This window comes from Rugamonas fusca, assembly GCF_014042365.1.
Taxonomy (GTDB): Bacteria; Pseudomonadota; Gammaproteobacteria; order Burkholderiales; family Burkholderiaceae_D; genus Rugamonas; species Rugamonas fusca.
The window spans coordinates 1-57,671 of sequence record NZ_JACEZS010000026.1; the positions used below are offsets into that span (position 1 = coordinate 1).

Genomic DNA, 57,671 nt, shown 5'->3' on the forward strand with positions numbered 1-57,671 from the left:
TTACTTCGACCGGTTGGGCGTACCACGCCTGTCTTAACCTCAACTACTCGAACCGCCCGGTGCGGACCCGCATGCCGGGTGGTGTGGCAGGGGACCGGTCAGCTATGCTGGCCGCCCCTATGCCGATGGGCCGGAGGCAAGATCTTTCGACATTGCAACAGCAGTGCCCTTGCCGGTTCGCCATGGTTTCATGTTCATTGTGCGGCGGCGACCGCACCCCAACCGGGCGGCTGCCAGCCTTGCATTTTGCATGTGATGAAATTTGCAACAAATTTCAATTGACGTGATATGCTGGCCTGATGAATTGCGCTGACGTTTGTAGGCCGCGGGGCGTTGAACCATTCCATCCACTTTTCTGGGGAACTCGAACGATGCAGCTGAAAATCATATCGTGGAATATACGCCATTTCAGAAAATCGAAGATCGAGGATTACATTCATACGCTGTGGGAGGTGTGCAGCTGGGCGCATGTCTGTTTCGTCTACGAGGACCATGCCGGCATCGGCGCGGTGTTTGCGGAGCACCTGAACAACTATGAAAAGAAGCATGGCAAGTCACCGAGCAACTGGTCTGGAAACGAAATTCGTACCCACGACGAATATGTTGCCGTGATCTGGCGCACGCCGCTGAAGGTGAGCCACAACTCGGGGCGGCAGGCGCAGTTTTCCAAGATTATTTCGGGCGAGCGCGAGCCGGCCGTGGTGGACGTGAATGCCGGCACCGGCCGTACGCTCACGATCGCCGCCTGGCATGCATTTGGCCCGGCCAAGGTCTCAGCCAAGGATTTGTTTCAGAGTATCCAGAAAACCGACTTTTGTGACGTGTTGATCGGCGATTTTAATTTTCAGACCTTCAATAAGGGCCTCGGTACCGGCGGCTTGGTGGTCGATCAATCGGAATTCGAACTGGGCCACTCGATGGATTTCGAGGTGGCTGACAGCAATGGTCTGGTGGCGGCCAGCTCCGTAGGCAAGCGCAGCAGCCGGATCCAGGATACCATCAAGATGCAGGAAATTCTGCCGTCCAACCATTCCGGTTCGACCACCTATACCGACATGGGGCAGGGCAAGCGCACCACCGGCCTGGATCGTTGTCTGGTGTCGCAACAGCACGTTGCCTCGGTGCAGCTCAACGTCGCCATGCCGAAGGAATTTGACGAAATGTCCACGCTGACCGATCACATGCCATTGATGCTGATTTTCGAGGTGAGTTGAGCATCGCCTGTTCCGACACCTCCAGTGCTGCCGATCGGCGCGCGCGTCGGCCTGGCTGTCATTGCGCCTGGTCTGTTTCGCAATTAATACTACTGTATATAAAAACAGTATAATATGGCTCCCTGTACTCACTCAAGGAGCCATCGTATGTCCGAGTTGGATGTGTATTTATCCCAGTATTTCTTCGATACTGAGCAGATGGCGAATGCCTCCCAGTTGCCTGTGGTGCAATTTCTTGCGCTGGTGCGCGAGGGGCTCGTGCCCGGGCCTGCGTATGTGGTGACGAACGGCGCCACGTTGAAATCCTATGTATTTGGCGAGCTGCCCACCGGCGGGGCGAAGGATGGCAGCTACTTTCATCCGGCGACCACGGTATGGGTGGAACGCGCCCTGCAAACCATCGCCAAAGTGGGACGGGAGCAAGCCGGTGTCGCGCTGCGGGCCAGGTTCGCCGAGCAGATGCAGTCCGCGCTGGCCGAGCTGAACGGCTCGACCTGGCGCTTGCCTGACTGCTTCGCCGACGATGGCAGCGTGATCGCCGAAGGCATCGCCAAGCGCATGCAAAGCATCTGGGCGCATTTCCTGCACGGCACGTTTGGCCTGTGCGTGGCCGATCCCGTGTCGGAAGCGGCGATCGCGCGCAAGGAGGTGCTGCAGGAAAAGCTCACCGTGCTGAGTGCGAATGGCACCCGGTTCGTTTATTCGGCCGATGAGGCGTTGGTCATGCTGGACCTGATCGATGCGTTTGCCGAGAGCGCCATGCCATTCTCGCCCGTCGAATATCCCGTCAGTAGCCGTAAGCGCCTGGTGGACGATCTTGCGGCGCGCATCAGGGTCGGGTTGGCCGCCTGAGGATATGAAGTAAGTTTCGGTGGATCGTGAGGTTTTGTGACTTTTTGCCGCTTAGCAAACTGTTATCGTTTCCATCCCAACCGTCGCATGGCCCCTGGCTATCAGTCCCAGCCCTGCTGTGGCCGCCGTTGCGCGTCAACGTCAATCAGCATTGGCCGAGGGCCAGTTTATGCAACAAAACCGGTCTGATCGGAAAACGGGGCCATAGAGCGGCTTGAAGAATTGACGCCAGCGCCTGTGAACGCTTAACCCACCATCAATTTGACCATAAACCACAAGTATTGCCGCCCATCCAACGGCACACTCAACTTCCTCGCAGTGCAGTTAAGAAAATATGTCGTGCGGAATCGTTGAACTGGGGATGGAAACAAATGAGTGAAGCCTTAACTTTGTACGCTTGGGAAGTCTCATATTTCGGTGGAAAATTGCGCAGTTACTTGCGCCATAAGGGTATCCCCTACACGGAGGTGCGGCCGACAATTTTCGATTATTACTTCAAGCTCAAACGACGGACGGGAGTCGCCGCCATCCCCGTGGTCGTGCTTCCGGAAGGCGCCTGGCTGCAAGATACGAGCGAGATAATCGACTTTCTCGAGCATCGATATCCGCAGCGAGCGGTCATTCCCGCAACGCCAGTTCAGCGATTTTCTGCTTATCTGCTGGAAATGTGGGGGGACGAATTCTGGATACCGACCGGCCTGCATACGCGCTGGTGCCATATGGAGGAGAACTATGCCTTTCTGGAACAGGATATGGCCGAGAACCTGCTCCCTGGCTGGCCACGCTGGCTGCAAGACAAGGCCAGTGCAAAGGTGGCGCAGCATATGGCCGATTTTTTAACCTCGACTGGCGTCGTGCCGGAACAATTTGAGCTGTTGCATCGCTGGACAGTGCAGCAACTCGACTGGCTGGACGCCCATTTCGCCACATCCCCTTATTTGCTCGGTGACCGTCCATCGCTCGGCGATTTCGGCCTGATGGGGCCATTGTATGGCCACTTGAGTCGTGACCCTTGGCCGGCACAGCATTTGATCAAGCCCCGCCCACATCTAAAGGCTTGGATCGAACGCATGAACGAGCGTGGGCGCGACATGGGGGAATACCAGCCGGGCGACACAATACCAGACACGCTGTTACCTCTGCTCAGCCGATTACTGACCGACATGCTGTCCTATCTTGAAGGTAACCTCGAGCAACTGCGGCAATTTATGCTTGTTCATCCCGGTGCTGATTCCTGGCCACGATTCATCGGCAGCACCGAATTCAGCATGCTGGACGGACGGTATAGCCGCCCCGCGATGCCTTATGTCTTATGGATGTATCAGCGCATGATGGCGGTCTTTCGTGCCAGCGCGGATGACGAACGCGACGCTGTGCGCCAGTGGCTCCGCGAGCAGGCGGTTGAACGTTTGCTGGATTTGGACGTGCCTAAGCTTAAACGCAAGGGCTTATGCGCTGTACTTGATCGCTGATCCGCTCGGGCAGGTTCAGGCAATTAGCTGCATAGCCATGCGGCCAGGTAAATGGCAACTTGCGCGTAGGGGCGCAAGCTGCCGGTGGAAGACCGAGTTGACATTCATTGCCAGAGCATGGCGCGGCTTGGCGCTGGCGATTGGATCTCTAGGCGCTTGCGCAACTGGCAGGCGCGCTCGGTAGACCGGATCTTCAACGACGCGCATACGGATTGACGGTCTTGCTGTTCGCGTCCGGCATACCGCGCTGTGGGACTAGCGATCGATGAATTCCGCCACCTCGTCCGCCGTGGGCGGATTGCAGCCTTCGCGCATGGCGTTCAGGCTGGCGCTGGCGATGGCGCGCCGCAGGGCCGGGCGCAGCGTTTCCTCGCCGGCGTCGGCCAGCGCGGCGGCCGACAGGCTGTCCTGCGCGGTCAGCGCGGCCACCAGGCCGGCCAGGAAGCAGTCGCCGCAGCCGACCGTGTCGCGCACGGCGATCCCGGCTGGCGCGGGCAGGGCGATGGTGGCGTCGCGCGACAGCAGGATGGCGCCGTCGGCGCCCAGCGTCAGCGCGATCAGCTCCACCTGGGGCAAGTCCAGCAGCGTACGGGCCGCCTCCAGCGGCGGCTGCGCCGTCAGGCCCAGGTGGGCCAGGTCTTCCTCGCTGACCTTGATCAGGTGCGCGTGGCGCAGCGCGCGCCGCACGCCGGCCGCGTAGGCGGGCAGGTCGTCGCAGGCCAGCGGGCGCATATTGGCGTCGATCGAGATCAGCGCCCCGGCTTGGGCGGCGGCGGCCACGATCTCCAGCGTCGCATCGAGGTCGTCCGGCACCAGCGCCAGGCCGCCCGTGTGGAACAGCCGCGTGCCGGCGGGCAGCGCGGCGCGCGCCTGCGCGGGCGTGATGTCGCGGTCGGCCACGCCCTGGCGGTGGAAGGCGTAGCTGGGCGACTTGTGCTCGTCCAGCGTGACGATGGCCAGCGAGGTGGGACAGGCGCTGCGTTGCGGGCTGCCCAGCCGTACGCTGGCCTGTTCGAGCATCCGTGCGAAGCCGTGGCCGAAGCTGTCCACCGACAGCGGGTTCAGGTACGTCACGTCCAGCCCCTGGCGTGCGGTGGCCAGCGTGAAATTGCATACGGCGCCGCCGAGCGCGGCGCCAAAGCGGCCGTCCGGCATTTCTATCATGTCCACCAGCGCTTCGCCGTAGGTCACTATCATGGTTTTCTCCTGCTTGTTTCGTGTTGTGTCATGTTGTGAGTGATGACGGCCGCCGTTCAGCGCGCGGCCGTGTGCAGCAATTTCAGGAACAGTTCGCGGTCCGGCGCGAAGTTGGCGTGCAGCGGCAGCAGCGCGGCGCCGATGGCGCGCGCGTCCGCGCCGATGGCGCCGGCGCGCAGCGCAGGCCGGCGCACGCCTTCCCAGCTGTAGCGTTCCAGCGCCTGTTTCGTTTGTTCCAGCAGCCGCGCCAGCAGGTCGGGGTGGCTGGAGCCGTCGAGCACCACTTCGTCCAGGTCCAGCAGACAGGTGCCATTGCTGACGGCCAGCGCGATGGCGCGGGCGGCGTCGTCCAGCCATGCTTCCGTGTGGGTCAGCCATGGCTGCTGCAAGGCGCGCGCGTCGTAGGCGGCCGTTTCGTCCAGGCCGGCCGCTGCGTACAGTTGTTCAAGGCTGAACAGGGAAGCGGTGCTCAGCATCTGTTCGGGCGGCGCGCCGGCGCCGGACGCCAGGTGCAGCGGCATGGAGCCAAGCGCGCCGGCGTTGCCCGACAGGCCCGCGTGCACGCTGCTGTCGAGCACCAGGCCACCGCCGATGAAGGTGCCGACGAAAATGTACAAGTAGCTGCCGATGCTGCGGCCCCGTCCCGCCACCAGTTCAGCCACGCAGGCGGCCATGGTGTCCTTGGCGAAGACGACGGGTACGTGGCTGACGGCCTGGATCTCGGCGCGGATGTCGAGCCGCTCCCACTGGCCGGCTTGCGCCGGTGCGCTGCCCAGCAAGGCTTGCCAGCCGCCCAGGCCCAGCGGCGCGGCCACGCCGATGCCCGCCAGCCGCGCCGCCCGCAGCGGCCCCAGTTGCTTGAGCAGGTCGCGCTGCATGGCGGCGATCTGGCCGAACAGCAGTTGCGGATCGGGATAACGGTAGCTGAGCGCGCGCCGTTCGCGCACTTCACCGTGAAAGTCGATCAGCAGCAAATCCAGGCTGCGGCGGCCGATCTTGATGCCGATGAACCAGGCGCCGTCGGCATTGAGCATGATGGGCACGGAAGGCTGTCCCACCTTGCCGCGCTGCGGCGCGCCCTTTTGCACCAGCCCCTGTTCCAGCAGCCGGTTGATGATCAGCGAGACGGTTTGCGTGCTCAGGTGCGTGAGCCGCGCCAGGTCGGCCTTGGCCAGGCTGCCGTGCAGGCGGATCGCTTGCAGCACCACGCGCTCGTTGAACTGTCCCATGCCGCTCTGGTTGGAGCCGCGCGGACGCAGCCAGATGCTGGCGTCGGACGGCGCGGCGGCGTGGGACAAATTCATCATGCTGCTTGCGCTCCCGTCAGCACGCCTTTGCGGAACAGGAAGTTGGCGTACGGTTGCAGCTCGCCCGTCTGCACGATGGCATACGCCTGTTTCACGCGCTCGTAGAACGCGAACCGCTCCACCGCCTCGCACTGTTCCGGCTGTGCCTCGCCGGCCCGCTGGCACAGGCCCAGCATGGCTTGCTGCAGCGGCGTGCGGTAGCCTTGCGGCTGGTCGCAGACGGCCATGAAGTCCACCGGCCGCTCGGCCAGGTCGAGCGGGAACACGGACAGCACGGCGCTGGCGGCGCGCGCCAGGTCCACGCCGGGCAGGCGGATCAGCGGCTTGCCGCGCCCCAGCGAGGCGGCCGTGAAGTTGGCGTCCACCAGCACCACGGCGTCGCCGTGGCCCATCTCGGCCAGCACCTTCAACAGCTCGGGGCTGAGCAGCGGATCGAGTCCTTTAAGCATGGGCCTGCTCCGGCAAATCCTTCGGGTCCTTGGCGCCCGTCATCACGGCCACCGTGTCGGACATGCTGATGTGCTTGGGATCGACCACGGCCACGCGCTTGCCCAGCCGCTGGATGTGGATGCGGTCGGCGATCTCGAACACGTGCGGCATGTTGTGGCTGATGAGGATCACGGGCAGGCCGCGGTCGCGTACGCGCCGTATCAGTTCCAGCACCATGTTGCCTTCCTTGACGCCCAGCGCGGCCGTCGGTTCATCGAGGATCACCACGTGCTTGGCGAAGGCCGTGCTGCGCGCCACGGCCACGCCCTGGCGCTGGCCGCCCGACAGCGTGCCCACCGCCTGCTTCATGGAGCGGATGCCGATCTTCAGGTCCTGCATGTGGCCCACGGCTTCGGCCAGCATGCGCTTCTTGTCGATCAGGCGCAGCCAGCGGCCCAGCAGGCCGGGGCGCAGGATCTCGCGGCCCAGGAACAGGTTCTCGGCGATGGTCATGGCCGGCGCCACGGCCAGGTCCTGGTACACGGTTTCGATGCCGTGGCGGCGCGCGTCGATCGGGGACTTGAAGCGCACCGGCTCGCCGTCCAGCGTCAACTGGCCTTCGTCCGGGATCACGGCGCCCGACAGGGCCTTGATCAGCGAGGACTTGCCGGCGCCGTTGTCGCCGATCACGGCCAGGATTTCACCGGCGCGCAGGTCGAAGTCGGTGCCGTCGAGCGCAGTCACGCCGCCGTAGCGCTTGACCAGGCCGCGTGCCTGGAAGATGGTCGCGGGTATCGTAGCGGTCATGATCATCAGCCTTTCTTGTGCGTCAGTTGGTCGGTGGCGACAGCGAGGATCACCAGCACGCCGGTCACGAGGATTTGGTACACGGAGGGCACGCCCATCAGGGTCAGGCCGTTGCGGAACACGCCGACGATCAGCACACCGATGAAGGTGCCGACGACGGAGCCACGCCCGCCGAACAGGCTGGTGCCGCCCAACACCACGGCCGTGATGCTGTCGAGGTTGTCGGTCTGGCCGCCTTGCGGATCGCCCACGCCCATGCGGGCCACGGACAGCATGGCGGCGATGCCGTAGAACAGGCCGGCCATCATGTACACGCCCAGCAGCACGCGCGAGGTGGCGATGCCGGTCAGGCGCGCCGCTTCCGGGTTGTTACCGACGGCGTACAGGTGGCGGCCGGGCGCCGTCTCGCGCAGGAACAGCCAGGTCAGCACGTACAGGGCCAGCATCAGCACGGTGCCGTAGGTGAGGGTGGTCTGGCCCAGGTGGAAGGTGTTGCAGAAGAAGGTCATCGCGTCCGGCAGGCCGGTCACCGTCTGCGCTTGCGAATAAATCTGGGTCACGGCGAAGGCGATGTTCATGGTGCCCAGCGTGACGATGAACGGCGGCAGCTTGATCGAGGTGACCAGCGCGCCATTGAGGTAGCCGATCAGCACGCACACGCCCATGCCGCAGGCCACGGCCAGGTAGGGATGCATGCCGTAATCGACGGCGAACTTGGTGGCCACCACCGAGCCCAGCGCCATGGCCATGCCGCACGACAGGTCAATGCCGGCCGTGAGGATGATCAGGGTCTGGCCGATGGCGATCACGCCCACCACCATCACCTGTTGCAGGATCAGCGAGAAATTCTGGCCGCTCAGGAAGCGGTCCGATTGGGTGGCGAAGAACAGGCAGGCGGCCAGCAGGGCCAGCAGCGGCCCCAGTACGGTAACTGGCGGCAGCACATCTTTCAGGCGCAGTGACATGGTTTTTCCCGGGAGGGCAGGGGACGGGCGGACGGCGGCGGCGGCCACGGAACCCTGGTTCAGATTGCTTTGCATGATATTCCTTTCGGTAGGGTAGGGGCGGCCGTGGCCGCCCGCGATCCTGGACGGCTGACCTTACTTGCCCCAGCAGGCGCTCAGGCCGTAGCCGGTGTCCTGGCTGGTCACGCCGGCCTGCTTGTGGTCGGTGATCAGGGTCACGCCCGTGTCCACGTAGCCGCTCACCTTCTTGCCCGTCTTGGCGTAGGTCATGCCGGCGTCCACGGCCAGGCCCGCCATCTTCAGCGGATATTGCTGCGAGGTGGCCGCGATCACGCCGGCCTTCACGTCGCGCACACCGGAGCAGCCGCCATCGACCGATACGATCAACACGCCTTTTTCCTTGCCGGCCGCCTTCAGGGCCTTGTAGGCGCCAGCCGCCGCGGGTTCATTGATGGTGTAGACCACGTTGATGTCGGGATTCTTCTGCAGGCAGTTTTCCATCGCCGTCTGGCCCTTGCCCTGGTCGCCGTAGCTGTCGGCCATGCAGACCACGTCCGCGCTCTTGGCCAGGCCGGCCGTCTTGGCGTCCACGCCCGGCACGCCGAAGCCGGCCAGGAAGCCATTGTGGCGGGCGATGCCGACCGGGTGGCCGGGGAACAGGTCCAGGGTGGCGATCCTGGCGGGCTTGCCCGCCATCGCGGCCTTGGCGTATTCGCCGATCAGCAGGCCGGCCTTGAAGTTATCCGTGGCGAACAAGGCGTCGGTGGCGTTGGCCGGTTCGGCCGGGCTGTCGAGCGCGATCACCATCACGCCGGCGTCGCGCGCCTTCTTGATGGCTGGCACGATGGCCTTGGAATCGTTGGGGGTGATCAGGATGGCCTTGGCGCCGGCCGACACCATGTTCTCGATGGCCGTGACTTGGCCCGCGTTGTCGCCGTCGGCCTTGCCGGCCGCCGTCAGCAGCTTGGCGCCCTGCAGCTTGGCCGCATGTTGCGCGCCTTCCTTCATCTTGACGAAGAAGGGGTTGGTTTCCGTTTTGGTAATCAGCCCGATGACGGGCTCGGCTGCGGCGGCGTAGCCGGCGACGGATGCGATCAAACCCACTGCGATGCAATGCTTGGCGTACATGCTGTCTCCTAAGTGTCTTTTATTGGATAGCCGACCGGGGTGGTCGATGTTGCGCGTCTGTTTGTGATGGCGCTGACTGAAATATAGGCCGCTTCGATTAATAAATCAATCTATTTTATTTAATCGTGCGGAAGTGATGTTCGATTGAGGTAACATGGCAACAAAATCAACTGGAGACGGTGTCAAGATGAGCGATGTCGAACAAGCGCTGGCGCACTTGCTGGCCAGCCTGGTGCCGGGTCAACGGTACATGCTTGGCCTGGCGGGCGCACCCGGCGCGGGCAAGTCCACCGTGGCCCAGCGCCTGCTGGCAGCCTTGCCCGGCCGCGCCGCGGTGGTGCCCATGGATGGCTACCACCTGGCCAACACGGAACTGGCGCGGCTGGGACGGGCCGGTCGCAAGGGGGCGCCCGATACGTTCGACAGCGCCGGCTACGTGGCCTTGCTGGCGCGGCTGCGCCAGCGCGTGCCGGGCGAGGTGGTGTACGCGCCCGAGTACCGGCGCGAGATCGAGGAGGGCGTGGCCGGCGCCATCGCCGTGCCGCCGGAGATCGAACTGGTCATCACGGAAGGCAATTACCTGCTGCTGGATCAAGGCCATTGGACCGGCGTGCGTGCGCAACTGGACGCGGTCTGGTACATCGATATCGACCATGACCTGCGGCGCGAGCGGCTGGCCGCGCGCCACATGCGCTTTGGCCGCACGGCCGACCAGGCGCACCACTGGGTGTGGCGGACGGACGAACCGAATGCCGTGCTGGTGGAAGCGAGCAAGGTACGGGCGGACCTGGTGCTGCGCTGATTAGTGGCGGGGTCAGTGCCAACAATCGTACATGAGCGCGGGTAGGATTGTTGGCACTGCGCTCCGGAGTGAGGGCGCGGTAAGCGCAGCTAGCCAGCGGCATCGGAGCTTGATACCACAAGTTGCCAACCCGGGCGCGATGGTGCAGACTGCCTGCTTTGTCAACACAGGCGCACGCGCGCCCAGGAGCCGTCCCCATGCAGCAAACTCCCCCCACCGCCGCCGCCGACGCTGAGGAAGCCGTCGCCGACAATCTGCGGCCGCGGGGCTCGAACCAGACCGGCATGCGCCAGTTCAACGAGCGCGTCGTGCTGCAGGCGATCCGCCTGCACGGCAGCCTGCCCAAGGCCGACCTGGCCCGCCTGACCACGCTCAGCACCCAGACCGTGGCATTGATCATCGCCCGCCTGACCGACGACGACCTCGTGATGAAGCTCGAACCGCTGCGCGGCAAGATCGGCCAGCCCTCGGTGCCGATCGCCCTCAAGCCGGACGGCGCGTTCTCGATCGGCGTCAAGATCGGCCGCCGCAGCCTGGACGTGCTGCTGCTCGATTTCGTCGGCAATGTGCGCAACCGCTATTCGCTGGGCTACCGCTTTCCCGAACCGGACCAGGTGTTTCGCACCATCGCCGAGCAGGTGCGGCAGATGCAGGCCTCGCTGGCGCCGGCGCTGCGCAGCCGCATCCAGGGCATCGGCGTGGCCGCGCCGCTGTCGCTGGGCAGCTGGCGCGAATTGATCGGCATGGCGCCCGAGGAGGGCGGGCGCTGGAACCGGCTCGACATCGCGCGCCAGATCGAGGCCGACACCGGCCTGCCGGTGCGCTTCGCCAAGGACACGGCGGCCGCCTGCGTGGCCGAACTGGTGGCCGGGCGCGGGCGCAGCGTCAAGAGCTTCCTGTATTTGTACATCGACACCTTCATCGGCGGCGGCCTGGTGATCGACAGCCACCTGCACGCTGGCCTGCACGGCAACGCGGGCGCCATCGGCTCGCTGCCGGTGGGGATGGCGGGCACGGACGCGGGTTCGCCGCCGGCCCAGTTGCTGTCCACCGCGTCATTACTGGGATTGGAGAACCTGTTCCAGCAAGCGGGCCTCGATCCGCTGGCCGCCTATGACGAGCGGGCCACGCAAGGCCAGTGGGATGAACTCAGCTCGCAGTGGGTGGCGCAGGCCGCCAACGCGATCGCGATGGCCGTCACCAACGCCAGCTGCCTGCTGGACCTGGAAGGGGTGATCGTGGATGGCTCGTGCAGCCGCGCGCTGCTGGAGCGTTTGATGGCCGGCGTGTCGGCCGCGCTGGCGCGCTACAACTGGGAAGGCGTGCAGCGGCCGCAGATCCAGATGGGCACCATCGGCCCGGATGCGCGCGCGCTCGGTGGCGCGCTGTTGCCGCTGTACGCCAATTTCGCGCCGGACCGCGACCTGTTCCTCAAGCTTGAAGCCTGACGGCAGGCCGCGGCCGGCGCCATCTTCAAACGCTTACCACCACGCCTCGACTTGCAGGCCGGCCGACAGGCCGCTGGTGTTGGAACCGTACACAGGACCGCTGTTGTTGGCCGCGTTGACCAGCGGCGTGGCGGCGCCATTCCATTTGCCGTAGGTGACGAAGGCGCGCAGCTCCGGACGCGACCAGTAGCTCTCACCCATGGCGATGGCCGGCGCGAAGGTCAGCTTGGTCAGGCGCGCGGTCTGGCCGGTGCTGTCCTGCTTGAGCGTGGTCACGCCCAGTTCCCCCTGCAGCTTCAGGTTCGGCAGGATCGCGTACACCGGGCGCACGCCCATCGTGGTCCAGGTGTTGCGCAGGGCGATATCGTCGGCCTTGTCCTTCTGGTACAGGGCCGCGAACTCCATGCTGAACTGGCGGGTGGGCTGGATCACCAGATCGTCCAGCACGCGCACGCGCGTCACGTCCGCGCCGAGCGTAGTGCTGCCCGATGGACCCATGCGCGAGCAGCAGATGCCGATGCCGGTACCGGGGCCGCTGCCGTACTGCAGGCCCACCAGGTTGGCGCCGCCCAGCATTTCCTGTTTGTGGAACGCGCCGACCGCCCAGCCGCCGTGGCTCTGGTCGCCCTGGCCTTGCGCGGCGCGGTCGCGGCCCTGGGCCGAGATCAGCGTCAGCGCGATGTCGAGCGTGCCGCCCGGATTGGTGGGCAAGCCTTCATACAGCAGGTTCTGGCGCACGGCGGCCGGGGTGTTGACGATGGCGCCGCCGGCCCCGGTGGCGTTGGTGTCGTTGTCCTTGAAGACGGCGTAGCTGATGCGGCCCGCGCCCAGCGGGATCTTGTCCAGGCCACCGCCCGTGCCGTTCATGTTGATGTACTGCATATCGAGCATGTGGATGTCGGGACGGTAGTAGTAACGCTTGCCCATCCATGCCGTGCCGCCGCCCAGGAAGGGCAGGCCCTTGGCTTCCACGTAGCCTTTCAGCAGTTGCAGCTTGGCGTCGCGGAAGTCCGAGCCGGGCGAGTAGGCGTTGACCCACAGCGTGCTGACGAAGCTGACGCCGTTGTCGGCCTTGGCGATTTCCTTGGTGTAGCCGAACTCCGTGTATGAATCGCACTCGTTGCCCAGGCGGTAGGACGAGGTCGGGCCGCCCAGCGCGTAGCAGCTTTGCGGGCCGTGGGTGGAGCTGCTGCCGGCGCTGGCGCGCAGGTAGCCATGGAAGCCTTCCGTGTCGTTGTAGGAATCGGCGCTAGCGTAGCCGCAGGCAATAGCCAGCGCCAGGGGGAGGGCTTTCCGGGTCAGACGGTTCATCTTGTGTCTCCTGATCGTTGTGATTGTTGATACAGCGAGAGCGATTGTGCGTCCGCTTACTAATTAAATCAATTTGTTTTATTTAATTGGATGCGAAATTGCAACACCTAAAACCGGAAGCGGAAAGCAAGACGGGGCCGGGTCCCGAAAGACCCGGCCCCGTCTACTGGGCAAAGGCAGAGGGTGTTACAGGCTGCCCGACACGTTCACGCCGATCGTGCGCGGCACCAGGCGGTAAGCCTCCTGGAAGAACTGCACGTTGGGACGCTGGATCACCTTGTTATTGTTGGCCAGGTTCTTGGCGAACAGCGACACTTGCCACTTCTCGAAGTTGACGCCGACGCTGGCGTCCACGGTCGCATAGGCGGGGCGCTGGTAATCGCTGTCGCCGATGTGGGCGGTGCCGTAGCTGGAGCCGGTCCAGTGGGCCGTCAGGCGCGCGAAGCCGTCCGTGGTGCCGGTGATGGTGTAGCGGTATTCGCCGCCCAGCGTGGCGTTGAACTTGGGCGCGCCCGGCACCTTCTGGCCGGCCAGCGAACCGAGGGCTTCGTTGGCGTCCACCAGGTAGGCGTTGGTGTAGCCGGCCGCCAGGTCCAGCGTCAGGTCCGGCGTCGGCTTGGCTTTCACTTCCAGTTCCACGCCCGTGCTGCGGGCCTTGCCGGCGTTGGTTTCGTAGTCGAAGGTGCAGCTCAGCGCGCGGTCGACCTGGATGTTCTTCCAGTCGATGTAGTAGGCCGCCGCGTTGATGGCCAGGCGGTTATTCAGGAAGCGCGACTTGTTGCCCACTTCATAGCTCCACAGCGAATCGGAACCGAAGCTGGCTGGCGCTTTCGCCAGGCCCAGGCTGTTCAGCTCGGCGCCGCAGATCGAGAGCGGAATGTCGCGGTTCTGGCCGCCGAGGCGGAAGCCCTTGGCCGCGTTGAAGTACAGCATATCGGTCGGGTCCACGTTCCACGACACGGCGAACTTCGGCGTGACCGCATGGGTGCTTTCATCGTGCGCCTGCTGGATCGTCATGCCCGGCATGGCGGCGAAGTAGTTGGATGCTTCACGCGCCAGCGAGTCGGTGGCGTACAGGTCGCGCAGGCCGGCCGTCACTTGCAGGGCGGGCGAGAAGTGGTAGCTCGCCTCGCCGAACGCCGCCTTCTGCGTGGTGCGGTAGTGGCGCGCCGTGAAGTAGGCACTGTCGTTGCTGAAGGCGCCGGGGAAGGTGCCCGACATGACGGCCGGGTCTTCCGCGTTCAGGCCGTACCTGGCGAACAGCGCGTTCATGCCCGGCACCGGCTCGTTGTCGTTGACGGTGGTGTGCAGGTTGGAGAAGTAGGCGCCGGCCAGCCAGGTGACGGGCGTGGGCGCCTTGGCGTCGTAACCCTTGGAGGCGAGGCGGAACTCCTGCGAGAACTGGCGCACCTGGTTGTTCAGGTAGACGTAGGCGGGCGTGACGGCCAGCGTGGACGCCAGGCTGGCGGGCGCGCCCGGCTGCAGCAGCGTGGCCAGGTAGGCGCTGTTGGCCTGGGTGCCGTCCTGGGTGCGGTTGAAGTCGCGCTGGTAGAAGCTGGTGACGGACACGAGGTCGGCCCGGCCCAGGTCGTAGTTGATGGTCAGGCTGGGCGTGAACAGCTTGTCCTTGCCCGGCTCCAGCACCGGCTTGCTGACCTGGTACGGCTGCAGCGCGGCGCCCGTCGTTTGCGAGTACGGATATTCGGTCGGCAGGTCGCCCGTCTTCACTTCCTGGTAGAACAGGGCCGGCGTGACGGTCAGGTCGCGGTTGACGGCCCATTTGAGCGCCATGCGCAGCACGGCGTCGTCTTCCGAATTGGTGCGGCGGCGCACGGTGGCCAGCGTGTCGGGATCGACCTGGGTGATGTAGCCGCTCACGTGGGTGCTCTGCACGCCCACGCGCAGCGCCATTTCGTTGGCCACCAGCGGCACGTTGAGCACCGCGTTCACGCTGTGGTTGATGCCACCGTGCGAGGTGGACGACAGTTCCGCCATGGCGCTGTTGTCCATCTTCTTCAGGTCCGGCTGGTTCAGCAGCACCTTGAGCGTGCCGCCCATGGAGCTGGCGCCGTACAGCGTGCCCTGCGGACCGCGCAGCACTTCGATGCGGTCCACGTCGAAGAACTTGGGCTCCGGGCTGCCCAGGCTGTACAGGTTACGGGTGGTCATGGACACGTCATCCATGTAGATGCCCACCGTGCCCGAACCGGCCGAGGAGGCGATGCCGCGCATTTCAATGTTCGACAGGCCGGGGCCATTGCCCTGCGTGCCGCCCGAGAACGAGATGTTGGGCACGTTGCGGGTGATGTCTTCCAGCCCCGCGATGTGTTGGGCCGCCAAATCTTCGCCGCGCACCACGGACATGCTGATGGGCACCTTGCTGGCGTCTTCCTTGCGCTTTTGCGCCGTGACCTGGATGGTCTGGATCTGTTCGCTGCGGGCGGCCTTGGCTGGCGCGGCCGCATTTTCAGCGTTGGCGGCGGGCGCTTCCTGCTGCGCCAGGGCGGAGGCGCCCAGGGTGGCGCCGGTGGTGAAGAGGGTGGCGATCGCCAGTTGCAATCGGGTGCGTTGGATTTTCATGTGAGGACAGGGCCGGCGGGCAGTCGCGGCCGCAATATTGGCAAGGGCCATTATTGTCCTACATTGTTGCGTTGCAGAATTGATTGTATATACAACAATTTTCAACAATCGGGGACGCACCCCGGTTTTCCCGTACAGCAAAATCAGGGACGTAACACGATTTAGCACTCAGGAAACAGGCGGCGGATGGCGCCTTTCCGAGAGGGAAAACCGTGTTACGTCCCCGATTTTTTCGGCCAGCAAGTTTCTTGGAGGCTAAATGGTGTGACGTCCCCGGTTTTCAGGGGTTACCACTTGAGCTCGCCTTTGGCCACCTTGGCCGAAATGTCCAGCGCACCGGCCAGACCGGCGGACGGGTAGGCACCTTTCATGGCTGTGATCAGGCCGGCGGCATCGGCCGCCCTGGTCGCTTCAGCTTCGAAGCGCTGCAGGTAAGTGCGGGTGTAGGCGATGCTGTCCGGCGTGTAGCTGGCGCCGACCTTGAAGTGGCCCGGCACCACGGTCGCCGGCTTCAATGCGTCGATGGCGTCCAGCGTGGCCAGCCACTGCTGGCGCGATGCCACGGTCTGTGTGTCGGCCGTCCACACGTGCAGGTCGTTGAACAGCTCCACGCCGCCCACCACCGCTTTAATCGACGGAATCCACACGTAGCTGCGCTCGGGCGACTTGCCCTGCAAGCCTTCGATCTTCAGCGTCTGGCCTTCGAGCGTGATGGTGTCGCCTTGCAGCGGCTGCGGCATCACGATGCCTTGCGGCGCGTTGTCCTTCAGGATGGGGCCCCAGTAGGCGACCTTGGCGGCGGCCTTCTGCTGCATGGCGGCGATGGTTTGCGGCGTGGCCACGATGCGGGCGTCCGGGAAGGCGGCGTGGATCACGTCCAGGCCGAAGTAAAAATCGGGGTCGCCGTGGCTCACGTACACGGTGGTCAGGCGCTTGCCGCTGGCGCGGATGCGCTCGGCCAGCTTGAGCGCTTCGCCGCGCGAGAACTGGGCGTCGATCAGCACCGCGTCGCGCTGGCCCGCCACCAGCACCGAGGCGACCGGGAAGATGGCCGTTTCGCCGGGGTTGTAGACCTCCAGCGTCAGCGGAGCCGTGGCGGCGGAGGCTGCGGGAACAACGCCCAGGGCAGTGGTGGCGGCGAGGGCGGCGGACAGGATGGTGTGCTTGAACATGACGGTCTTTCCGTTGAAGTGAGAATGACGTCATCTTAAATTGCTTGATTCGATGGAAAAACCAGATATCCTGCAACGATTAATTGCATAAACCGGACGAATTATGGATCGCATCACGGCCGCCACGGTGTTTGTCAGCATCGTCGAGCGCGGCAGCATGATCGCGGCGGCGGAATCGCTGGACATGTCGCGCGCCATGGTCACGCGCTACCTGGCCGAGATGGAGCAGTGGGCCGGCGCCCGCCTGCTGCACCGGAGCACGCGCCGCCTGAGCCTCACGGACGCAGGCGAAGTGACGCTGGCGCGCTGCCGCCGCATGCTGGCACTGGCCGCCGCCATCGACGCCGCTCCGCCCGAGGAACCGGATACCCCGCATGGCCTGCTGCGCATCAGCTGTTCGCAGTCGCTGGCGCAGGCGGCGCTGGCGTCGGCCGTGCCGGCCTATCTGCGCCGCTATCCGCGCATGAAGGTCGATCTGCAAATGAATAACCGCGCCGTCAACCTGGTCGAGGAGCGCATCGACCTGGCGCTGCGCATCACCAACGCGCTCGACCCCAACCTGATCGCGCGCCGCCTGGCCAGTTGCGATTCCGTCGTCTGCGCGTCGCCCGCGTACCTGGCGGCGCACGGCACGCCGCGCCGGGCCGAGGAACTGGCCGAACATAACTGCCTCACCTATAGCTACTTCGGCAAGAGCCTGTGGCAATTCACGCGCGCGGGCGAGGCGCTGTCGGTGCCGGTGGACGGCAACCTGTCGGCCAACGACGAATTCGTGCTGCTGTCGGCCGCCGTGCAGGGGGCGGGCATCGCGCTGCAGCCGACGTACAGCGCGGCGCCGCTGATCGCGGCCGGCCAGCTGGTGGCGCTGCTGCCGGACTGCGCGCCGCAACGGATGGGCATCTATGGGATCTACAGTTCGCGCCAGTACCTGCCGCCGGCGCTGCGCGCCATGCTGGACTTCCTGCTGGACTGGTTCGGCAGTCATCCAGGCTGGCGGTAAAGCGTTAATCTTATGGCCATGTTTCAGTCACAGTGAGCATTGATGCGGCCTGCGGGCGAAAAAAAGCCGGGATTTTCGTGCGCATTTTCCGCGCACAAATGGTTGTTGAGATACAATGCCGCGTGCTATCCTGATTGACCGATTTTAGTTCTACCGAAAGAAACAAGAGTCCTTCCCCACAACTTGATGTGCAATCCGCTAACCGGTCAGGCCGTGTCGCGGAAGGTTAGATTAACCCGCTAATCTCGCGAAGCGCGAAGAAAGGTGAGCAATATGATGCAACAATATACGTCCAACTCCTACCTGTTCGGTGGGAACGCGCCGTACGTCGAAGAGCTGTACGAAGCGTACCTGAACAACCCCGGTTCCGTGCCAGACAACTGGCGCGCCTACTTCGACGCCATGCAGCACGTGCCGGCCGTCGACGGTTCCAACAAGCCTGACGTGGCCCATGCCTCCGTGATCGCCTCGTTCGCCGAGCGCGCCAAGGCCGGCCCGATCCGCACCGTGACCGCCTCGGGCGACCCCGAAATGGGCCGCAAGCGCGTCGCCGCCACCCAGCTGATCGCCGCTTACCGCTACCTGGGCTCGCGCTGGGCCAACCTGGACCCGCTGCAGCGCCAGGAACGTCCGATGATCCCCGAGCTGGACCCGAGCTTCTACGGCTTCACCGATGCGGACATGGACACCGTGTTCAACATCAGCAACACCTACTTCGGTCCTGAAACCGCGACCCTGCGCGACCTGACCAACTTCCTGCGCGACACCTACACCCGCTCCATCGGCGCGGAATACATGTACATCTCCGACCCGGCCGAAAAGCGCTGGCTGCAGGAGCGCCTGGAATCGATCCGCTCCACCCCCAATTTCACGGCCGAGAAAAAGCAGCACATCCTGGAACGCCTGACGGCGGCCGAAGGCCTGGAACGCTACCTGCACACCAAATACGTCGGCCAGAAGCGCTTCTCGCTCGAAGGCGGCGAAACCTTCATCGCCTCGATCGATGAAATCATCCAGCGCGCCGGCGAAAAAGGCGTGCAAGAGATCGTGATCGGCATGGCCCACCGTGGCCGCCTGAACGTGCTGGTCAACACCCTGGGCAAGAGCCCGAAAGAGCTGTTCGAAGAATTCGAAGGCAAGCATGGCGACGACCTGCCAGCCGGCGACGTGAAATACCACCAGGGCTTCTCGTCCGACATCTCCACCGTCGGCGGCCCGGTCCACCTGTCGCTGGCGTTCAACCCGTCGCACCTGGAAATCGTCAACCCTGTGGTTGAAGGTTCCGTCAAGGCCCGCATGGACCGCCGCGGCGACGCGCATGGCGCGCAAGTGCTGCCTATCCTGGTGCACGGCGATGCCGCCTTCGCCGGCCAGGGCGTGGTCATGGAAACCCTGAACCTGGCCCAGACCCGCGGCTACGGCACGGGCGGCACGGTGCACATCGTCATCAACAACCAGATCGGCTTCACCACCTCCGATCCGCGCGACTCCCGCTCCACCATCTACTGCTCGGACGTGGTCAAGATGATCGAAGCGCCCGTGCTGCACGTGAACGCGGACGATCCTGAAGCCGTGGTGCTGGCCTCGCAGATCGCGATGGACTACCGCCAGCAGTTCCAGAAGGATATCGTGGTCGATATCATCTGCTACCGCAAACTGGGCCACAACGAGCAGGACACGCCAGCACTGACCCAGCCGCTGATGTACAAGAAGATCGCCCAGCACCCAGGCACCCGCAAGCTGTACGCGGACAAGCTGGCCGCGCAAGGCGTGATCGCTGCCGACGGCGGCGACAAGATGGTGGCCGCCTATCGCGAAGCGATGGACGCCGGCAAGCACACCATCGATCCGGTGATCTCGAACTTCAAGAACAAGTTCGCCGTCGACTGGCTGCCGTTCCTGAACCGCAAGTGGACCGACTCGGCCGACACGGCCGTGCCGATGACGGAACTGAAGCGCCTGGCCGGCCGTATCACCACCGTGCCGGAAGGCTTCAAGGTGCACTCGCTGGTGGAAAAAGTGCTGGCTGACCGCGCCGCCATGGGCCGTGGTGAACTGAACCTGGACTGGGGCATGGGCGAACACCTGGCCTACGCCACGCTGGTATCGTCCGGCTACGCCGTGCGCCTGACCGGCCAGGACGCCGGCCGCGGCACCTTCGTGCACCGCCACGCCGTACTGCACGACCAGAACCGCGAGCGTTGGGACGCCGGCACCTACGTGCCGCTGCAGAACATCGCCGAAGGCCAGGCACCATTCACCGTGATCGACTCCGTGCTGTCGGAAGAAGCGGTGCTGGGCTTCGAATACGGCTACTCGACCGCTGAACCGAACACGCTGACGATCTGGGAAGCCCAGTTCGGCGACTTCGTCAACGGCGCGCAAGTGGTGATCGACCAGTTCATCAGCTCCGGCGAAGTGAAGTGGGGCCGCGCTTCGGGCCTGGTCATGATGCTGCCGCACGGTTACGAAGGCCAGGGGCCGGAGCACTCGTCGGCTCGCCCAGAACGCTTCCTGCAGCTGTGCGCTGACAACAACATGCAAGTGGTGCAGCCGACCACCGCGTCGCAGATCTTCCACGTGCTGCGCCGCCAGATGGTGCGCCAGTTCCGCAAGCCGCTGGTGATCCTGACGCCGAAATCGCTGCTGCGCAACAAGGACGCCGGCACCCCGCTGACCGAACTGTCCAAGGGCGCGTTCCAGACCGTGATCGGCGAGGTGGACGACAAGATCGACGCCAAGAAGGTCAAGCGCGTCATCGCTTGCTCGGGCAAGGTGTACTACGACCTGGTCAACGCCCGCAAGACGCGCGGCCAGACCGATACGGCCATCATCCGTATCGAGCAGCTGTATCCGTTCCCGCACAAGTCGTTCACGGCTGAACTGAAGAAGTTCCCGAACCTGGCCGAAGTGGTGTGGGCGCAGGACGAGCCGCAGAATCAGGGCCCATGGTTCCAGATTCAGCACAACATCTTCGAGAGCATGGAAGCGGGCCGGCGCCTGGCCTACGCCGGTCGTCCGGCCTCGGCTTCGCCGGCTGTCGGCTACTACGACAAGCACTACGCCCAGCAAAAAGACCTGCTGGAGACGGCGTTCTCGAAGCTCAAGGGCTTCATCCTGACCAAATAATCGCACACATTACTGACGGTGCGCCGCGCGGTCCGCAAGGGTGGCCAGCGCGGCGCCGCAACAACAAAATATACGGAGTTTCACATGGCACAAATCGAAGTCAAGGTTCCTCAACTGTCCGAGTCGGTCGCCGAAGCGACCATGCTGACCTGGCATAAGAAAGTCGGCGAGGCAGTGGCCCGCGACGAAAACCTGATCGATATCGAAACCGACAAAGTGGTGCTGGAACTGCCAGCTCCAGGCGCTGGCGTACTGGTACAGATCATCAAGGGCGACGGCAGCACCGTCGTCGCCGGCGAAGTGATCGCCATCATCGACACGGAAGGTTCGGCATCTGCTGCCGCCCCTGCTGCTGCCGCTGCACCTGCCGCCGCACCAGCCGCCGCCGCACCAGCCGCCGCCAACAAGGGCGACGTGGCCATGCCTGCCGCCGCCAAGATCCTGTCGGAAGCCAACCTGTCGGCCTCGCAAGTGACCGGCACCGGCAAAGACGGCCGCGTGACCAAGGGCGACGCCCTGGCCGCCGCTGCCAAGCCTGCCGCCGCTCCAGCCGTCGCACCGCTGGCCCCAGCCGCCGCCAAACCGGCCCTGCAACAAGTGGCCGTGGCCGCGCCTAACCTGGGCGACCGTCCGGAAGAGCGCGTGCCGATGAGCCGCCTGCGCGCCCGTATCGCCGAGCGCCTGGTGCAGTCGCAATCGACCAACGCCATCCTGACCACCTTCAACGAGGTGAACATGGCGCCCGTGATGGACCTGCGTAACAAGTACAAGGACAAGTTCGAGAAAGAGCACGGCGTCAAGCTGGGCTTCATGTCCTTCTTCGTCAAGGCCGCCGTGGCAGCCCTGAAGAAGTACCCGATCCTGAACGCTTCCGTGGACGGCAACGACATCGTCTACCACGGCTACTTCGACATCGGTATCGCCGTCGGTTCGCCACGCGGCCTGGTGGTGCCTATCCTGCGCAACGCGGACCAGATGTCGATCGCCGACATCGAGAAGAAGATCGGCGAATTCGGCGCCAAGGCCAAGGAAGGCAAGCTGACGCTGGACGACCTGACCGGCGGCACGTTCTCGATCTCGAACGGCGGCACCTTCGGCTCCATGCTGTCGACCCCGATCATCAACCCGCCACAATCGGCCATCCTGGGCGTGCACGCCACCAAGGATCGCGCCGTGGTTGAAAACGGCCAGATCGTGATCCGTCCAATGAACTACCTGGCGATGTCCTACGACCACCGTATCATCGACGGCCGCGAAGCCGTGCTGGGCCTGGTGGCCATGAAGGAAGCGCTGGAAGATCCAGCCCGCCTGCTGCTGGAACTGTAATTCACCGGCTGTACAGTCCATCCCCCGCGGCGCTGCTGCGGGGGACTTCGAAGGATAAGCCATGAACGTATCCGAAGAAATCAAACGCCTGCACGAGCTGCACCAGGCCGGCGCCTTGTCCGACGAGGAATTCGCCCAGGCCAAGGCCAGGCTGCTGAGCGGCAGTGCGCCGCCCGGGAGTGGTACCGACGTCGACCTGCCGGGCGAGCTCAATCGCCTGCGCCGTTCGCGCAGCGACCGCTGGCTCGGTGGCGTGTGCGGCGGCCTGGCCAAGGCGTCGGGCATGGAGTCGTGGGTGTGGCGCCTGATCTTTGCGCTGTTTACGATTTCGTTCGGATTCGGACTGGTGGTCTACCTACTGTTATGGATCTTCGTCCCGGACGAAGAGCTGATTGGGAATTGAGAAAATATGAGCACTAAACAATTTGACGTCGTCGTGATCGGCGCCGGTCCTGGCGGTTACATCGCCGCTATCCGCGCAGCGCAGCTGGGCTTCTCCGTGGCATGCGTGGACGCATGGGAAAACGCCAAGGGCGGCCCCGCTCCCGGCGGCACCTGCACCAACGTGGGCTGCATCCCGTCGAAGGCGCTGCTGCAATCGTCCGAGCACTACGAGCACGCTGGCCATGCCTTCAAGGAGCACGGCATCGACGTCGCCGGACTGTCGCTGAACCTGGGCCAGATGATCAAGCGCAAGGACACCGTCGTCAAGCAGAACAACGACGGCATCCTGTTCCTGTTCAAGAAGAACAAGGTCAGCTTCTTCCACGGCCGCGCCTCGTTCGGCGGCGCCGCCACGGCCGACGGCTATCCTATCGTCGTCTCGGCACCGGCCAACGAAACCATCAACGCCAAGCAGGTCATCATCGCCACCGGCTCCAACGCCCGCGAACTGCCAGGCGCACCGTTCGATGAAAAACTGATCCTGTCGAACACCGGCGCGCTGAACATCGACGCCGTACCGGCCAAGCTGGGCGTGATCGGCGCCGGCGTGATCGGCCTGGAAATGGGTTCCGTATGGCGCCGCCTGGGTTCCGAAGTGACCGTGCTGGAAGGCCTGCCCGTGTTCCTGGGCGCCGTCGACGAGCAGATCGCCAAGGAAGCGGGCAAGCTGTTCGCCAAGCAGGGTCTGTCCATCAACCTGGGCTGCAAGATCGGCAAGATCAGCACCGGCAAGAACAACGTCACCGTGGAATACGAAAACGCCAAGGGCGAAGCCCAGAGCGCCGTGTTCGACAAGCTGATCGTCTCGATCGGCCGTACCCCCAACACCAACGGCCTGGGCGCCGACAAGGTCGGCCTGCAACTGGACGAACGCGGCTTCGTGGCCGTGGACGGCGACTGCAAGACCAACCTGCCGGGCGTGTGGGCAGTGGGCGACGTGGTGCGCGGCCCGATGCTGGCGCACAAGGCGGAAGAAGAAGGCGTTGCCGTGGCCGAGCGTATCGCCGGCCAGCATGGCCACACCAACTTCAATACCATCCCCTGGGTGATCTACACCTCGCCGGAAATCGCGTGGGTGGGCAAGACCGAGCAGCAGCTGAAAGCCGAAGGCGTAGCCTACAAGGCCGGCACCTTCCCGTTCCTGGCCAACGGCCGCGCGCGCGCGCTGGGCGACACGTCGGGCATGGTCAAGTTCCTGGCTGACGCGACCACCGACGAAATCCTGGGCGTGCACATCATCGGCCCAATGGCCTCCGAACTGATTTCGGAAGCCGTGGTGGCGATGGAGTTCAAGGCATCGGCTGAAGACATCGCACGTATCTGCCATGCGCACCCATCGCTGTCGGAAGCGACCAAGGAAGCGGCGCTGGCCGTCGACAAGCGTACCCTGAACTTCTAAAGCAGTACGCGGCGGGCCCACGTTCGTCCTACGCGGTATCGGTAGGGCGGGCGCAGGCCCGCCGTTTTTTTTGCGCAGCCGTTGCACAACGAAGTGAATTCCATGAACGTCCAAGAGTTTTACCAGCACGCGCTGGAGCAGCGCGATTTCAAGGCCGACCCGGAGCAGCGCCGTGCCGTCGACCGCCTGCAACGTTGCTACGACGAGTGGGTGGCCTACAAGGGCCAGCGCTCGAACAGCCTGAAACGCCTGATCAACCGGCCCGACGTGCCGCGCGGCGTGTACATGTGGGGCGGGGTGGGGCGCGGCAAGTCCTTCCTGATGGACAGCTTCTACTCGGTGGTGCCGGTGGTGCGCAAGACCCGTTTGCACTTCCACGAATTCATGCGCGGCGTGCACCGCCAGCTCGACGAGCTGAAAGGCGTGGCCGACCCGCTCAACGAGGTGGCGCGCCGCGTCGCCAAGAAATACCGTTTGATCTGCTTCGACGAGTTCCACATCTCGGACGTGGCGGACGCCATGATCATGTACAACCTGTTGTCGGCCCTGTTCGACAACGGCGTGACCTTCATCATGACCTCCAATTACGACCCGCAGCTGCTGTACCCGGACGGCCTGCACCGCGACCGCATCCTGCCCACCATCCGCCTGCTGTACGACAAGCTGGACGTGATGAACATCGACGCCGGCATCGACTACCGCGGCCGCGCGCTGGAGCAGGTGCAGTCCTACTACACGCCGCTGGGCGCGGCCACCGACGAGGCGCTGCGCGAGGCGTATGCCAGCGTGGCCGAATCGGCCGACGAAGACCCCGTGGTGCGCATCGAGAACCGCGAAATCCGCGCGCTGCGCCGGGCCGGCACCACCATCTGGTTCGATTTTGCCACCCTGTGCGGCGGCCCCCGCTCGCAGAACGATTACCTGGAAATCGCCAGCCGCTTCCATACCGTGATATTGTCCGGGATTCCCATGATGTCGGCGGCCATGTCTTCCGAGGCGCGCCGCTTCACCTGGCTGATCGATGTGTTCTACGATCAGAAGGTCAAGCTGCTGATGTCGGCCGAGGTGGAGCCGGAAGAGCTGTACACGACCGGCACGCTGGCCAACGAGTTTCACCGCACCGTCTCGCGCATCGTCGAGATGCAGTCGCGCGACTACATGGACAAGGAACAGCGCGGCGCGGCTGACGCGCTGGCGTAACGTGCAACCGGAATCGAACATGACACCATCCACCCACCTGAAGCTGGCGCTGTTGATGCCTGTGCTGGGCCTGGCCCTGCTGGCGCCGGCCCGGGCCCAGACCATAGGCCAGGCGCCGCAAGGCGCGCCGCGCGTGCCGGTCACCCATTCGGTCGAGCAGGCCGACGCCACGCTGGCGCAGGTGGCGCGCGACCGCGCCGCTGTGCATGCGCGCTACGCGCAGGACGAGCAAGTCTGCTACGGCAAGTTCTTCGTCAACCGCTGCCTGGACCAGGCGCGCGAAAAGCGGCGCGCGGCGCTGGCCGAATTGCGCGCGGTGGAAGTGGAGGCCAGCCACTTCAAGCGCCAGGACTCGGTTGACAAGCGCGACGCCGAGCTGGCAGAGCGTGCCCGCAAGGACGCCGAGGAGCAGGCCGCGCGGGCCGCCCAGCCGCGCCCGGCCAAGACCCCGGCGGCGGCCGACGACAAACCAGTGGCCGCGCCCAAGGCCGGCCCCACGCTGGCCGAGCGTCAGGCCGAGCACGATGCGCGCGAGCAGCGCCGGCAGGCTGAGGAAGCGGCTGGCGCCGCCCGGCGCGCCGCCAACGTGGCCGCCTATGAGCGCAAGCAGCAGGAGTCGGCCGAGCGCAAGGCGGCCATCGCGAAGAAGAAGCAGGAAGCGGGCGCCAAGCGCGCCGCGCGCGAGGAAGCCGAGCGCAAGAAGGCCGAGGCGGCAGCGGCGGCCGCCGCGTCCGCCCTCAAGCAGTAAAAACCACCGCCGGTTTTAGACGGCCCGCTTCAGGCGCTGCACGGTGTAGCTGGGTTTTTCCTTGGGCGGCGCGACCAGCTTGATGATGGCCATCGAGCAGTTGTCGCCCTTGCCGGCGGCCCGTTCGATGGCCTTGTTGATCAGCATTTCGGATGCCTGGCGCGGCGTGTTGCGCGCCAGCGCGGCGGCCAGTTCCAGGTCGGTGAAGTATTGCCACAGGCCGTCCGAACACAGCAGGAAGGCGTCGCCGGCCTGCAAGTGTTCATGCCGGCCCACGGTGACGAACGGCGGCTTGAGGCTGTTGCCCAGCACGTTGCTGAGCAGCTTGGAGTTGCGGTGTTTCTTGGCCGCTTCCAGCGGCAGCTCGTCGTTGGTGACCAGGTAGTCCACATAGGCTGCGTCGTTGCTGCGCGCGGCGCAACTCTGGCCGGCGAAGCGGTACAGGCGCGAATCGCCCACATGGGCCCACACGGCCTGGCGCTGCGGCGTGAGCGCCAGCAGCACCAGCGTGCATTGCGGCTCGCTGCTGGCGGCGATGGGATTCATCTTGATGACTTCGTGCGCCTCCTGCGCGATGCTGCGCAGCAGCTCTTCCAGCCGTTCCAGGTTGGGCGTGTCGCCGACGCGGTATTCATCGAACAGGTGCTTGCTGGTCAGCAGCACCTGCTCGGACGCGATGGCGCCGCCGCTCACGCCGTCGGCCAGCACGGCCAGCACGTAGCCGGGCGCCTGGGCGGCCGTGTACAGGGCCACCCGGTCATTTTGCTGGGGCCGGTTACCGATATGTTGGGCCGTGCCGGCTTCGATTTTATACGCGCTCATATCTCACACTGTATCCCGGCTGGGTTAGCCGTGGCGTTCGCCACATCAATTCTGTTGGCGGCTGGGCTCGCGTAGATTAAACTATGCACCGTTACACGGTTTTGTGGCAAGCATGGTTGTTGGCTAAGCGAAACTATTTGGATTGTATGCGTATCTGTCCGGAACGCACGGAACAATTTGTAACAGAAAACCTCACCATGACTGATGCACAAGAAATACAGCGCCGCCTGATAGAACTTGACGTGGAGCACCGTGACCTGGACGCGGTGATTGAAATGCTGACGCGCGATGGCCACCATGACCAGTTGCAACTGCGTCGCCTGAAGAAGCGCAAGCTGCAGTTGAAAGACTATATCACATTGCTGAAAATGCAATTAGTTCCGGACGTGCCGGCCTGACGCCAGGCGTCCGCACGCCACCACGAAGCTTATTTTGACCGAACCCCAGTTACCACCGGCCGCCGAGCCAGCCGCGTCCGGCGCGCCCGCCGCCCCCGCGCTTTCCGCCGCGCTTTCCTCCACCGCCGCCGTCCCCCACGTGCCTGGCCGCCATGACGCCGAGATCGAACGGCTGTTCGGCGCCGGCGGCCCGCTGGGGCCGGCCGTGGGCAGCTACCGTCCGCGCCGCTCGCAGACGGAAATGGCCAAGGCCGTGGCGCAAGCGATCGCCGAGCAGCAAACCCTGATCGCCGAAGCGGGCACGGGCACCGGCAAGACCTTCGCCTACCTGGTGCCGGCCTTGCTGTGGGGCGGCAAGACCATCGTCTCCACCGGCACCAAGAACTTGCAAGACCAGCTGTTCCTGCGCGATATCCCCACCGTGCGCGCCGCACTGCAAGCGCCCGTGTCGGTGGCGCTGCTCAAGGGCCGCTCCAATTACGTGTGCCACTACCACCTGGAACGCACGTTGCAGAACGGACGCATGACCTCGCGCGACGACGTGGGCCATCTGCGCGAAATCTCGCGTTTCCTCAAGATGACCAGTTCCGGCGACAAGGCCGAGCTGGCGCGCGTGCCCGAGAACGCCCTGATCTGGAACCTGGTCACGTCCACGCGCGAGAACTGCATGGGCGCCGAGTGCCAGTACTACCAGGACTGCTTCGTGATGAAGGCGCGCAAGGAAGCCCAGCAGGCCGACGTGGTGGTGGTCAACCACCACCTGTTCTTTGCCGACGTGGCGCTCAAGGACACGGGCGTGGCCGAGCTGCTGCCATCGGCCAACACCATCATTTTCGACGAGGCGCACCAGCTGCCCGACACGGCCACGCTGTTCTTCGGCGACACCTTCTCCACTTCGCAAGTGCTGGAACTGTGCCGCGACGTGCTGGCCGAGGGCCTGGCCCACGCGCGCGACGGCGCCGACTGGGGCAAGGTGGTAACCGTGGTGGAAAAGGCCGCGCGCGACTTGCGCCTGACCTTCCCGCAGGACATCGTGCGCCTGTCGCTGCCGCAAATCGCACCCTCGAGCGACTTTTTCCCGGCCCTGCAAACCCTCAAGGACGAGCTCGAAGGCCTGAATGCCGTGCTGGAAACCCAGGCCATCCGCGCCGAGACGCTGGAACAATGCCGCGTGCGCGGCATCGAATTGGCCCAGCAACTGGCCGCGTGGAAGTACGATCCCAAGGCCAAGGTGGAGAAGGGCGAGGAAGCCGTGTTCTGGGTCGAGGCCTACACCATGTCGCTGCAGCTGCACAAGACGCCGCTGTCGATCGCGCCCATCTTCAACGGCCAGCGCGAAGGCGTGCCGCGCAGCTGGATTTTTACTTCGGCCACGCTGGCCGTGAAGAACGACTTCAGCCACTTCGCCAACCAGATGGGGCTGACGGGCGAGCTGTCGATGTCCTGGCCCAGCCCGTTCAACTACGAGCAGCAAGGCATCCTGTATGTGCCACAAGGCTTGCCGGACCCGAATTCCATCGGCTACATCGACGCCGTGCTCGACAAGGCCTTGCCCGTGATCGAGGCGGCCGGCGGCAAGACCTTCCTGCTGTGCACCACGCTGCGCGCCGTCAAGCGCGCCGCCGAGCGCCTGCGCGACGAGTTCGCCAGGCGCAACCTGCCGTTCCCCCTGTTCGTGCAGGGCGACAAGGGCCGCACGGAATTGCTGGACCAGTTCCGCAAGGCCGGCAACGGCGTGCTGATCGGCAGCCAGAGTTTCTGGGAAGGCGTGGACGTGCGCGGTGACGCGCTGTCGCTGGTGATCATCGATAAGCTGCCGTTCGCGCCGCCCGACGATCCCGTGCTGGCGGCCCGTATCGAAGTGATGGAAAAGCAGGGCATGAACGGCTTCATGCACCACACCCTGCCCGAAGCGATCATCAACCTCAAGCAGGGCGCCGGCCGCTTGATCCGCGATGAAGGCGACCGCGGCGTGCTGATGCTGTGTGATCCGCGCGTGATCTCCAAGCCGTATGGCCGCCGCATCTGGCAAAGCCTGCCCTCGTTCAAGCGCACGCGCGAGCAGGACGACGTGGTGGCCTTCTTCCGCGACAAGTCAGAAAATTAAGGCTGGGAAAAATCAGGGACGGACCCCGATTTTTCCTTTTGGAAAAATCGGGGTCCGTCCCTGATTTTTCCCGCCCTTAATTTTTGGGTGCTTACGCTTGCGGCAGGATCACCACCTTGCCCGTCACCAGTCGCGCGGCCATGTCGTTCAGGGCCGAGGCCGTGTCGGCAAGCGGGTAGCGGGCCGAGATGTGGGGCGCGATCTTGCCTTCCTTGAGCCAGCCCAGCAATTGCCCCATGGCCGCCAGGTTGGCCTTCGGTTCGCGCTTGACGAATTCGCCCCAGAACACGCCCACCAGCGACGCGCCTTTCAGCAGCGCCAGGTTCAGCGGCAGGCGCGGAATCTCGCCATTGGCAAAGCCCACCACCAGGTAGCGCCCGCGCCAGGCGATGCTGCGGAACGCCGGTTCGGCGTACACGCCACCGACCGGGTCGTAGATCACGTCGGGTCCCTTGCCCTCCGTGGCGGCCTTGACGGCGTCGCGCCAGTCGTCGTCGCTGTAGTTGACCAGCACGTCGGCGCCATGCGCCTTGCACACTTCCAGCTTGGCCTCGGTGGACGCGGCCGCGATCACGCGCGCGCCCAGCGCCTTGCCGATCTCGATGGCGGCCAGTCCCACGCCGCCAGCCGCGCCCAGCACCAGCATGGTTTCGCCCGCCTTCAGGCCGGCCCGGTCCACCACCGCATGATGCGAGGTGCCGTAGGTGAGGGTGATGGCGGCCGCCGTGTCAAAGTCCATGCCGGCCGGCATCGGCATCAGCGCCTGCACCGGCACGGCCAGTTGCTGGGCGAAGCCGCCCTGGCCCGTGAACGCGATCACGCGGTCGCCCACCCGGTAGCCTTGCACGTCCTCGGCCACGGCGCGCACCACGCCGGCCACTTCACTGCCGGGCGTGAACGGCAGTGCCGGCTTGACCTGGTATTTACCCTGGATGATGAGCACGTCGGGAAAGTTGACGCCGGCCGCCATCACGTCCAGCACCACCTGGCCGGGGCCCGGTTGCAAGTCAGGTAATTCCTCCAGGGCGAGCGTGTCGGGCAGTCCCCATGCCTTGCAGACGATGGCTTTCATTATTGTGCGTTCCTCGTTAGTGGGTGGAAATTAAAAATAGTACGACCGTTAGATTTTTTATTATGCCTGAAATGCGCCGCTGTCGTGCACGTCAGTGCGTGTTTGCGCGCGCGCAAAGTGCGGGGCGGGGGCGGCGTTAGAGTAGGTTAGCGTGAGGCTGCTTGGGAGAAGAAACGGAGGGGATGTGATGACGATCCGCTACGGCTGTTTCTTTAGCTACGCGCATGGCCAACATGCGTACATGGCCAAGTTCAAGAATGACCTGGTCGAGGCGCTCAAGTGCTATCTGGAACCGCATTTCGACACGGAAAAGGAACTGTTCGTCGATAGCGAGCAACTGGGCGGTGGCGACGACATCGACCAGCGCATCGCGCGCGCCATGTGCGAGAGCGTGTGCATGATCGTGATCTACACGCCCAAGTACGAGGCGCACGCCTACACCCGGCGCGAATTCGCCGCCATGCAGTTGATCGAGGCCGAGCGCCGCCTGTGGTATCCGCTGCCCAGCCACCTGACCATTCCCGTGATCATGACGCGCCACCCCTTGAACCTGCCGCCGCAGATCACGGAGCCGGGCATGTATGTCGATTTTTCCCGCTACACCCTGGCCAGCACCGACCTCAAGACCAACCCGGACTTCCTGCCCGACATAGAAAGAATCGTCCAGCGGATCGCCGCCCATTACCACTACCTGAAACGCTGCATGCCGCCCGAGCATGATTGCGGCCGCTTCGTGCTGCCCGATATTCCGCCGGAATGGCGCGCCATTCCGCCACCCCACTTTCCACGCTAAAGGTTCGTCATGGAACTCTCCTCCCTGTCCCTGCCGCCATTGACGGCGCCCGGCGAAGTCGTGACCTTCTATTCCTACAAGGGAGGCACGGGGCGCACGCTGGCCTTGTCCAACCTGGCCGTGCTGCTGGCCGGGCAACGCCATGCCGGCACTCCCGTGCTGATGGTGGACTGGGACCTGGAGGCACCCAGCCTGCACCATTATTTCCCCTGCCTGGAGCCGGGGCCCGGTGTGCTGGAGTTGTTCGAGGCCTGCCGCGACCAGTTGCAGCGGCGCGCCATGCCGGGTAGGGACGAGGTGACCTTGGCCCATGATGTGCTGCAAGCGGTCGGCTGGGAACAATACGTATGCCGGGTCGACCAGTCCCGTCCCCTGTACCTGATGCGGGCCGGGAACTTCGACGACACCTACGCGGAGCGCCTGGCCGCCTTGCGCTGGGACGCGCTGTTCGAGCGCTGTCCGCCCCTGTTCCGCTGCTTTGCCGACATGCTGACCCGCCATTTCCGCCACGTGCTGGTGGATGCGCGCACGGGCCGCGCCGACAGCGCCGGCATCTGCACCACGCTGCTGCCGCGCAAGCTGGTGGTGGTGTTCACGCCGGACCGGCAAAACCTGGACGGCGTGCAGACGGTGCTGGCGCGGGCCGCCGCCTACCGCCGCAGCCACGAGGACGAGCAGCGGCCATTGTTGATCTATCCGCTGCCGGCCCGCGTGGAGATGGCCGACAGCGCCCAGCGCGCCCAATGGCGGCGCGGCGACGCGCAACTGGGCATCGCCGGCTACCAGCCCGTGTTCGAGCGCTTGCTGGGCGATTGCTACGGCTTGTCCGAGCTGAGCCTGGAAAGCTATTTCGACGAAGTACAGTTGCAGCAGGGCCGCGGTTTCGCATACGGCGAACAACTGGCCGTGCGGCTGGAGCAAGGCGGCGACCGTTTTTCGCTGACGCGCACCTTCACCACCTTGCTGGACTGGCTAGACGGCGACTATTTCCCGTGGCAATCGAAAAGCGAGATCGCGCTGCTGGCCGCCATCAGCACCGCCCGCCGCGACATGGAGCAGGGCGGGCGAGGCCAGGCCTTGCCGCTGGCTGGCCAGTTGCGCCGCCTTGGCGAACTGTACCGGGTGGAAGGACGGCTGGCCCAGGCCCTGTCCTGTTTCGAGGAAAGCCTGGCCTTGCGCCAGCGCAGCCTGGGCGAAGACCATGCCGATACCTTGGCCAGCAAGGCCAGCCTGGCCGTGCTGCTGCGCCAGCAGGGCCAGCTCGACGATGCCCGCTTCCTGCAGGAATGCATCGTGGACGCCAGCGCCGCCGCGCACGGTCGCGATCATCCGGCCACGCTGGCGGCCCAGTCCCAGCTGGCCGCCACGCTGGCCTTGCAAGGGCAGGGCGCCGACGCGCTGGCCTTGCAGGACGGCGTGCTGGGCAGCTACCAGCGCCTGCTGGGCCCGCATCATGCGCTGACGCTGGACAGCCAGGCGGCGCGCGCCGACATGCTGGGCCAGCGCGGCGACTACGGCCTCGCGCGCGACGTGCAGGAGCAGGTGCTGGCCGCCCGCATGCGCTTGCTGGGCGCAGAACATGGCGACACCTTGCGCGCCAAGGCGGCCCTGGCCGCCACCCTGGTCCAGCTCGATGAACTGGACACGGCCCGCTGCCTGGCCCAATGCGTGTTGCGGGCCCGCCTGCGCCAGCAAGGGCCGGACCATGCGGAGACGCGCCTGGCGCGGGCACGGCTGGCCGACATCCAGCGGCGGCTGGGCGAGCCGGAGCTGCCGGATCTGTACCGGGAGGCTGGCACGCCGGAGGAGGGCGGCGCCGACCCGGTGCTGGCGCTCGGCGGCCTCGACGCGACGCTGCTGGGCGCGCGCGAACCGGCGGCCGACCCTTACCGGCACGACATCCTGCTCACGCTCGATAGCTTGCTGGCCGAACCGCGCGGCACGCCGCGCTAGCGCCGGCGCCGGTGGCGGATCAAGTGGTGGATCGGACGGCGCCGGTGGCCGGCCAGGGCCGCGAAATTTATCTGCGCCCGGCAGCCCGGCCATGCGCAGTACGGCCATTGCTTCAGGTAAAATCGTCGTATGAGAATCCTGATCAGTAATGACGACGGCTACCTGGCGCCCGGCATCAACGCCCTGGCCGAGGCGCTGGCACCCATCGCCGATATTGTGGTGGTGGCGCCCGACAGCAACCGTTCCGGCGCCTCCAACTCGCTGTCGCTGGACCGGCCGCTGTCCGTCCAGCGCGCGGCCAACGGTTTCTATTTTGTCAATGGCACGCCGACCGATTGCGTGCACGTGGCGCTGACGGGCATGCTCGATTACCGGCCCGACCTGGTGGTGTCGGGCATCAACAATGGCCCCAACATGGGCGACGACACGCTGTACTCCGGCACGGTGGCGGCCGCCACCGAAGGCTATCTGTTCGGCATCCCGTCGATCGCGTTTTCCCAGGGCTCCTACGGCTGGGAACACGTGGAGGACGCGGCCCGCCATGCGCGCGACATCATCGTGCGCTACGGCGCCACCCTGCCCAGTCCCTACCTGCTCAACGTCAACATCCCGAACCAGCCCTACGAGGCCCTGACCAAGGTGGTGGCCACGCGGCTGGGACGGCGCCACCAGGCCGAGCCGGTGATCAAGGCGCACGATCCGCGTGGCAAGGAAATTTTCTGGATCGGCCCGCCCGGCGCCACCCGCGACGCCGGCCCGGGCACGGATTTCCATGCCTGCGCCCAAGGCTGGACGTCGATGACGCCGCTGCAGATCGACCTCACCCACAAGAGCCAGCTCGATCTGCTGGCATCGGGCCTGGCATGAACGACAAGCCCCGCACTTTCCCCTTGCCGCTGTCCTCGGTGGTCGATGCGGGCGGCAAGAAGCCGGTCGTGCGGGGACCCGTGGCCACGCCGCAAACGGCGACCCAGAATGCGGCGCAAAGCGCGGCCCAGCACGCCAGCCGGGGCGGCGCGCCCGCCCAGTCGCTATACCAGGCTGGCCGCGCCGTCGCCTCGCCATCGAAGTCGCACCGCGAGGCGCTGGAGCGGGCCGTGCAGGCTGCCGCGCCCGCGCCGCGCCAGAATCCGCTGGTGTCCGACGCCGTGCGGCGCGCCATGGTGGAACGGGTGGCCAGGCAGGGGGTGCAGGATGGCGTGGTGCTGGCCGCGCTCGATACCGTGCCGCGCCACCTGTTCATGGAAGAGGGCCTGGCGGCCCAGGCCTACATCGACGCCTCGCTGCCGATCGGCCACCACCAGACCATTTCCCAGCCCTACATCGTGGCGCGCATGATCGAGGTGATGCGCAACGGTGGCGAACTCAAGCGCGTGCTCGAAATCGGCACCGGTTGCGGCTACCAGGCGGCCGTGCTGGCCTGCGTGGCGCGCGAGGTGTGGTCGATCGAGCGCATCAAGCCGCTGCACGAGCTGGCCAAGGCCAATTTGCGGCCGCTGCGCGTGCCGAACCTGCGTTTGCACTATGGAGATGGTATGCTAGGCTTGCCGCAAGCTGCCCCGTTTGACGGTATCATTCTGGCCGCGGCGGGCCTGGAAGTGCCGCGCGCATTGCTGGAACAGCTGGCCATCGGCGGCCGGCTGGTGGCGCCCGTGGGCGCCCGCGCCCAGCACCTGGAGCTGATCACACGCACGGCCAAGGCCGAGTGGGTCAGCACCACGCTGGAAGATTGCCATTTCGTGCCGCTGCGCCCAGGCACTGTATAAGCAAGTAAGACCGGCGCCGCGCCACCCACCGGATACCGTCGTACCGCGAGGTCCGAATACACAGATTAAGATGAGAATGACGAATAAAAGTTCCCTGCTAGTTGCGACCCTGACGCTCGCCCTGCTGAGCGCCTGCACCACCACCCCCAACCAGGCGCCGGTGGTGGAACGCACGCCCAGTGCGCCCCAGCCCAAGCCTGTCACCCCCAGCGAGGAAGCGCAAAAGGAGCGCGATGAACGGGGCCTGTACACCGTCAAGAAGGGCGACACCCTGATCCGCATCGCGCTCGAGCACGGCCAGAGCTACCGCGACCTTGCCGCCTGGAACAACCTGGCCAATCCGGACGATATCAAGGTCGACCAGGTGTTGCGCGTGCAGCCGCCCGACAGCGCCGCCGTGCAGACGGCCGCCGTGGCGATGCCGCCAGCGGAGACCAAGGCGCCGCCAGCGGCCCCCGTGCCCCGCAAGACCGGGCCCAAGGGCGAGAAGCGGCCCTACACGGACGCCACCCTGGCCGAACTGCAGAAGGCTGACGGCGTGGCGCCCGAGCGCGCCGAGCGCACCGAAGTGGCGCTGGTCAAGCCAGCCTCGCTGCCGCCGCCGGCCGCGCCGGCCTTGCCGCCGCTGGGCGCCGACGAGGAAAAACTGAGCTGGATGTGGCCGGCCGACGGCAAGGTCGTGGCCAGTTTCGACGAGGGCAAGAACAAGGGCGTGGACATCGCCGGACGTGCCGGACAGCAAGTCGTGGCGGCCGGTGCGGGAAAAGTCATGTACGCCGGTAGCGGCATCCGTGGTTATGGTAATCTCGTCATTGTGAAGCACAGTAACAGCTTGTTGTCGGCCTATGCCCACAACCGCAGCATCCTGGTCAAGGAGGGCCAGACTGTGAGCAAGGGACAAGCCATCGCGGAGATGGGCGATTCGGACGCCGACTCCGTCAAGCTGCACTTTGAAATCCGCCAGCAGGGCAAGCCGGTCGATCCGTCGAAATTCCTGCCTAACCGTTAGCGTACCGTTATGACACACACGCCGCACGACCCGCTGGATGACGACCCGGCGCCGGATGAATTTCCGGACGAGCCGGGCGACGAGCTCGTCATCGACGCCGTCGACCATGCCGAGGGTCCCGGCGATGGCGAGGCGGCCGTGGAAGTGGGCGCGGTGCTGGAAAGTGTCGACGAACTCAAGAAGGTGCTGGCGGCCGAACTGTCGACCGACACCACCCAGCACTACCTGAACCAGATCGGCACCCGGCCGCTGCTGACGGCGCCGCAGGAAGTGCATTACGCCACGCTGGCCAAGCAGGGCGACTTCAGCGCCCGCCAGACCATGATCGAGCACAACCTGCGCCTCGTGGTGTCGATCGCCAAGCACTACATCAACCGCGGCGTGGTGTTGCTCGACATGATCGAGGAAGGCAACATCGGCCTGATGCGGGCCATCGACAAGTTCGAACCGGAGCGCGGCTTCCGCTTCTCCACCTACGCCACCTGGTGGATACGCCAGAGTATCGAGCGCGCCATCATGAACCAGGCCCGTACGGTGCGCCTGCCGGTGCACATGGTGCGCGAGCTGAACCAGATCCTGCGCGGCAAATACCACCTGGAAGCGCGCCACCACAACGGCAAGGACGCCACCGCCGAGGACATCGCGGAACTGGTGGGCCGGCCGGTGGAGGAGGTGCAGGACATCCTGGCCCTGTCCGAGCACGCCACCTCGCTCGATGCGCCGCTCGACAACGACCCCCAGTCCTCGCTGATGGACATGCTGCCTGGCGACAGCGAGGACAGTCCCGACGCCCGCGCCGAGCATCACGAAATGACGGTGCTGGTGCGCGACTGGCTCACCAAGCTGCCCGACAAGCAGCGCATCGTCATCATGCGCCGCTTCGGCCTGGACAATGACGATCCGGCCACGCTGGAAACCCTGGCCGAGGAAATGGGCGTCACGCGCGAGCGCGTGCGCCAGATCCAGCAGGAAGCGCTGGTCAAGCTGAAGCGGGCCATGGCCGCCCGCGGCGTGGTACGCGACTCCTTGCTGTAACCCTCCCGGCGCACCGTCCGGGCGCCGCTTTCTGCTATCATACGGCCCGCCCTGGCGTCCCGCCGGCCGGCCTGTCCCTCCCTCATTAATTGAACGTTATGCAAGAAAACATCATCGACATCAAGGCGCTCGACATGGATGCGCGCGGCATCGGCCACATCGACAATGAAGACGGCTCGCCGGGCAAGGTGGTGTTTGTCGAAGGCGCGCTGCCGGGCGAGCGCGTCAGTTTTGAGACGTTCAAGAAAAAGAAGAACTGGGAAGCGGCCCGCATGACGGCGCTGCACCGCGAATCGTCGCTGCGCGTCAAGCCCAAGTGCGTGCATTTCGACTACTGCGGCGGCTGCTCGATGCAGCACCTGGAGCCGTCGGCCCAGGTCGCCATCAAGCAGCGCGTGCTGGAAGATAACCTGTGGCACATCGGCAAGGTCAAGGCCGAGACGGTGATGCGTCCCATGTACGGCCCCACGTGGGGCTACCGCTACCGCGCCCGGCTGTCGGTGCGCCACGTGGTCAAGAAGGGCACGGTGCTGGTCGGCTTCCACGAAAAGAAATCGATCTACGTGGCCGACATCAGCAGCTGCCAGATCCTGCCGCCGCACGTGTCGGACATGCTGCTGCCGCTGCGCGCACTGATCGGTTCGCTGTCGCTGTACAACCAGATCCCGCAAGTGGAAGTGGCCGTGGGCGAGGACGTGACGGCGCTGGTGCTGCGCATCATGGGCCCGCTGACGGCCGACGATGAAACCAAGCTGAAAGCGTTCGCCGACCAGTACCAGATCCAGTTCTGGCTGCAGACCAAGGGCCCGGACACGGCCGCCCCGTACTATCCGCTGGGGCCCCAGCTGCATTACCTGCTGCCCGAATTCGGCGTGCGCATGCCGTTCAAGCCGGTCGACTTCACCCAGGTCAACCACCACATCAACCGCGTGCTGGTGCACAAGGCGCTGGGCCTGCTGGAGGTGCAGCCGGAAGACCGCGTGGCCGACCTGTTCTGCGGCCTGGGCAATTTCACGCTGCCGCTGGCCACCCAGGGCCGCGCAGTGGTCGGCATCGAAGGCAGCACCAGCCTGACCGAACGCGCACTCGACAACGCCAAGGCCAATGGCCTGTCGGCCAAGACCTCGTTCTCGACCCGCAACCTGTTCGAAGTGACGGTGGAAGACCTGATCGCGCTGGGCAAGTTCGACCGCATGCTGATCGATCCGCCGCGTGACGGCGCCATGGCCGTCAGCCTGGCGCTGGCCGGGCTGCGTGAAAAGCAGCCCGAGCTGCTGCCCAAGCGCATCGTCTACGTCTCGTGCAGCCCGTCCACGCTGGCGCGCGACGCCAACGTGCTGGTCAACGTGGCCGGCTATAAACTGAGCAAGGCCGGCGTGGTCAACATGTTCCCGCACACCTCGCACGTGGAATCGATGGCGGTGTTCGACCTGGCCTGAACCACTGCATTTGAATGACTAACGCGCCCCACGAGATGGGGCGCGTCGCATTTTTTGATGGCTTTTTTATAATTTTATTGACAGCCGCAGGCGGCTTTGTAACACTGGCGCCATCCCCCAATTCCTGAAGCATGCGCCAGGCCGCCAGTGCTTGTGCACCTATAGCCCGGTGGTGCGACAACCACTGGAGCCGGCATGCCTGTCCTGCGTTCTTTCCTCGCTTCGATCCTGTTGTGCTGCGCGGCGTTGTCACTGCCCCTGTCCGCGCGGGCCGCGCCGGGCGTGCTGTCGTTCTCGCCCAGCGGCGCGGCCAAGGCCGTGCGCCAGGTGCAGGTGCGCTTCAATACGCAGATGGTGGCGTTCGGCGACCTGGCGCTGGCCGACCCGTTCACCATCGATTGTCCCGAAGCGGGCAGCGGCCGCTGGATCGACGGCGCCAACTGGAGCTACGATTTCGTGCGCGACCTGCCCGGCGGCGTGGCGTGCCGCTTCACGCTCAAGCCCGGCCTGAAGAACCTGGCCGGCCAGCCATTGGCCGACACCGCGCCATTCAGTTTCAACACGGGCGGCCCCGCCATCGTGCAGGCCATGCCGCGCGAAGGCAGCATGGCGGTCGACGAGCAGCAGGTGTTCGTGCTGGGCCTGGACGCGCTGCCGCGCGAGGACACGGTGGCCGAACATGCATGGTGCCGCGCGGACGGCATCAACGAACGCATCCCCGTGCGCGTGCTGGCCGGCGCCGAGCGCGATCAGATCCTGGCCCAGCGCAAGGACTTCACGCAACGCTACCTGTCGCTGTACTTCCGCGCGCGCGGCGTGGTGTGGCGCGCCACCACGGGCGTGCGCAGCAAGCGGCTGGAGCAGATGCCCATCGTGGTCCTGCAATGCAAGCGCCGCTTGCCGGCCGATGCGGGCGTGGCGCTGGTGTGGGGCGCCGGCATCGCGGCCGCCAGCGGCATCGCCAACACGCAGGACCAGACTTTGAGTTACAGGACGCGGCCCGACTTCACGGCCCGCTTCAGTTGCGAGCGCCTGCAGCCCAAGGGCGGTTGCATCCCGTTCCTGCCGGTGCGGCTGGCCTTCTCCGCGCCCGTGCGCATGGCCGATGCGCTGGCCGTGCGCCTCACCGGGCCGGGCGGGAAAAGCTATCGCGCCGCCGTCGAGCAGAGCGAGAAGAAGGCGGATTTCGTGGCCGGCGTCACCATCGCCGGGCCGTTCCCGGAGCAAAGCAAGTTGATGCTGTCGTTGCCGCCCGCATTGAAGGACGATGCCGGCCGCCCGCTGTTAAACCAGGCCCGCTTCCCGCTGGCCGTGCGCATGGACGCGCAGCCGCCGCTGGTCAAGTTCCCGGCCCGCTTCGGCATCATCGAGGCGCGCGGCGACCGCATGCTGCCCGTCACGGTGCGTAACGTGGAGCCGGCGCTGGCGGGGAATATGGCGCGCGTCGATGGCGCCGACGTCAAGGGCGCCATGCTGCGCGTGGCCGACCAGCAGGACCAGCAGGTGATGGACTGGCTCAAGCGCATGGCCGAGGGCGTGGACAACTGGGAGCCTGGCGAACTGTATGGCACGGCGCTGGCGCGGCCTGTGCTGGCGGGCGACAAGGACGCCACGGTCAGCCGCTTCACGCTGCCCAAGCCGGGCGGCAAGCGCGCGTTCGAAGTGGTGGGCATCCCGCTGCGCAAGCCGGGCTTTTACGTGGTCGAACTGGCCAGCCCCAAGCTGGGCGCGGTACTGAACGTCAAGCCGTCGACGGCCTATGTCAGCACGGCAGCGCTGGTGACCAATCTGGTGGCGCACTTCAAGCATGGCGCCAGCTCCTCGCTGGTGTGGGTGACGTCGCTCGACAAGGGCCAGCCCGTGGCCGGCGCCCAGGTGGCCGTGCGCGATTGCGCCGGCAAGCTGCTGTGGCAAGGCAAGGCCAACGCGCAGGGTGTGGCCAGCATCACGCAGGAATTGCCGCCGCTGTCCTGCCACAACAACGACGGCTATTTCGTCAGCGCCCGCAGCGGCGGCGACATGACCTTCACGCTGTCGAACTGGAACCGCGGCATCGAGACGTGGCGCTTCAACGTGCCCACCGACGAATTCAAGGCCGACAACATCATCGCCGCCACCGTGTTCGACCGCACCTTGTTGCGGGCCGGCGAGACAGTGCACATGAAGCATTTCCTGCGCCGCCACGTGGAACAGGGCTTGCGCTACGTGCGGGCCAGCGACGATCCGCGCTCCGGCAACCGGGACTGGCGTGCGCGCCGCCTGGGTGCGCAGGACCGGGCCGCGCTGCCGGAGAAGATGTTCGTCATCCACGAGGGCAGCGAGCAAAAATATGAGCTGCCGCTGCGCTGGCGCGACAACGGCACGGCCGCCAATGACTGGGTGATTCCGGCCGACGCCAAACAGGGGTGGTACGAGATCATGCTGGGCGGGCAGAGCGCGGGACGCTTCCGCGTCGAGCAGTTCCGGGTGCCGACCATGAAAGCCATCCTGCAGGGGCCGAAGACGCCGGCCGTGCAGCCGTCCAGCGTGGACCTTGATATGCAGCTCAGCTACCTGTCCGGCGGCGGCGCCGGCGGCGCGGCCGTCAAGCTGCGCACCATGGTCGAACCCAAGAGCGTGCACTTCGACGATTATGACGATTTCACCTTCAGCGCCGGCGACGTGCGGGTGGGCAAGGAAGATGACGCGCCCGTGTTCGACGAGGACGAAGGCGGCTTCGACGACAGTGGCGACCAGCCGGGGCCCAGCGCCGCGCGCACGCGCGAGTTGACCTTGGACCGCGCCGGCGGCGCGCGCGTGGCGCTTGATGGACTGACGCCATCGGCCGTGCCGCGCCAGCTGGTGGCCGAGATGTCCTATCAGGACGCCAACGGCGAGACGCTGACGGCGTCGACCGGCATCGCGCTGTGGCCATCGGCCTACGTGATCGGCATCCAGCCGGACGGCTGGGTGATGAGCCGCGCCGCGCTCAAGTTCCAGGTGGTCGTGCTGGACTTGCAGGGCAAACCCGTGGCCGGCGCGCCGGTCAACGTGGACTACTTCCAGCGCGAGAACTACTCGCACCGGCGGCGCCTGATCGGCGGCTTCTACGCCTACGAGAACAGCAGCGAAGTGAAGGCGCTGGGCGCCGCCTGCGAGGGCAAGACGGACAGCAAGGGCCTGCTCATTTGCGAAGTGAAGGCGCCTGCGGCGGGCAACCTGATCCTGCGTGCCCGCACGCGCGACGACGGCGGCCACGAAGCCGTGACCAATCGCGAAACCTGGGTGGCGGACGGCGACGACTGGTGGTTCAAGGCCACCGACAACGACCGCATCGACCTGCTGCCCGAGAAGAAGCGCTACGAGCCGGGCGACACGGCCAGCTTCCAGCTGCGCATGCCGTTCCGCAGCGCCACCGCGCTGGTGACGGTGGAGCGCGAAGGCGTGATCGACACCTACGTGCGCCAGTTGTCGGGCAGCGCGCCGGTGTTCACCATCCCCGTCAAGCCGCAGTACGCGCCCAATGTCTACGTGTCGGCGCTGGTGGTGCGCGGGCGCGTGGCAGGCGTGCAGCCGACGGCGCTGGTGGACCTGGGCAAGCCAGCCTACAAGCTGGGCATCGCGCCGCTGCGGGTGGGGTGGTCGGCCAATGAACTGAAAGTGCAAGTGCATGCCGACAAGCCGGTGTACAAGATCCGCGAGCGGGCCACGGTGGCCGTCAAGGTCACGCGGCCCGATGGCACGCCCGCGCCGGCCGGCGCCGAGGTGGCGCTGGCGGCCGTCGATGTCGGCCTGCTGGAGCTGATGCCGAACGCCAGCTGGGATTTGCTGGAAGCGATGATGGGCCAGCGCAGCCTGCAAGTGCAGACGGCGACGGCGCAGATGCAGGTAGTGGGCAAGCGCCACTTCGGCCGCAAGGCCGTGCCGGCCGGCGGTGGCGGCGGCAAGGGCGCGGGCCGGGAGCTGTTTGACACGCTGCTGTTCTGGAAGGCGCGCGTGACGCTGGATGCAAACGGCGAGGCCACGGTGCAGGTGCCGCTCAACGATTCGCTGACGGCGTTCCGCATCGTCGCCGTCGCCAGCGCCAACGCCGACCTGTTCGGCACCGGGCGCACGGAAGTGCGCAGCACGCAGGATCTGATCCTGTTGTCCGGCCTGCCGGCGATGGTGCGCGAGGGTGACAAGTTCCACGCCGGTTTCACGTTGCGCAATACGACCGATGGCGAGGTGCAGGTGGACCTGGGCGCCAGCGTGGGCGGCAAGGCGCTGGCGCCGCAGAAGCTGGCGCTGGCGGCCGGGCAGGCGCGCGAGATCGGCTGGGATTATCAGGCCCCGGTCGGCGTGGAGGAATTGCAGTGGGACGTGAGCGCGGCCATCCACGGCAGCGCTGGCGCCGTCGCCGGCTCGGCCGACCGCCTGCGCGTGCGGCAGAAGGTGGTACCGGCGGTCCCGGTGCGCACGGTGCAGGCCACGTTGCTGCAGCTGGAAAAGAGCAGCAACATGACGGTGCGGCTGCCAGTCGGCGCCATTCCCGGCCGCGGCGGGGTGCAGGCCACGTTCAGCGCGCGGCTGGGCAACGAGCTGCCCGGCGTGCGCGAATACATGCGCAGCTATCCGTACACTTGCCTGGAACAGCAGGCCTCGCGCGCCATCGCCTTGCAGGACAAGGCGCGCTGGCAAACGCTGGTGGGCACGCTGCCAGCGCACATGGATGCCGATGGCCTGCTCAAGTATTTCCCCATGATGCTGGAGGGCAGCGACAGCCTGACGGCCTACGTGCTGTCGGCGGCCGATGAAGCGGGCTACGAGATTCCGCCTGAGCTCAAGGGGCGCATGGAGGAAGGCTTGCTGGGCTTCGTGCAGGGCAAGGTGATCCGCGGTTCAGCGCTGCGCACGGCCGACCTGGCGGTGCGCAAGCTGGCCGCGCTGGAAGCGCTGTCGCGCAGCCGTCCGGTGGCCGCGCGCGAGCTGGAATCGTTCACGCTGGCGCCCGATTTGTGGCCCACCTCCGCGGTGATCGACTGGTACCTGATCCTGCAACGCAGCGCCGGCCTGCCGCATCACGCGGAGCGGATGGCGCACGTGCAGCAGGTGCTGCGCACGCGCCTGAACCTGCAGGGCACGACGATGGGCTTTTCCACCGAGCGCAGCGACGACTGGTGGTGGCTGATGGCCTCACCCGACGCCAACGCCAACCGCCTGCTGCTGGCGGTGCGGGACGATCCCGCCTGGCAGGCGGACATGGGACGGCTCGCGCGCGGGGCGCTGGGCCGGCAAGTGCAGGGCCGCTGGCGCACCACGGTGGCCAACACCTGGGGCGTGCTGGCGTTCGATAAATTCACCCGCAAGTTCGAAGCGACGCCGGTGACGGGTATCAGCAGCGCCTCACTGGGCGAGTCGAGCAAGAGCATCGCGTTCGACAAGAACGTGGCCGGCGGTAGCGCCATGCTGTCCTGGCCGCGCGGCGACGGCGAGCTGCAACTGGAACACGCGGGCAAGGGCAAGCCCTGGGTGACGGTGCAAAGCCTGGCCGCCATCCCGCTGAAGAAGCCGCAATCGAGCGGCTATACCATTAGCCGTACCGTGACGGCCATCGAGCGCAAGGCGCCCGGCGTGTGGTCGCGCGGCGACGTGTACCGCGTGCACCTGGACCTGGAGGCGCAGGCCGACATGACGTGGGTGGTGGTGGATGATCCGATTCCGGCTGGCGCCAGCGTGCTGGGCACGGGGCTGGGCCGCGATTCGAAAATACTCAGTGGTGGCGAACAGCGCGCAGGCTGGACCTGGCCCGCGTTCGAAGAGCGCACTTTCGAGGCGTTCCGCGCCTATTACGCCTTCGTGCCGAAAGGGAAGTGGAGCGTCGAGTACACGGTGCGCTTGAATAACGCTGGCCAGTTCTTGCTGCCGCCCACGCGGGTGGAAGCGATGTACAGCCCGGAGATGTTCGGCCAGTCGCCCAACGCGGCGGTGGGGGTGCAGTGATGGGCAGGGCAGGGACCGCGGCCATGTCGCTGGCGGCGGTGTTGGTGATCACGGTCGGCCCCGCGCCGGCGGTGGCCGCGGATGGCGCAGCGACCATGCCCACGCCGGAGCAGGTGCGGGCAACCTATTTGCCATCGGACGCGCAACTGCTGGACCGCCACGGCCAGCCCGTGCAATCGCTACGGGTCAATCTGCGGGTGCGGCGCCTGCCGTGGGTGGCGCTCGACGACATCTCACCGAGCCTGCCGGACGCCGTGCTGCAGGCCGAGGACCAGCGTTTCTACCAGCACGACGGCATGGACCTGAAAGCGATCGGCAAGGCGGCCTGGGACAACCTGTGGCGCAAGCGCGCACGCGGCGCCTCCACCATCACCATGCAGTTGGCCGCGCAGCTCGATCCGGCCATGCGCGCCGGCGCGGCCGGCCGCAGCTGGGGCCAGAAGTGGGACCAGCTGCTGGCCGCACGCCAGCTCGAAGCCCGATGGAGCAAGCCGCAAATCCTGGAAGCGTACCTGAACCTCGTGTCGTTCCGGGGCGAGCTGCAAGGCGTGGGCGCGGCTGCGCGCGGCCTGTTCGGCAAGGCGCCGTCCGGCCTCAATCGGACGGAGTCCGTGATCCTGGCCAGCCTGCTGCGCGCGCCCGAGGCGCCGGCGCGGCAAGTGGCCAGCCGCGCATGCGCGCTGGCGCGCGAACTGCGCATGGCCGACGACTGCGCCGCCATCGAACAAAGCACGGTGCTGGCGCTGAGCCGCCCGGTGCTGGCGTCACCGCTGCCGCCGGCGCCGCAGGTGGCGCGCCAGCTGCTGAAGGACGGCGCCGGGCCTGTGCGCAGCACGCTGGACGGCGACCTGCAGCGCTACGCCCAGGCCGCCCTGCGCCAGCAACTGATGGCGCTGCGCACGCGTAATGTGAACGATGGCGCCGTCGTCGTGCTCGATAACGCCAGCGGCGACATCCTGGCCTATGTCGGCAACGCGGGCGGCAGCGACGTCGATGGCGTGACGGCGCTGCGCCAGCCTGGTTCCACGCTCAAGCCTTTCCTGTACGAGCTGGCGCTGGAGCGGCGCCTGCTCACAGCCGCCTCGCTGCTGGAGGACAGCCAGATCGACATTTCCACCCCATCCGGTCTGTATATCCCACAGAACTACGACAAGGAATTCAAAGGCTACGTGAGCGCCCGCACCAGCCTGGCCAGTTCCCTGAACGTGCCGGCCGTGCGCACGCTGCTGATGACGGGGCTGGACCGTTTCTACGAACGCCTGCACGTGCTGGGGCTGGACAGCCTGACCGAAGGCGCCGAATACTACGGCTACGCGCTGGCCCTCGGTTCGGCCGAAGTGAGCCTGCTGGAATTGACCAATGCCTACCGCACGCTGGCCAGCGGCGGCCTGCAAGGGACGGTCGGGCTGCTGCCCCGGCCTGCGCAGGCGCGCCGCCGCGTGCTCGACGCCGGCGCCAGCTTCATCGTCGGGGACATGCTGGCCGACCGCGCCGCGCGCAGCGTCACCTTCGGCTTGAAGAATGAACTGGCCACCACCGTCTGGAGCGCCGTCAAGACTGGCACCAGCAAGGACATGCGCGACAACTGGTGCCTCGGTTACACGGAGCGCTACACGGTGGGCGTCTGGGTCGGCAATTTCGACGGGCAGTCGATGTGGGACGTGTCCGGCGTGAGCGGGGCCGCGCCCGTGTGGCGCGACGTGATCGACTACCTGCATCAGCATGAGCCCAGCCGCGCCCCGCAGGCGCCGGCCGGCGTGCTGCGGCGCCAGGTCGCGTTCGAGCCGGCGCTGGAAGCCCCGCGCGCCGAATGGTTCCTGGCCGGCACCGAGACGCCCGTGGTGGCCTTGGTCGACGATGGGCGCCGCGCGCCGCGCATCCTGTATCCGGGCCAGTCCAGCATCATCGCCATCGACCCCGATATCCCCGAGGCCAGCCAGCGCGTCACCTTCCAGGCGCAGGCCGGGCAGGGTTTGCAATGGCGGCTGGATGGCGCCGTGCTGGGCCAGGCCGGCGCCGACTACGTGTGGCGTCCCGTGGCCGGCCCCCACCAGCTGGCGCTGGTCGATGCCGGCGCCCGTGTGATCGCCGAAACCCGCTTTCACGTCCGCTAATATCTGCTCAGAAAAACCGTGTTACGTCCCCGATTTTGCGCCATGGAAAAATCGGGGACGTAACACGGTTTTTCTAGGGCGAAAAAAAAGCCGGCGTGGGGCCGGCTTGGGGAGGAGTGCTGTTTCGCTCAGTCGCGGCTGCCGCCGAAGATGCCCAGCAGCTGCAGCAGGTTGACGAAGATGTTGTACACGTCCAGGTAAATGGCCAGCGTGGCGCGGATGTAGTTGGTCTCGCCGCCGTTTACGATTTGCTGCACGTCATACAGGATGTAGGCCGAGAAGATGGCGATCGCGATCACGGAAATGGTGATGGCCAGCGCCGGCAGGCCCAGGAAAATATTGGCCAGCGAGGCGATGATCATCACGATCACGCCGGCGAACAGCCACTTGCCCAGGCCCGAGAAGTCGCGCTTGGACACGGTGGCCACGCTGGCCATCACGGCGAACACGCTGGCCGTGCCGCCGAATGCGGTCATGATCAGGAAACCACCATTGCTGTAGCCGAGCGTGCGCGACAGGATGGGGGTGAGCATCAGCCCCATGAAGAAGGTGAAACCAAGCAGCAAGGCCACGCCCAGGCCGCTGTCCTTGTTGCGCTCGATGCCCCAGATGAAGCCGAACGCGATCGCCAGGAACAGCAGCGCGCCCAGGCCGCCGCCCAGCATCGGCACGTGGAAGGCCACGCCGATGAAGGCGCCCAGCACGGTCGGCACCATCGACAGCGCCAACAGCCAATAGGTGTTGCGCAGTACATTATGGCGGACCGCCTGGCTGCTGCCGGCATAGTCATAGATGTTTTGCATTTGATTCATAGTGCCTCCAATTCATTGGTGTTCATGGCGTGTACAGTGAGCGCCGTGATAAAAGCATAGCATGCCAGGGAAAAAACGCGCAGAATCGCCCTTGGCGCTGGCTTAATTCTAGCTTAAATCCGGCTGAAACCGGCCCGCGCCGCCGACTTGCCTTGCAATATCCGTTAGGTGGGGTGTTCTATGGTAAAATCAAAGGTTGATTGAGTTATCAATACTTGTTTTAAACCTTTCTTTTTATTGGAGTTTTTAAATGGCAATCGAACGCACCCTGTCGATCATCAAACCAGACGCAGTCGCCAAAAACGTTATCGGCCAAATCTACAGCCGTTTCGAAGGCGCTGGCCTGAAGATCGTCGCAGCCCGCATGACCCTGCTGTCGCGCGCTGATGCCGAAGGCTTCTACGCCGCCCACAAAGAGCGCGGCTTCTTCAAGGATCTGGTGGACTTCATGGTTTCCGGTCCTGTCATGATCCAGGTGCTGGAAGGCGAGAACGCCGTGCTGGCCCACCGCGACCTGATGGGCGCCACCGATCCGAAGAAAGCTGAAAAAGGCACCATCCGTGCTGACTTCGCTGAGTCGATCGATGCCAACGCCGTGCACGGTTCGGACGGCGTGGAAGCTGCTGCCACCGAAATCGCTTACTTCTTCCCAGCACTGAACGTCTACTCGCGTTAATTGACGCCTGGCGCGCGCCGCGTGCGGCGCCGCCGCTGATGTACCCCGTTCCCGCCCCGGCGGGGACGGATTGATTGGAATTGCATTGAACAAGATTATGGATACGACCCTCACCAACTTGCTGGACCTGGATCCCGCGCAGCTCATCGCCTATTGCGCCGAGTTGGGAGAGAAGCCGTTCCGCGCCAAACAACTGCAGCGCTGGATCCACCAGTTCGGCGCCGCCGATTTCGACTCGATGACGGACCTGGCCAAGTCGCTGCGCGACAAGCTCAAGACGCGTGCCGAAGTGCGCGCGCCGGCCGTCATCAGCGACCACACCTCGTCCGACGGCACCCGCAAGTGGCTGGTGGACGTGGGCAACGGCAACGCCGTGGAAACCGTGTACATCCCGGAAGACAACCGCGGCACGCTGTGCATCTCGACCCAGGCCGGCTGCGCCGTCAACTGCCGTTTCTGCTCCACGGGCAAGCAGGGCTTCAACCGCAACCTGACCGTGGGCGAGATCATCGGCCAGCTGTGGATGGCCGAATTCGAACTGCGCCGCACCAAGGGCATCGAGCCCGGCCCCAAGGGTGAACGCCAGATCACCAACGTGGTGATGATGGGCATGGGCGAGCCGCTGCTGAACTTCGAACCCACCGTCACGGCCCTCAAGCTGATGCTGGACGATAACGCCTACGGCCTGTCGCGCCGCCGGGTCACCTTGTCGACCTCCGGCGTGGTGCCGATGATGGACAAGCTGTCGCAGGAAGTGCCGGTGGCGCTGGCCGTGTCGCTGCACGCGTCGAACGACGCGTTGCGCGATGGGTTGGTGCCGCTCAATAAAAAATACCCGTTGAAGGAGCTGCTGGCCGCCTGCAAGCGCTACCTGGAATTTGCGCCGCGCGACTTCATCACCTTTGAATACTGCATGCTCGACGGCTTCAACGACTCCGACGAGCACGCGCGCGAGCTGGTGGCCCTGGTGCAGGACCGCCAGCACGGCGTGAACTGCAAGTTCAACCTGATTCCGTTCAACCCCTTCCCGGAATCGGGCTTGTTCCGCTCGAAGAACCCGCGCATCAAGGCCTTCGCCCAGATCCTGATGGACGCCGGCATCGTCACCACCATCCGCAAGACGCGCGGCGACGATATCGACGCCGCCTGCGGCCAGCTGGCCGGTGAAGTCCAGGACCGCACCCGGGTCCAGGAGCGCATGGAAAAGATGGCCGAATACCAGCAGAAGTTCGGCGCCAACTTCGGCAAGATCGTGGAGATCCGTTCCTGATGACACCCCTGGTCCGACGCCGCCGTCCGTTGCTGTCCGCCCTGGCGCTGGCAGCGCTGCTGGCCGGCTGTGCCGCCGGTCCGGGCAATAGTGGCAAGGAGGAGCTGCAGACGGCGTCGGACCTGACCTCGGCCCAGCGCCGCGCCAGCATCCGCATGCAGCTGGCCGTGGGCTACTACGAGCAGGGCCAGTACGCCGTGGCGCTCGATGAAGTGAAGCTGGCGCTGGTGGCCGATCCCCAGTACGTGGATGCCTACGGCATGCGTGCCCTGATCTACATGGCCATGGGCGAGACGGCCCTGGCCGAGGATAACTTCGTGCACGCGCTCAAGCTGGCGCCGCGCAATCCCGATCTGGCCAACAATTACGGCTCGTTCCTGTGCGAGCACGGCCGTGTGCCCGAGGCGCTCAAGCATTTCGAGCAAGCCTTGAACAACCCGGCCTACAAGTCGCCGGACAAGGCGCTGAACAACGCCGGTTCCTGCGCGCTGAAGATCAAGGATTACGCGGCGGCGGAAAAATACCTGCTGCGTGCCTTGCAACTGACGCCCGACCTGGCCGCGACCAACGCCAACCTGGCGCAGGTCTACTACGCGCGGGGCGATTATCCCCGTGCCGGTTTTTTCATTACCCGGCTGGGCAAGTTAGCAAAGATGGAGAGCATGACGGCCGATGTGCTGTGGCTCGCGATTAAAGTGCAGCATAAGCTCGGCGACAAGGACGCGGAAGCTGGCTGGGCGACGCAATTGCGGCGTCACCACCCCGGTTCGGTCGAGTATGCAGCGTATCAACGTGGGGCGTTTGATGAATGAAACAGGGGTACCAATGAATTCAGAGTGGGCTGAACCGCCAAAAGACCAGGGCAGCAACCTGGCCACGCCCGGAGTACAACTGGCCGCCGCCCGCGAAGCGGCCGGCTGGACGATAGAACAGATCGCCGATCAGCTGAAACTGGCGCCGCGCCAGGTGATCGCGCTGGAGAAGGGCGACTATGCGTCGCTGCCCAACATGGCCGTGGTGCGCGGTTTCGTGCGCGCCTACGCCAAAGTGCTGAAGATAGACGCCACGCCGCTGGTGGCCATGATCGAAGTGGTCTCGCCCACCAGCCACGAGGCGTCGCCGCCGCGCCGCGAGCGCTCGCCCACGTTTTCCGAATCGCGCTTCCCGTCGCTGACGGAGCGTTCGTCCAAGCCGGCCGGCTGGATGATAGTCGCTGGCGTGGCCGTGGTGATCGCCGCCGCCGGCGCCTATGCCTATCACGCCGGGCTGATCGCGCCGGGCATGCTGGGGCAGGGCAAGGATGGCGCCACCGTCGCCGCACCGGCCGTGGCCGGGAAGGCCGCCAACGTCACCGCACCGATCGAGACCACGCTGGTCAAGCCGGGCCAGGAGACGGCGCCCATGCAGTCGCCGTCCGTGCCGTTGATTTCCGTGCCGCCGCAAGGTGGCGCGCCGGCCGCCGGTTCGCCCGGCGCTGGCGCTGCCCCGGCTGCGGCTCCTGTCGCTGGTGCTGCGAACGCCGCAGCGCCCGTCACGCCGCCCGCGGCGGCGCCGGCCCCTGTTGCCACCACCGCACCTGCGGCACCGGCGCCTGCACCGGTCGCAGCCCCTGCGCCGGCGGCCGCCAGCGGTAACGCGCTGGTATTGAAAGTGACCCAGGATTCGTGGATTGAGATCCGCCGTCCAGGCAAGTCGCCGCTCATTTCGCGCCTGGTCAAGGCCGGCGCCACGGAGACGTTCGACATCACCGATCCCGCCCTGCTCATCGTTGGCAAGCCGGCCGGCGTGGAAGCGACGCTGGGCGGCGCGCCGCTGCCGCTGCCGTCCGTGGCCGGTGGCACGATCTCGCGCGTGAACATCAAGTAATCCCGTTTTACAGCACACAAACAGAACACCCATGTCTACAACGACTACGCAAACAGCCATTCCTTCCGGTCCGTGCGCGCGCCGCGCCAGCCGCCGCGTGCTGGTGGCCAACGGCGCCCGCCAGGTGTGGGTCGGCGGCGACGCGCCCGTGGTGGTGCAGTCGATGACCAACACCGATACGGCCGACGTGATCGCCACGGCGATCCAGATCAAGGAGCTGGCCCGCGCCGGTTCCGAACTGGTGCGCCTGACGGTGGACAAGCCGGAGGCGGCGGCCGCCGTGCCCTACATCCGCGAGCAGCTCGACAAGATGGAGATCGACGTGCCGCTGGTGGGCGACTTCCACTACAACGGCCACACGCTGTTGAACGAGTATCCCGAGTGCGCCAAGGCGCTGGCCAAGTACCGCATCAATCCGGGCAACGTGGGCAAGGGCGCCAAGCGCGACAGCCAGTTCGCCCAGATGATCGAAGTGGCGGCCCGCTACGACAAGCCGGTGCGCATCGGCGTCAACTGGGGCAGCCTGGATCAGGCGCTGCTGGCGCGCATCATGGACGAGAACGCTGGCCGTGCCGAGCCGTGGAGCGCGCAGGCCGTGATGTACGAGGCGCTGATCACCTCCGCCATCGAGAACGCCGTGCGTGCGGAAGAACTGGGCCTGGGCCGCGACAAGATCATCCTGTCGTGCAAGGTGTCGGGCGTGCAGGACCTGATCGCCGTGTACCGCGAACTGGCGCGCCGCTGCGACTACCCGCTGCACCTGGGGCTGACCGAGGCCGGCATGGGCAGCAAGGGTATCGTCGCTTCCACGGCCGCGCTGTCGGTGCTGCTGCAAGAGGGCATCGGCGACACCATCCGCATTTCGCTCACGCCGGAACCGGGTGGCGACCGCACCAGGGAAGTGGTGGTGGGCCAGGAGATCCTGCAGACCATGGGCCTGCGCAAGTTCACGCCGATGGTGATTGCCTGCCCCGGCTGCGGCCGTACCACCTCGACCACCTTCCAGGAACTGGCCGACAACATCCAGACCTATCTGCGCGAGCAGATGCCGGAGTGGAAAAAGATCTATCCGGGCGTGGAAGCGATGAACGTGGCCGTGATGGGCTGCATCGTCAACGGCCCCGGCGAGTCGAAGCACGCCAACATCGGCATCAGCCTGCCCGGTACGGGCGAGTCGCCGGCCGCCCCCGTGTTCGTGGACGGCCAGAAGGTGGCCACCCTGCGCGGTGAGCGCATCGTCGAAGAATTCCAGACCATCGTATTGAATTACGTGCAGACCAACTACGGCAAGACCGTGGCTGCCTAAGCTAAAGATTAAAAGAAGAGCGCAATGTCCGAAAACAAAAAAGCTGAGAAAATCGTCGCAGTCAAAGGCATGAACGACATCCTGCCGGGTGATGCGCACCTGTGGGAACTGTTCCAGAACACCGCCCAATCGGTGGTGCAGAGCTATGGCTTCCAGCAGATCCGCACCCCCATCGTGGAAAACACGGGCCTGTTCGCGCGCGCCATCGGCGCCGTGACGGACATCGTGGAAAAGGAGATGTATTCGTTCACCGATTCCATGAACGGCGACCAGCTCACGCTGCGTCCGGAAGGCACGGCTGGCGTGGTGCGCGCCGTGATCGAGCATAACCTGGTGTATGAAGGCCCCAAGCGCCTGTGGTACACGGGCCCCATGTTCCGCCACGAGCGTCCCCAGCGCGGCCGCTATCGCCAGTTCTACCAGTTCGGCTGCGAAGCCGTCGGCTTCAATGGCCCGGACATCGACGCGGAACTGATCATGCTGTGCCGCCGCCTGTGGGATGACCTGGGCCTGCAGAACATCCGCCTGGAACTGAACTCGATCGGCGACGCCGAGGAGCGCGCCCGTCATCGCGTGGACCTGATCGCCTACCTGGAATCGCACGAAGCCCTGCTGGACGCGGAAGCCAAGCGCCGCCTGCACAGCAACCCGCTGCGCATCCTGGACACCAAGAATCCGGCCATGCAGGAGATGGTCAACAACGCGCCCAAGCTGCTGGACTACCTGGGCGAGGAATCGCTGGCCCACTTCAATGGCGTGCGCAAGATCCTCGACCACAACAACATCCCGTACACCATCAACACCCGCCTGGTGCGCGGCCTCGATTACTACAACCGCACCGTGTTCGAGTGGGTGACGGACCAACTGGGTTCGCAAGGCACCGTGTGCGCGGGCGGCCGCTACGATCCGCTGATCGCCAGCTTCGGCGGCAAGCCCACGCCGGCCGTCGGCTTCGCGATGGGCATCGAACGCCTGCTGGAACTGATGAAGGAAGAGGGCGAGCCTGAGCAGCCCAACCAGTGCGACGTGTACCTGGTGCACCAGGGTGAAGCGGCCCAGCTGCAGGCATTCGTGCTGGGCGAGCGTATCCGCGATGCTGGCCTGGACGTGATCATGCACGCCTCCACGGCCGCCGGCGCCGGCAGTTTCAAGTCGCAGATGAAGAAGGCCGACGGCAGCGGCGCTGCCTTCGCCGTCATCATCGGCGAAGACGAAGTGGCCAACCACACGGCCAGCGTCAAGGCCATGCGCGCGGCCGAAGGCGAGCAGCAGCAGGCTAACGTGCCGTTCGATGAGGTAGTGGACTTCCTGGTCGACCAGATCACCAGCGACGGCGGCCACTATCACGTGCACGACGAGAACTGCAAGCACTAAGCAGTACCGATAGACCTTCGATTAACCCTTACAACCCCAACTGACCTGAACTCATGGCATACGATCTCGAAGAACAAGAACAACTTGCTTCCCTCAAAGCGTGGTGGAATCAGTATGGCAACCTCACTTCGTGGGTGCTGATCGCAGGCCTGGCCGCCTACTCGGGCTGGACCGGCTGGAACTACTACCAGCGCAGCCAGGCCGCCCAGGCATCGGCCCTGTACGACGAGCTGCAGCACGCCGTCGACGCCAAGGACGCGGCCAAGGTGCTGCGTGCGGCCGGCGACATGGAAAGCCGCTATGGCAGCACCACCTACGCGCCCATGGGCGCGCTGCTGGCCGCCAAGAGCGCGTTCGATGCCAATGACCTGAAATCGGCCAAGGCCCAGCTGCAATGGGCATCCGAGCATGGCGACGAGGAATACAAGTCGGTGGCCAAGGTCCGCCTGGCCGGCGTGCTGCTGGACGAGAAAGCCTATGACGAAGCGCTCAAGGTACTGGCCACCGTCACCGCGCCGCAGTTCGCCGGCGCCGTGGCCGACCGCAAGGGCGATGTGCTGGCCGCGCAGAACAAGCTGGCCGAAGCCCGCGCCGCCTACCAGGCCGCGCTGGACGCGACGGACAAGAAGAACCCCGGCCGCCAGCTGATCGAACTGAAGTTCGAAGCCATCGGCGGCGCCGTGCCCGCGGCCAAGGACGCGGCATAAGCATCTTCGCGAGGACGCGCGCGACAGGCGCGCCGTCCCTCATGCCTTACCTGTACCAACAAGGTTAATTTATGCGCACCACCCAAAAAATAATCGCAGTGAGCCTGCTGGCGCTGATGTCCGGCTGCTCGCTGTTCTCGTCGAAGGAAACCAAGAACCAGCCAGCGCCGCTGGTTGAGTTCAAGGCCACCATGTCGCCGCACGCGGCATGGAAGTATTCACTCGGTTCGTCCGGCCAGGCCGTGTTCACGCCCGCCCTGGTGGGCAACAACCTGTACGCGGCCGATGCCGGCGGCACCCTGGCGAAGCTGGACGCGGCCACGGGCAAGGAGCTGTGGCGCGTCAAGACGGGCGCGGACCTGACGGCCGGCGTGGGCAGCAACGGCGACGTGACCGTGGTCGGCGCGGCCAAGGGTGTTATCCTTGCGTTCGACGCCAACGGCAAGCCGCTGTGGAAGGCGCAGGCGTCGAGCGAAGTGCTGTCCTCGCCCGTGGTGGGCACGGACGTGGTGGTGGTGCGCAGCGTCGACAACCAGATCACGGCCTATGAGGCGGCCACCGGCGCCAGGCGCTGGTCCGTGGCCCGCACCACGCCCGCGCTCACGCTGCGCAACGCGCCCGGCATGACCATCGCAGGTCCGAACGTGTACGTGGCCCAGCCGGGTGGCAAGCTGCTGGCGCTGGCCCTGGTGGGCGGGCTGCCACGCTTTGAAGTGGTGGTGGGCGAGCCGCGCGGCGCGACGGAACTGGAGCGCGTGACCGACATCGCCGGCGCGCCCGTGGTGTATGACAAGGACGTGTGCGCCGTGTCTTACCAGGGCCGCGTGGCCTGCTTTGACCTGGCCACCGGCGTACCACGCTGGAACAAGCCCGCGTCCGCCGACGTGGGTGTGGCTGTCGACCAGCGCTTCGTGTTCGTCGCCGACGACCAGGGCGGGCTGGCCGCGTACAGCCGCGAAACGGGCACCAACGCCTGGAAAACGGACAAGCTGGCGTTCCGCCGCCTGTCCACGCCTGTGTCGTATGGCCGCGCTGTCGCGGTTGGCGACTATCAGGGTTACATCCACTTCCTGTCGCGGGAAGATGGCGCTTTAATAGGTCGCGTCGCTACCGACGGCAGCCCGATACAATCGGTGCCTGTGGTGGCGGGCGCGAATTTGATTTTTCAAACCCAATCAGGGACAGTGACCGCCATCGCGGTCGAGTAATACAATGAAGCCGGTAATCGCACTAGTGGGTCGACCCAACGTTGGGAAATCGACCTTATTCAATCGTCTGACCCGCTCGCGCGATGCGCTGGTGGCGGACTTGCCTGGGTTGACGCGCGATCGTCACTATGGCGAGGGCCGTGTCGGCGAACGTCCCTTCCTCGTGATCGACACGGGCGGTTTCGAACCCGTCGCCAAGGAAGGCATCATGCACCAGATGGCACTGCAGACCAAGCAGGCCGTGGCCGAGGCCGACGTGGTCGTGTTCCTGGTCGACGGCCGCCAGGGCCTGACGCCGCACGACAAGACCATCACGGACTTCCTGCGCAAGAGCGGCCGTCCCGTGCTGCTGGTGGTGAATAAATCCGAAGGCATGCGTTACACGGCCGTGGTGTCGGACTTCTATGAGCTGGGCCTGGGCGATCCCTACGCCATCTCGTCCGCGCACGGCGACGGCGTGGCCGACCTGGTGGAGGAGGCGCTCAACCTGGCCTTCGCCCAGCGTCCGGAGGAACCGGAGGAACTGGAGCCGTCCGACCGCGGCATCAAGATCGCCATCGTGGGCCGCCCCAACGTGGGCAAGTCCACCCTGATCAACACCCTGGTGGGTGAGCAGCGCGTGATCGCGTTCGACATGCCGGGCACCACCCGCGATTCGATCGAGATTCCGTTCGAGCGCGACGGCAAGCTGTACACGCTGATCGACACGGCCGGTATCCGCCGCCGCGGCAAGGTGTTCGAAGCGATCGAGAAATTCTCGGTGGTGAAGACGCTGCAATCGATCTCGGAAGCGAACGTGGTGGTGCTGCTGCTGGACGCCCAGCAGGACATCTCCGAGCAGGACGCCCACATCGCCGGCTTCGTGCTCGAATCGGGCCGCGCGCTGGTGGTGGCCGTCAACAAGTGGGATGGCCTGCAGTCGGACCGCCGCGACGAGATCAAGATCGACCTGGACCGCAAGCTGGACTTCCTGTCCTTCGCCAAGACCCATTTCATTTCGGCCCTGAAGGCGACCGGCATCGGCCCGCTGATGAAGTCGATCGACGCGGCCTACGCGGCCGCCATGTGCGACCTGTCCACGCCCAAGCTCACGCGCGCCCTGATCGAGGCCGTGGAGAAGCAGGAGCCACGCCGCAAGGGGTCGATCCGCCCCAAGCTGCGCTATGCGCACCAGGGCGGCATGAATCCGCCCGTGATCGTGATTCACGGCAATGCGCTGGACGCGGTGGGCGAGCCCTACAAGCGTTACCTGGAAAAGCATTTCCGCGACACCTTCTCGCTGGTGGGCACGCCGCTGCGCATTGAATTGCGCACGGGCAAGAATCCATTTGCCAAAACACAGAAATAAGGCGGAAACGCGCTGGCGCGGCCTGCAGAAAGTGCGAAAACAGGTTACAGTAGCTTCATGGCATGATTTCCCTGTGGGAGAATGAAGCTTGCACCTGTTTTTGCACCGAGTCGCACTTGAAAACCAGCGTGCCGCCTCCAATTCACACACAACAACATAAAACGGAGCTGTTATGAGCAACAAAGGGCAACTGTTACAAGACCCATTCCTCAACGCCTTGCGCAAAGAACACGTACCGGTGTCGATCTATCTGGTCAACGGCATCAAGCTGCAAGGCCATATCGAATCGTTCGACCAATACGTCGTGCTGCTGCGTAACACTGTCACCCAGATGGTGTACAAGCACGCCATTTCGACCGTGGTGCCGGCCCGCGCCGTCAATCTGAACATTGAAGCCGACGCGGAATAAGCGCTTGCCACATCGTTATCCGCTCACTTGCCTGACCGCCGTATGCGCGCCGCTTTAGTCGGTATCGACTTCGGTCAGGGCGACTTCGCCGCCAGCATCGAGGAACTGCAACTGCTGGCCCGGTCGGCGGGGGCGGACCCCGTCACGACCATCACGGCCAGGCGTTCCAGTCCGGACGCGGCCTATTTCGTCGGCAGCGGCAAGGCCGACGAGATCGGCCAGGCCGTGCTCGATGACCAGATCGAGATCGTCATCTTCAACCACGCCCTGTCGCCGGCCCAGCAGCGCAACCTGGA

The 57,671-nt window shown here is 65.5% G+C and carries 46 protein-coding genes (1 of these 46 running past the window's edge); 34 read left to right on the plus strand and 12 right to left on the minus strand.

Features of this window, described 5'->3' with window-relative positions:
• Nucleotides 1-371: 371 nt before the first annotated feature.
• The 3 genes from H3H36_RS22560 (at nt 372) to H3H36_RS22570 (ending at nt 3,538) form a co-directional block, all read left to right on the plus strand.
• Entirely contained in the window at nt 372-1,214 is an 843-nt protein-coding gene (locus tag H3H36_RS22560) for an exonuclease/endonuclease/phosphatase family protein (protein ID WP_182220322.1), read from the plus strand.
• A 147-nt stretch (nt 1,215-1,361) separates the two neighbouring features.
• The gene (locus H3H36_RS22565; protein WP_182220323.1) at nt 1,362-2,066 is read left to right on the plus strand and encodes a DUF6058 family natural product biosynthesis protein; all 705 of its coding nucleotides are present in this window, start codon (nt 1,362-1,364) and stop codon (nt 2,064-2,066) included.
• A gap of 371 nt (nt 2,067-2,437) precedes the next feature.
• Nucleotides 2,438-3,538 (plus strand): glutathione S-transferase family protein, encoded by a 1,101-nt coding sequence (locus tag H3H36_RS22570; RefSeq protein ID WP_182220324.1) that lies wholly within the window; start codon nt 2,438-2,440, stop codon nt 3,536-3,538.
• Between the two features lie 255 nt (nt 3,539-3,793).
• Here H3H36_RS22570 and H3H36_RS22575 read toward each other — a convergent pair whose 3' ends face one another.
• The 6 genes from H3H36_RS22575 to H3H36_RS22600 all read right to left on the minus strand — a co-directional run bounded on the left by H3H36_RS22575 (nt 3,794) and on the right by H3H36_RS22600 (nt 9,371).
• Nucleotides 3,794-4,735 carry a PfkB family carbohydrate kinase gene (locus H3H36_RS22575; RefSeq protein WP_182220325.1) on the minus strand — a complete coding sequence of 314 codons (942 nt, stop codon included), beginning with the start codon at nt 4,733-4,735 and terminating at the stop codon, nt 3,794-3,796.
• 56 nt (nt 4,736-4,791) lie between these two features.
• Nucleotides 4,792-6,039 carry an ROK family transcriptional regulator gene (locus tag H3H36_RS22580; protein ID WP_182220372.1) on the minus strand — a complete coding sequence of 416 codons (1,248 nt, stop codon included), beginning with the start codon at nt 6,037-6,039 and terminating at the stop codon, nt 4,792-4,794.
• Nucleotides 6,039-6,491: an RbsD/FucU family protein gene (locus H3H36_RS22585; RefSeq protein WP_182220326.1), complete on the minus strand. Its 453-nt coding sequence runs from the start codon at nt 6,489-6,491 to the stop codon at nt 6,039-6,041. Before H3H36_RS22585 ends, H3H36_RS22580 begins: the two co-directional genes overlap by 1 nt.
• Nucleotides 6,484-7,284 (minus strand): ATP-binding cassette domain-containing protein, encoded by an 801-nt coding sequence (locus H3H36_RS22590; protein ID WP_182155207.1) that lies wholly within the window; start codon nt 7,282-7,284, stop codon nt 6,484-6,486. The genes H3H36_RS22585 and H3H36_RS22590 overlap by 8 nt, the downstream gene beginning before the upstream one ends.
• Nucleotides 7,284-8,243: an ABC transporter permease gene (locus H3H36_RS22595; protein WP_182220327.1), complete on the minus strand. Its 960-nt coding sequence runs from the start codon at nt 8,241-8,243 to the stop codon at nt 7,284-7,286. The genes H3H36_RS22590 and H3H36_RS22595 overlap by 1 nt, the downstream gene beginning before the upstream one ends.
• A gap of 135 nt (nt 8,244-8,378) precedes the next feature.
• Nucleotides 8,379-9,371, minus strand: coding sequence for a sugar ABC transporter substrate-binding protein (locus H3H36_RS22600; protein ID WP_182220328.1), 993 nt, complete (start codon nt 9,369-9,371; stop codon nt 8,379-8,381).
• A 187-nt stretch (nt 9,372-9,558) separates the two neighbouring features.
• Here H3H36_RS22600 and H3H36_RS22605 point away from each other — a divergent pair, with 187 nt between their 5' ends.
• Together H3H36_RS22605 and H3H36_RS22610 are read left to right on the plus strand one after the other, a co-directional pair.
• Entirely contained in the window at nt 9,559-10,173 is a 615-nt protein-coding gene (locus tag H3H36_RS22605) for a nucleoside/nucleotide kinase family protein (protein ID WP_220459831.1), read from the plus strand.
• Between the two features lie 197 nt (nt 10,174-10,370).
• Nucleotides 10,371-11,621 (plus strand): ROK family protein, encoded by a 1,251-nt coding sequence (locus H3H36_RS22610; protein ID WP_182220330.1) that lies wholly within the window; start codon nt 10,371-10,373, stop codon nt 11,619-11,621.
• Between the two features lie 33 nt (nt 11,622-11,654).
• Here H3H36_RS22610 and H3H36_RS22615 read toward each other — a convergent pair whose 3' ends face one another.
• From H3H36_RS22615 to H3H36_RS22625, 3 genes are all read right to left on the minus strand, one after another.
• A complete protein-coding gene (locus H3H36_RS22615) occupies nt 11,655-12,932 on the minus strand; it encodes a maltoporin (protein WP_182220331.1) in 1,278 nt (425 codons plus the stop codon).
• A gap of 186 nt (nt 12,933-13,118) precedes the next feature.
• Nucleotides 13,119-15,512, minus strand: a complete 2,394-nt coding sequence (locus H3H36_RS22620; protein ID WP_182220332.1) for a TonB-dependent receptor — start codon at nt 15,510-15,512, stop codon at nt 13,119-13,121.
• A 287-nt stretch (nt 15,513-15,799) separates the two neighbouring features.
• Nucleotides 15,800-16,684 carry an MBL fold metallo-hydrolase gene (locus H3H36_RS22625; RefSeq protein ID WP_182220333.1) on the minus strand — a complete coding sequence of 295 codons (885 nt, stop codon included), beginning with the start codon at nt 16,682-16,684 and terminating at the stop codon, nt 15,800-15,802.
• A 103-nt stretch (nt 16,685-16,787) separates the two neighbouring features.
• Here H3H36_RS22625 and H3H36_RS22630 point away from each other — a divergent pair, with 103 nt between their 5' ends.
• The 7 genes from H3H36_RS22630 to H3H36_RS22660 all read left to right on the plus strand — a co-directional run bounded on the left by H3H36_RS22630 (nt 16,788) and on the right by H3H36_RS22660 (nt 25,930).
• The gene (locus tag H3H36_RS22630) at nt 16,788-17,684 is read left to right on the plus strand and encodes a LysR family transcriptional regulator (RefSeq protein ID WP_182220334.1); all 897 of its coding nucleotides are present in this window, start codon (nt 16,788-16,790) and stop codon (nt 17,682-17,684) included.
• Nucleotides 17,685-17,957: 273 nt separating this feature from the next.
• Entirely contained in the window at nt 17,958-20,813 is a 2,856-nt protein-coding gene (locus H3H36_RS22635) for a 2-oxoglutarate dehydrogenase E1 component (protein ID WP_182220335.1), read from the plus strand.
• Nucleotides 20,814-20,897: 84 nt separating this feature from the next.
• A complete protein-coding gene (gene odhB / locus H3H36_RS22640) occupies nt 20,898-22,139 on the plus strand; it encodes a 2-oxoglutarate dehydrogenase complex dihydrolipoyllysine-residue succinyltransferase (protein ID WP_182220336.1) in 1,242 nt (413 codons plus the stop codon).
• A 61-nt stretch (nt 22,140-22,200) separates the two neighbouring features.
• Nucleotides 22,201-22,542 (plus strand): PspC domain-containing protein, encoded by a 342-nt coding sequence (locus H3H36_RS22645; protein WP_182220337.1) that lies wholly within the window; start codon nt 22,201-22,203, stop codon nt 22,540-22,542.
• 6 nt (nt 22,543-22,548) lie between these two features.
• Complete coding sequence (lpdA, locus tag H3H36_RS22650) at nt 22,549-23,982, plus strand: dihydrolipoyl dehydrogenase (protein WP_182220338.1); 1,434 nt, start codon at nt 22,549-22,551, stop codon at nt 23,980-23,982.
• A 102-nt stretch (nt 23,983-24,084) separates the two neighbouring features.
• Nucleotides 24,085-25,182 carry a cell division protein ZapE gene (zapE, locus tag H3H36_RS22655; protein WP_182220339.1) on the plus strand — a complete coding sequence of 366 codons (1,098 nt, stop codon included), beginning with the start codon at nt 24,085-24,087 and terminating at the stop codon, nt 25,180-25,182.
• 19 nt (nt 25,183-25,201) lie between these two features.
• Nucleotides 25,202-25,930, plus strand: a complete 729-nt coding sequence (locus tag H3H36_RS22660; RefSeq protein ID WP_182220340.1) for a hypothetical protein — start codon at nt 25,202-25,204, stop codon at nt 25,928-25,930.
• Nucleotides 25,931-25,945: 15 nt separating this feature from the next.
• Here the strand turns inward: H3H36_RS22660 and H3H36_RS22665 are convergent, their stop codons facing one another.
• Nucleotides 25,946-26,752, minus strand: coding sequence for a PP2C family protein-serine/threonine phosphatase (locus H3H36_RS22665; RefSeq protein WP_182220341.1), 807 nt, complete (start codon nt 26,750-26,752; stop codon nt 25,946-25,948).
• A gap of 197 nt (nt 26,753-26,949) precedes the next feature.
• Here H3H36_RS22665 and H3H36_RS22670 point away from each other — a divergent pair, with 197 nt between their 5' ends.
• Complete coding sequence (locus H3H36_RS22670) at nt 26,950-27,150, plus strand: YdcH family protein (RefSeq protein WP_182155475.1); 201 nt, start codon at nt 26,950-26,952, stop codon at nt 27,148-27,150.
• A gap of 139 nt (nt 27,151-27,289) precedes the next feature.
• Nucleotides 27,290-29,257, plus strand: coding sequence for a DNA repair helicase YoaA (gene yoaA / locus H3H36_RS22675; RefSeq protein ID WP_182220373.1), 1,968 nt, complete (start codon nt 27,290-27,292; stop codon nt 29,255-29,257).
• A gap of 91 nt (nt 29,258-29,348) precedes the next feature.
• Here the strand turns inward: yoaA and H3H36_RS22680 are convergent, their stop codons facing one another.
• A complete protein-coding gene (locus tag H3H36_RS22680) occupies nt 29,349-30,329 on the minus strand; it encodes an NADPH:quinone oxidoreductase family protein (protein WP_182220342.1) in 981 nt (326 codons plus the stop codon).
• Nucleotides 30,330-30,516: 187 nt separating this feature from the next.
• Between H3H36_RS22680 and H3H36_RS22685 the strand changes: the two genes are divergently transcribed.
• The 9 genes from H3H36_RS22685 to pbpC all read left to right on the plus strand — a co-directional run bounded on the left by H3H36_RS22685 (nt 30,517) and on the right by pbpC (nt 46,399).
• On the plus strand, nt 30,517-31,122 hold the full coding sequence (locus tag H3H36_RS22685) for a toll/interleukin-1 receptor domain-containing protein (protein ID WP_182220343.1): 606 nt from the start codon (nt 30,517-30,519) through the stop codon (nt 31,120-31,122).
• Nucleotides 31,123-31,131: 9 nt separating this feature from the next.
• Nucleotides 31,132-33,075: a KGGVGR-motif variant AAA ATPase gene (locus H3H36_RS22690; RefSeq protein WP_182220344.1), complete on the plus strand. Its 1,944-nt coding sequence runs from the start codon at nt 31,132-31,134 to the stop codon at nt 33,073-33,075.
• Nucleotides 33,076-33,204: 129 nt separating this feature from the next.
• The gene (surE, locus tag H3H36_RS22695) at nt 33,205-33,942 is read left to right on the plus strand and encodes a 5'/3'-nucleotidase SurE (RefSeq protein WP_182220345.1); all 738 of its coding nucleotides are present in this window, start codon (nt 33,205-33,207) and stop codon (nt 33,940-33,942) included.
• Nucleotides 33,939-34,841 (plus strand): protein-L-isoaspartate(D-aspartate) O-methyltransferase, encoded by a 903-nt coding sequence (locus H3H36_RS22700; RefSeq protein ID WP_182220346.1) that lies wholly within the window; start codon nt 33,939-33,941, stop codon nt 34,839-34,841. The genes surE and H3H36_RS22700 overlap by 4 nt, the downstream gene beginning before the upstream one ends.
• 76 nt (nt 34,842-34,917) lie before the next feature.
• Nucleotides 34,918-35,850 carry a peptidoglycan DD-metalloendopeptidase family protein gene (locus H3H36_RS22705; RefSeq protein ID WP_182220347.1) on the plus strand — a complete coding sequence of 311 codons (933 nt, stop codon included), beginning with the start codon at nt 34,918-34,920 and terminating at the stop codon, nt 35,848-35,850.
• 9 nt (nt 35,851-35,859) lie between these two features.
• Nucleotides 35,860-36,885, plus strand: coding sequence for an RNA polymerase sigma factor RpoS (rpoS, locus tag H3H36_RS22710; RefSeq protein ID WP_182220348.1), 1,026 nt, complete (start codon nt 35,860-35,862; stop codon nt 36,883-36,885).
• 98 nt (nt 36,886-36,983) lie between these two features.
• Complete coding sequence (gene rlmD, locus H3H36_RS22715; protein WP_182220349.1) at nt 36,984-38,324, plus strand: 23S rRNA (uracil(1939)-C(5))-methyltransferase RlmD; 1,341 nt, start codon at nt 36,984-36,986, stop codon at nt 38,322-38,324.
• Nucleotides 38,325-38,519: 195 nt separating this feature from the next.
• Nucleotides 38,520-44,285, plus strand: coding sequence for an alpha-2-macroglobulin family protein (locus H3H36_RS22720; protein ID WP_182220350.1), 5,766 nt, complete (start codon nt 38,520-38,522; stop codon nt 44,283-44,285).
• A gap of 23 nt (nt 44,286-44,308) precedes the next feature.
• Nucleotides 44,309-46,399 carry a penicillin-binding protein 1C gene (gene pbpC / locus H3H36_RS22725; protein WP_182220351.1) on the plus strand — a complete coding sequence of 697 codons (2,091 nt, stop codon included), beginning with the start codon at nt 44,309-44,311 and terminating at the stop codon, nt 46,397-46,399.
• 128 nt (nt 46,400-46,527) lie between these two features.
• On the opposite strand, the gene H3H36_RS22730 is transcribed toward pbpC, so the two are convergent.
• A complete protein-coding gene (locus tag H3H36_RS22730) occupies nt 46,528-47,211 on the minus strand; it encodes a Bax inhibitor-1/YccA family protein (RefSeq protein WP_182220352.1) in 684 nt (227 codons plus the stop codon).
• A gap of 250 nt (nt 47,212-47,461) precedes the next feature.
• On the opposite strand from H3H36_RS22730, the gene ndk reads away from it, so the two are divergent.
• From ndk to hflX, 11 genes are all read left to right on the plus strand, one after another.
• The gene (gene ndk, locus H3H36_RS22735; protein WP_182220353.1) at nt 47,462-47,887 is read left to right on the plus strand and encodes a nucleoside-diphosphate kinase; all 426 of its coding nucleotides are present in this window, start codon (nt 47,462-47,464) and stop codon (nt 47,885-47,887) included.
• Between the two features lie 97 nt (nt 47,888-47,984).
• On the plus strand, nt 47,985-49,157 hold the full coding sequence (gene rlmN / locus H3H36_RS22740; protein ID WP_182167024.1) for a dual-specificity RNA methyltransferase RlmN: 1,173 nt from the start codon (nt 47,985-47,987) through the stop codon (nt 49,155-49,157).
• The gene (gene pilW, locus H3H36_RS22745) at nt 49,157-49,969 is read left to right on the plus strand and encodes a type IV pilus biogenesis/stability protein PilW (protein WP_182220354.1); all 813 of its coding nucleotides are present in this window, start codon (nt 49,157-49,159) and stop codon (nt 49,967-49,969) included. The genes rlmN and pilW overlap by 1 nt, the downstream gene beginning before the upstream one ends.
• A gap of 13 nt (nt 49,970-49,982) precedes the next feature.
• Entirely contained in the window at nt 49,983-51,023 is a 1,041-nt protein-coding gene (locus H3H36_RS22750; RefSeq protein WP_182220355.1) for a RodZ domain-containing protein, read from the plus strand.
• Nucleotides 51,024-51,054: 31 nt separating this feature from the next.
• Nucleotides 51,055-52,329 carry a flavodoxin-dependent (E)-4-hydroxy-3-methylbut-2-enyl-diphosphate synthase gene (gene ispG, locus H3H36_RS22755; protein WP_182220356.1) on the plus strand — a complete coding sequence of 425 codons (1,275 nt, stop codon included), beginning with the start codon at nt 51,055-51,057 and terminating at the stop codon, nt 52,327-52,329.
• Between the two features lie 24 nt (nt 52,330-52,353).
• Complete coding sequence (gene hisS, locus H3H36_RS22760) at nt 52,354-53,703, plus strand: histidine--tRNA ligase (RefSeq protein ID WP_182220357.1); 1,350 nt, start codon at nt 52,354-52,356, stop codon at nt 53,701-53,703.
• 53 nt (nt 53,704-53,756) lie between these two features.
• Nucleotides 53,757-54,410: a YfgM family protein gene (locus tag H3H36_RS22765; RefSeq protein WP_182220358.1), complete on the plus strand. Its 654-nt coding sequence runs from the start codon at nt 53,757-53,759 to the stop codon at nt 54,408-54,410.
• 71 nt (nt 54,411-54,481) lie between these two features.
• Nucleotides 54,482-55,618: an outer membrane protein assembly factor BamB gene (gene bamB, locus H3H36_RS22770; protein ID WP_182220359.1), complete on the plus strand. Its 1,137-nt coding sequence runs from the start codon at nt 54,482-54,484 to the stop codon at nt 55,616-55,618.
• 4 nt (nt 55,619-55,622) lie between these two features.
• Nucleotides 55,623-56,966: a ribosome biogenesis GTPase Der gene (der, locus tag H3H36_RS22775; RefSeq protein ID WP_182220360.1), complete on the plus strand. Its 1,344-nt coding sequence runs from the start codon at nt 55,623-55,625 to the stop codon at nt 56,964-56,966.
• Nucleotides 56,967-57,138: 172 nt separating this feature from the next.
• On the plus strand, nt 57,139-57,375 hold the full coding sequence (gene hfq, locus H3H36_RS22780; RefSeq protein WP_182155148.1) for an RNA chaperone Hfq: 237 nt from the start codon (nt 57,139-57,141) through the stop codon (nt 57,373-57,375).
• A 42-nt stretch (nt 57,376-57,417) separates the two neighbouring features.
• Nucleotides 57,418-57,671: the start of a GTPase HflX gene (hflX, locus tag H3H36_RS22785; RefSeq protein ID WP_182220361.1), read on the plus strand. The gene runs 973 nt beyond the window's last position; 254 of the gene's 1,227 nt are visible here — the first part of the coding sequence; it begins with the start codon at nt 57,418-57,420; its stop codon lies beyond the right edge, outside the window.

Bases quoted from the DNA above. Each gene is read 5' to 3' on its own strand.
- hisS (WP_182220357.1), top strand. From the start codon at position 52,354: ATGTCCGAAAACAAAAAAGCTGAGAAAATCGTCGCAGTCAAAGGCATG.
- H3H36_RS22605 (WP_220459831.1), top strand. From the start codon at position 9,559: ATGAGCGATGTCGAACAAGCGCTGGCGCACTTGCTGGCCAGCCTGGTG.
- hfq (WP_182155148.1), top strand. From the start codon at position 57,139: ATGAGCAACAAAGGGCAACTGTTACAAGACCCATTCCTCAACGCCTTG.
- H3H36_RS22685 (WP_182220343.1), top strand. From the start codon at position 30,517: ATGACGATCCGCTACGGCTGTTTCTTTAGCTACGCGCATGGCCAACAT.
- H3H36_RS22575 (WP_182220325.1), bottom strand. From the start codon at position 4,735: ATGATAGTGACCTACGGCGAAGCGCTGGTGGACATGATAGAAATGCCG.
- H3H36_RS22620 (WP_182220332.1), bottom strand. From the start codon at position 15,512: ATGAAAATCCAACGCACCCGATTGCAACTGGCGATCGCCACCCTCTTC.
- lpdA (WP_182220338.1), top strand. From the start codon at position 22,549: ATGAGCACTAAACAATTTGACGTCGTCGTGATCGGCGCCGGTCCTGGC.
- H3H36_RS22645 (WP_182220337.1), top strand. From the start codon at position 22,201: ATGAACGTATCCGAAGAAATCAAACGCCTGCACGAGCTGCACCAGGCC.
- H3H36_RS22595 (WP_182220327.1), bottom strand. From the start codon at position 8,243: ATGTCACTGCGCCTGAAAGATGTGCTGCCGCCAGTTACCGTACTGGGG.
- H3H36_RS22590 (WP_182155207.1), bottom strand. From the start codon at position 7,284: ATGATCATGACCGCTACGATACCCGCGACCATCTTCCAGGCACGCGGC.
- H3H36_RS22705 (WP_182220347.1), top strand. From the start codon at position 34,918: ATGACGAATAAAAGTTCCCTGCTAGTTGCGACCCTGACGCTCGCCCTG.
- H3H36_RS22750 (WP_182220355.1), top strand. From the start codon at position 49,983: ATGAATTCAGAGTGGGCTGAACCGCCAAAAGACCAGGGCAGCAACCTG.
- H3H36_RS22700 (WP_182220346.1), top strand. From the start codon at position 33,939: ATGAACGACAAGCCCCGCACTTTCCCCTTGCCGCTGTCCTCGGTGGTC.
- odhB (WP_182220336.1), top strand. From the start codon at position 20,898: ATGGCACAAATCGAAGTCAAGGTTCCTCAACTGTCCGAGTCGGTCGCC.
- H3H36_RS22600 (WP_182220328.1), bottom strand. From the start codon at position 9,371: ATGTACGCCAAGCATTGCATCGCAGTGGGTTTGATCGCATCCGTCGCC.
- ispG (WP_182220356.1), top strand. From the start codon at position 51,055: ATGTCTACAACGACTACGCAAACAGCCATTCCTTCCGGTCCGTGCGCG.
- H3H36_RS22670 (WP_182155475.1), top strand. From the start codon at position 26,950: ATGACTGATGCACAAGAAATACAGCGCCGCCTGATAGAACTTGACGTG.
- H3H36_RS22610 (WP_182220330.1), top strand. From the start codon at position 10,371: ATGCAGCAAACTCCCCCCACCGCCGCCGCCGACGCTGAGGAAGCCGTC.
- zapE (WP_182220339.1), top strand. From the start codon at position 24,085: ATGAACGTCCAAGAGTTTTACCAGCACGCGCTGGAGCAGCGCGATTTC.
- pilW (WP_182220354.1), top strand. From the start codon at position 49,157: ATGACACCCCTGGTCCGACGCCGCCGTCCGTTGCTGTCCGCCCTGGCG.
- H3H36_RS22660 (WP_182220340.1), top strand. From the start codon at position 25,202: ATGACACCATCCACCCACCTGAAGCTGGCGCTGTTGATGCCTGTGCTG.
- H3H36_RS22730 (WP_182220352.1), bottom strand. From the start codon at position 47,211: ATGAATCAAATGCAAAACATCTATGACTATGCCGGCAGCAGCCAGGCG.
- surE (WP_182220345.1), top strand. From the start codon at position 33,205: ATGAGAATCCTGATCAGTAATGACGACGGCTACCTGGCGCCCGGCATC.
- H3H36_RS22690 (WP_182220344.1), top strand. From the start codon at position 31,132: ATGGAACTCTCCTCCCTGTCCCTGCCGCCATTGACGGCGCCCGGCGAA.
- rlmD (WP_182220349.1), top strand. From the start codon at position 36,984: ATGCAAGAAAACATCATCGACATCAAGGCGCTCGACATGGATGCGCGC.
- H3H36_RS22765 (WP_182220358.1), top strand. From the start codon at position 53,757: ATGGCATACGATCTCGAAGAACAAGAACAACTTGCTTCCCTCAAAGCG.
- H3H36_RS22560 (WP_182220322.1), top strand. From the start codon at position 372: ATGCAGCTGAAAATCATATCGTGGAATATACGCCATTTCAGAAAATCG.
- H3H36_RS22570 (WP_182220324.1), top strand. From the start codon at position 2,438: ATGAGTGAAGCCTTAACTTTGTACGCTTGGGAAGTCTCATATTTCGGT.
- rpoS (WP_182220348.1), top strand. From the start codon at position 35,860: ATGACACACACGCCGCACGACCCGCTGGATGACGACCCGGCGCCGGAT.
- H3H36_RS22585 (WP_182220326.1), bottom strand. From the start codon at position 6,491: ATGCTTAAAGGACTCGATCCGCTGCTCAGCCCCGAGCTGTTGAAGGTG.
- der (WP_182220360.1), top strand. From the start codon at position 55,623: ATGAAGCCGGTAATCGCACTAGTGGGTCGACCCAACGTTGGGAAATCG.
- rlmN (WP_182167024.1), top strand. From the start codon at position 47,985: ATGGATACGACCCTCACCAACTTGCTGGACCTGGATCCCGCGCAGCTC.
- H3H36_RS22720 (WP_182220350.1), top strand. From the start codon at position 38,520: ATGCCTGTCCTGCGTTCTTTCCTCGCTTCGATCCTGTTGTGCTGCGCG.
- H3H36_RS22635 (WP_182220335.1), top strand. From the start codon at position 17,958: ATGATGCAACAATATACGTCCAACTCCTACCTGTTCGGTGGGAACGCG.
- H3H36_RS22680 (WP_182220342.1), bottom strand. From the start codon at position 30,329: ATGAAAGCCATCGTCTGCAAGGCATGGGGACTGCCCGACACGCTCGCC.
- H3H36_RS22615 (WP_182220331.1), bottom strand. From the start codon at position 12,932: ATGAACCGTCTGACCCGGAAAGCCCTCCCCCTGGCGCTGGCTATTGCC.
- H3H36_RS22665 (WP_182220341.1), bottom strand. From the start codon at position 26,752: ATGAGCGCGTATAAAATCGAAGCCGGCACGGCCCAACATATCGGTAAC.
- H3H36_RS22565 (WP_182220323.1), top strand. From the start codon at position 1,362: ATGTCCGAGTTGGATGTGTATTTATCCCAGTATTTCTTCGATACTGAG.
- H3H36_RS22625 (WP_182220333.1), bottom strand. From the start codon at position 16,684: ATGTTCAAGCACACCATCCTGTCCGCCGCCCTCGCCGCCACCACTGCC.
- H3H36_RS22580 (WP_182220372.1), bottom strand. From the start codon at position 6,039: ATGAATTTGTCCCACGCCGCCGCGCCGTCCGACGCCAGCATCTGGCTG.
- bamB (WP_182220359.1), top strand. From the start codon at position 54,482: ATGCGCACCACCCAAAAAATAATCGCAGTGAGCCTGCTGGCGCTGATG.
- pbpC (WP_182220351.1), top strand. From the start codon at position 44,309: ATGTCGCTGGCGGCGGTGTTGGTGATCACGGTCGGCCCCGCGCCGGCG.
- H3H36_RS22630 (WP_182220334.1), top strand. From the start codon at position 16,788: ATGGATCGCATCACGGCCGCCACGGTGTTTGTCAGCATCGTCGAGCGC.
- ndk (WP_182220353.1), top strand. From the start codon at position 47,462: ATGGCAATCGAACGCACCCTGTCGATCATCAAACCAGACGCAGTCGCC.